This window comes from Pseudoalteromonas sp. SA25, assembly GCF_011378705.1.
Taxonomy (GTDB): Bacteria; Pseudomonadota; Gammaproteobacteria; order Enterobacterales; family Alteromonadaceae; genus Pseudoalteromonas; species Pseudoalteromonas arctica.
Window position 1 is genome coordinate 1 of record NZ_WTKV01000015.1, and the last position, 57,671, is coordinate 57,671.

Below are 57,671 nucleotides of genomic sequence, written 5' to 3' on the forward strand. Positions count from 1 at the left end.
GTTGCTCGTATTAGCAAAAATATTTTGTATTGATGTATGTGCTTATGCCGTCATGAGTAATCATACCCATTTAGTATTGTATGTTGATGATAAGAAAGTGAATAGGCTAAATGATAAAGCGATTATTATTCGCTGGCATAAACTGTGTAAAGGCACATTGCTAACGCAAAAATATGTACAAGGTGAAAAGCTAAGTAAAGTTGAACTCATCTTTTTCAATCAAACGGTTAAGCAATACCGAGAGCGCTTATCAAGTATCAGTTGGTTTATGCGGTTGTTAAATGAAAACATTGCTCGCAGAGCAAATAAAGAAGATAACTGCACTGGCCGTTTTTGGGAGGGACGATTCACGTCTCAAGCATTATTAGATGAAGCAGCCCTTGCGGCCTGCATGGCGTATGTCGATTTAAACCCCATTAGAGCCAAAATGGCTAACACCCCAGAAGAGTCAGACCATACCAGCATCAAACAGCGTTTAACGTATGTAAAGGATGGCAAGCAACCAAAACAACTACTGCGCTTAGCAGGCATGCCACGTCAAATTATGCCAAAAGGGCTGCCTTTTGAGCTTAAATCGTACCTTGAACTTGTTGAGCTAACAGGGCGCTGTATACGAGAAGACAAACGTGGTTATATTGAAAGTACACACTTACCCTTACTCGAAAGAGTTAACATCTCCCCAGAAAACTGGTTAAAGCTCACCACACAATTTACACGTGTATTTCATGGTGCAGTCGGCAGGCCAGCCTCACAAGAAGGTTATTGTGAAAACTTAAACCGAAAGCGGCGAGCGAATATCAGTAACTGCGAAAAGCTCCTGGCATAAAACTTAAACTACTCAGTAAAACTATTCAGTAATAAATCAAAACTGCATTATGCAGTCATTTTCATGCGTGTAATTTAGGTTTAACAGTGATAATTGCTTATTTAATGTGTAACGCGCGAGTAAAGATATAAAAAGAGGTGAACTCTTAGCCCAAAAAAGTAAATTTAGTGGCGGCCAGATTAATTTACAATTGGAGTGGCTGTCTAGTTTAATGCGTCATGATAGGTACAACTACTTCAGAGTTAGACGCTGCATCGCAGGCTATATGCCCGTCAAAAGCGTGAACATCTTCAATTAATTGTGTTTCAGCGGTTGCCGATATCACGCGTAAACATTCAACAATCGATTGTACCCAGGTAGAAACCCGGCTATGGTTTGTTTATCAAGATAAATAAACCAGTTAATTTACAGGTTCGTTATGTCTCACGGAGGTTTTATCGCTCTATGAATGTTTTTCTAATAATTGCAGGTACATTAAGTGCTGTTGTAGCAACTTTGCATTTGGGTTGTATTTATTTTGGAGGTTCTTGGTATCGGTTCTTCGGTGCAGGAGAGCAAATGGCATTACTTTCTGAGCAAGGAAGTATTAAACCAACTCTTATTACTAGTGTAATTGTTCTGATTCTATCAACTTGGTCATTGTATGCATTTTCAGCCGCAGGTGTTATTTTTAAACTTCCATTCATCCGCCTAGCTCTTGTATTAATAACTTTTATTTATTTAGCCCGCGGTGTTGCTGGATTCTTTCTAATAAATAACCCTATGGGGCGTTCGCCTGAGTTTTGGGTTTGGAGTTCTATTATTTGTTTATCTTTTGGTATTGTTCATCTTATTGGTTTAAAACAACAATGGGCAAGCTTGTGAGTAAAGTGTAATCTAATAAAGAATCAAACAAGGGCTATTACAATTGGCTTTTGGTAAAGCATTATATTTATAGTTAACTACTGGCCGCCAATAATTGACGGAACAAGGAATATTAAAATGGATAAAATGTCAGTTCACATAACCTCTAAACCTTTAGAGACTTACCCGCAAAAACAAACTTTAAAGGTGGTAGCTGGTGAAGTAACCGAAAAAGCGACTATGTACAAAGCAGCGGTTCAAAGTGACCAAGTGGATATATCTGAAGAAGGAAAAGAAAAAAGTCTGGAAGATCAAAACCGAGAGGCGTTACGTAAATTATCCGGCAATGAAGATGCAAGTCAGGCGTCACAATCAGAAGGTGACCCTATTGATGAACAGATTGCTGAAATACAAGAAAAGATAGAAAAACTACTACAGGAAACTGCATTATTACGCAGTAAAGATGATGAAGAGTCGCAGGCTAAAGTGAAGGTGCTAGAAGCAGAAATTACCGGGCTTAACACTCAACTTATTGAATTATTGAGACAGCAATTAGAATCGGGTAAATAACAAGCACAGTAAGTATATGCAAAGGTAATTGGAGACAAGAACGTTATTAATAACATAATAAAGACGCTCACCTTAATGTTAAAACTAAAGGGGTTAACCCCTGATCTTACTGATCAAGTTACTTAATTAACCAAAGTGGCTTATTTAAAGCCGCTACTTACTTTAAAAGCGCAGCGGCTTTTATTTGCTTTATGAACTAGTTTGCTGTCATCAACATTAGCTTTGCCTCTTTACCGTCTGTTAATACTGCGACGTTACCTTTATCAGTTATAAACACATCTCTTAACCTGCCTGCAGCCTTAGGAAATACGTGAGACTGTGTAAATTCACCATTGGCCAGATTAACGCTGTAGAGCTTTTTATCAACAAGAGTGGTGATAAGCACATGTTGCTGTAATGAGGGAAACGCTGCATGTTTAGAGCCGTAATACGCCATGCCTGATGGCGCTATTGATGGCGTCCAATTAACACTTGGTTTTTGCATGCCTTTATATTCGGTAAATGGTGAAATACGCGCTTGCGAGTAATCCCTACCATAGGTGATTACCGGCCAGCCATAATTAGTGCCAGCGGTTAAGTAGTTTAGCTCGTCACCGCCTGCAGGGCCGTGCTCGTGGCTAACAATTTGCTGCGTATCGTAATCATAAACTAAGCCTTGAGGGTTACGATGACCAAGTGAGTAAACAGCATGTGCATTTAGGTTTTTGTGATTAATAAATGGGTTATCTGTTGGTATGGTGCCATCTAGGTTTATACGTAATATTTTACCAAGTTGGCTGGTGATAACTTGTGCTTGCTCTCTAAAGTCAAAACCATCGCCCGTTGAAACTAATAACGTATTGTCGGGTAGGATAAGGGAGCGACCAGCGTAATGTTGTGGTGTGTTTTTATCAGTCGCTACTTTATAAATAACGTGTGGCTTTGAAAAGTCAGTGCCATTAAACGTGGCTTTGGCAACAACAAGCCTGTTTTCGCTTGCATCACCTTGGGCATAGGTAAAAATAACTTCTTTGGAGTCGTTATAATCTGGTGATAATACAATGTCGAGTAAACCACCTTGGCCTGCAACGTATAAACCTGTTAGGTTTAATTTTACTCTTGATTGCACGTTATTTTTAACTATAACTACATGACCATCACGCTCTGTTATTAACCATGTGCCGTTTGGTAGTTCAACCATGCTCCACGGAGACTGTAATTGCGTAGCCAGTGTTTGTGTACTGTATTGCTCCTTTGGTAGCGCAACATCTGCATTAACAGAAAACGAAAAAAGCGAAAGCAAAGTAAAAAAAGAGATACATTGTTTACGGGGCAAGCCTTTGCTAGCATGGCTTGCATAAGAGAAAAGCTTTATTTTAAGTTGAGATAACCATGTCGTTTTTAACACGTATATTGCCTTCATTTTTAGTTTCTTGGTTACTTACATTCACACTTGCTAGCTTGTTTCATAGCCAATACGTTGTCAATCAATTAGTTAATGTAGGTGTAGTAGTGGGCTTTAGTGATCGTGCTAGTTTAACGCTTGATGATTGGTTAGGCCTATTACCTACCTACGGCGCTATTATTGCCGTAGCACTTGCCATCGCTTTTTTTGTTACCGTAAAGCTTAATAAAAAGGTTAAAAAATACAGTACTCAGCTATTTGTTATTGCTGGCATTGTGGCATTTGCTATTGTGTTAATTGCCATTGAATCAATTATGAATATTCATATTATAGCGGGCGCAAGAGGCTGGGGTTTTTATGCTCAACTGCTTGCAGGCGCGGTAGGTGGTTTTGCGTTTTCGCAATTAGTTAAGGCAACTTAAAACCAAAAAGCGTGTTAGATGTGTGAATATAAGTACGGCTTATACGTTATTTAGTGATTAATAAATAAAGGCCGCTGTCTATTGTAAACAGCGGCCTTTAAATATGATTTTTAGAGTTAAATTAAAAAATTAAACTAATTAGTTTGTAGCTACTTAGCCCAAAAATTAGGATTAAAACGGGTAGGGTTACCAGGTTTAACACCAAAGAGTTAGTGTAGTTTCCCATAACCCCTTTTTGATTAACCAGCCATACAAGGTAGGTGCTAACAATAGGGAGTAATAACCCGTTAGCCGCCTGTGCGAATATAATCACCGCGACAGGGTCTAAACCGAGTGAGGCCACCGCAGCACCAAACAATAAAATAACAATAGCGACGCCTTTAAAACGTGAGTTACCCATATCGTTTGACCAACCTAACATGCCACACACGGCGTAAGCACCGGCAAGTGGCGCTGTAATAGCACTTGTTAAACCTGCAGCAAATAAACCAATAGCAAAAAAGTAATGAGCGGCATCACCAAGCAATGGCTCTAGCTGCACGGCCATGTTAGCCGCACTAATTTGCCCCGCATCGGTGCCATAAAATGCAACTGAAGCTGTAGATAAAATAGCTAAAGTGATCACACCGCCTAAAGTGATTGATAGACCTGTATCAACATTTGTTTGTTTAATCACTTTTTGCATGTCGCTGTTACTGTCGTGTCTAGCAGCGAGTACGCCGGAGTGCAAAAATAAGTTATACGGCACAATGGTAGTACCAACTAAAGCTAGTATGGTTGTAATAGAGCCTTCAGGCATACTAGGAATAAAACCAGCAAATACATCACCCAGTGAGGGCGCTGCCATTACAAGTGTTGAGATAAACACTAAGCTCATTAAAATAACGAGTAAAATTAGCGCGTTTTCAACCACTTTATGTTTGCCGCTATACAGTAAAGCTGCACTAAAAAAAGCAATAAGTGGTGTCCATAGTTGAGGACTAACTTGAGGGAATATTTCAATTAGCCCCATGCTAGCGCCACTTAAATTACCCGCTTCATAAGCTGCACTGCCCACACCAATGGCGCTAATGACTAAAAATATAGCTAAAGATTTAAATAAAGGCGTTTGAATATGTGCTCTGAGCGCTTGAGCTAAATCTTGCCCGGTAGCAACGCCAAGGCGCGCCGCCATAGATTGTAATAATATAGTGGCAACTACTGAAAACAGTAATGTCCATATAAGTGCAAAACCAAAGTTTGCACCTGCCACGCTGGCGGTAGTAATAGTCCCTGGTCCAATGAAGGCAGCGGTGACGAGTAGTCCTGGTCCTAATCGCATAATTGACCTTAATAGTGCTATTGCATGTTGCTATTTAAAGTTACATCTAACGTTTAAAACCAATATTTATACGCGATGCCTGTAGTGTTATTGCTGCCACTTTAATTAAGTGCCCTGCAGCGATTATCGCCCCTTGGCTGGTTCTTTTTTAATAAGCATATGTTATACCAACCCGCAATAATACTTAATCAATTTGAGGGACTAAATCTGATGCTAACTGCGTTAAAAATTTCTGATATAGGACAACTAAAGAACGAAATTTTTGCCTGGTTATCGACACGATTTTCTCACCTCAGAATAGATCACTTAATTAAGCGAATTGCTATTAAAAAAGGTCGCGTAGGATACCAACTTGTATATAAATTTAAAGGGGCTACAGTGCGTTTGCATGAATTTCAAACGAATATACAAGCGAATCAAATGAATGATGCCGATATTTATATCGGCATCATTATATTTACTTTATTAGGTTTTTAATCGCTTCTAAGCCTTTTTTTAGGGTATCTGCATCGGTAGCATAGTTAATACGAATACACTCGTGCTTGTGCGCCCAGCTGTCGTCAATGCCGATAAAAAAGTTATGCCCAGGAATTACATACACGTCTTGCTCTTTAAGCTTTTGATACAACACCTCGCTTGTCATTTTTGCATCTTTAAACCACAGCCACATAAAAAATGCGCCTTCAACTTTGTGCAAATAAACAGGCAATTCGGCAAATACTTCATCAAACAACTCAATCGCTATGTGTGCTTTATTACGATAAAAAGGCAACACAACGTTGCGGCACAGTGGGAGTAGTTCGTTGTCGTTAATTAAGCGTGTCACTAAGCTTGGACCAATACTATTTGGCGATAACACCATGCTGCCGTTTACGCGGCCAATTGCTTTAATAATCTCATTATTGGCAACCACAATACCGCTGCGTAAACCCGGTAGGCCCAGTTTTGAAAGTGACATACATAAAATAATATTTGAGTTCCACGTTAGGTTTGCATCGGTGTAAATACAACCTGGGAACGGATCGCCGTACGCGTTATCAATAATGAGTGGAATACCATATTGCTTAGCGAGCAAATCAAGGTGTTTTACTTCATCGTCAGTAATTACATTACCTGTTGGGTTGGTAGGGCGTGATACGCACAGCGCGCTTATGCTGCTGTCGTTTGCTAGTACTTTTTCAACTGCTTTAAAATCAATTACGTATTTAAACTGTTTTGATGCACTACCTGTATTTAAAATTTCGATATCAGGCTTTATGGCAACAAACATATCAGCCGATAAACCTTGATCGGCATAACCTATGTACTCTGGCGCAAGGGGAAATAAAATCTTTTTATGGCTGCCATCCGGCATCTCACCTGCCAACATATTAAACAACACAAAAAAGTTAGCTTGGCTGCCATTACCAAGCGCTACGTTATCGGCACTAATATCCCATGCATACTCTTTACTTAGCTGGCCTGCTAATGCAGCTCTAAACTCGTCGTTACCGGTAGGGCCGTCGTAAAGGCCAAATACTTGCGATACCTTGTTACTGGCAACGAGTTTTTGTAATTCACTTAAAAAAACCTCATTTACTTGTGGTACTAATGCAGGGTTACCGCCACCGAGCATAACAATATTAGGATTGTTACTGTTTTTAGCACCGCCTAAGTCTTCCATTAATTGGGTAATGCCGTTGGGTTGTGTAAATTTAGTGCCAAAGTTTGAGTAGTTCATAATGCATAGCGTTTGTTAGTAATGGGGAGAGCAGTATAGCGTAAATAAAGGGCTTAAATCCGATGATGAGAATAATTCAATGCTTAGCTTTGTAGTTGGCTATGACAATAAAATTTCTATAAAACAAAGGCTAAGTTAAGACTTTTTAACGCCGTATAAAAACTCTTCGCCGCAGTCCATATACAAATCAAATTTGGTCATAACTTTGGTAAACATGGGGGCGTGTAAAAATTCGTTTAACCATGCGCGTACATGCGTGTATTCACTTTGTAAGTACCAGTGTTTATCTACGCGGGCAAACTGTCTAATAAATGGCAGCAGAGCATAATCGGCTAGGCTTTTTTCATCGCCCATTAGGTACTTATGTGTGGTTAGTTTTGCTTCAAATTGCTTAATAAACTCTTCGCAGGCTTTTTGGTAATAAATTTGTGCCATGTCTTTTGTGCGAGCATAAAACTTATACTTTTCAAGCACTGGTTTAAATTTCGTGTCGTTTAGCTTAATTAATTCAAGCATGCGCTCAAGTGCTAATGGGTCTTGAGTATGCAGTAAATTATGTGGGTCGTTTTGCTTTAAAGCCCAGAGCATAATGTCTAGGCTTTCATCTATTACGTGGCCATTAGGTAATAACAAAACTGGCACCGTACCTTTTGGCGATATGTGTAAAAGATGCGGTGGTTTGTTTTTAGTTTTAATAGCGCGTAGTAGCACGTGTTGCTCTGCCATTAAAATACCCATTCGTGCACGCATTGCGTATGGGCAGTGTTGTAATGAATATAATAATGGCAGTGTCACTTTATTACTTACCTTAGCTATTTAAGCCTTCAACATATTGCTGACGTGTTTTTACTTTTACCATGTGATTTAATTGATCAGCTGCTTGTGTTTGCCCGCTAATTAAATCTTGGAAATGGGCGAGTAACACGGCTTTATCTAGTTTTTCTTTATCGCCTGAGCCAATGTCAGTTAAATCAATCATGAACTCGTCAAACTTATCGGCATAATCGGTCACAATATCCATATTTAAAAATTGCTCATGATTATAAATGCTCGGGTAGCCGCCTTTTTGTTTATCAATGGCAAAACTAATGCCTTTAACATTGGTAACGGTTGTTTCTTTTTTACAGCTCAGCATACAGCTTGCGTCAATACGTGGTTTTTTACAGCCAACGGTTTGCTGGAAAAAACACTGGCGGCTGGTCATCATTAGTATTGGGTGATAAATGCTGTACATCATTTTAAAGTTGTTAGGGCGTTTAATACTGCGCATTTGCTGCTTGTTTATTTCGTTTGAAATAAACGCGCCTTTAGCATTTAAATCTTCTTGTAGCGTTAATAACGCATAAGAGTTTGTAGTGTTTAATAATGGACCTGCAATCCAGTCAATGCCCATTTGCACTGCTTTAAATGCAACCCCTGTGTTGTTACTAATAATAAGCTTAGGTTTTACAACCTCGAGCAAACGCACTGCTTCTTCAAAATCTTTACCAATTAACACCGCCGGGAACCACGGAATTAACTGCGGGTGCTCTAAAAATACGTTGATGTATTTATCGTTATCGGTTCTAAAGCTCTCAGGTAATTTAAAGTAAACATCGCCATTTGTTAAATCACATAGGTGAACGTCTTTTATGTCCGATATTAAAATAGAGAGTGTTGTTTTGTTTTTATCTGCTTTTTCGTGGTTTACTAGTTTTGGTAATTCAACAGGGGCGAGTACGTCTTTGCCTTCGTTTAATAAAAACGCGACTTGCTTTTTAATACGGGCGAGCTCTTTAAACGGAATGCTTAAGTTGTTGCCTAAGTTTGAGTAATCCATATTTTTAATTTCAAAATTGGCATTACTAAAGCTTTTAAAGCGTTTATCAATAGCAGCAATATCAACAACCGATTTATCGGCGGTTTGCATAGGCATTTGCGATTGAACTTCAAAGCGTAGAGGCTCTTTTTCGTTTTTATTTGAAAGCGTAATATCGTTTTTATCTTCAATAATTATGTTTACAGTGAATGGCTGATTTAATTGCCCTGTAAATTCTAATGTAAGCTCGCGCTTTGAAATATCTAAAAATTCAATTTTCTTTTTAACTAACGAATCAATTTCACTTTTTTGAGTGGAAAGCTCTTGCTGTGCATCGTAAATTTGCACGACCGAAATTGCGTTGTTTTTTTCGTTTGCGTGATCAAAGCTATGGTCGCGCGGGTTATCGGTAAACATGTTTTTGGTCATGTCGCCGGTTAAAAACTTATTGGTAAAGTTACGGTTAAACACTTTATACAAGCTTGAATCGTCTTCAATTAGGTTACCGGTTTGCACAAACGTGTCTATTTGTTTGCGCCAGCTATCAATAACCGTATGTACGTAGTTAGCGCCTTTTATACGGCCTTCTACTTTTAACGAATCAACACCTGCAGCTACTAGCTCTGGCAGGTCAAAATAAGCTGAATTATCTTTTAAGTTTAATGGGTGTTTGTTACCCATCGCAGTTGGCTCGTATTCATCACGACACGCTTGCGAGCAGCGACCACGATTACCCGAGTTACCCACACTTACTGAGCTTGAATAACATTGCCCTGAAAACGCAATACATAATGCGCCGTGCACAAATACTTCGGTTAATACGTCGCATTTATGCGCTACGTCGGTCAGTATTTTAATTTCAGTTAAGTTAAGCTCGCGCGATAAATTTACACGTGTAGCGCCAATGCGCGCTAAAAACTCAACTTGTGATTCGTTATGCGTGGTTAACTGAGTTGATGCGTGAATATGCAACGTAGGAAAGTGCTTTTTAACTATATTGAACAACCCTAAATCTTGCACAATAATACCGTCGAGCGTGGTATTTACTAGCTGATTTAATAGCTTAAATAGCGCACCCATTTCGTGCTCTAATATAACTACGTTTAGCGTTAAAAAAATCTCACAGCCGTATTCATGGGCTAGGCGAAGTGCGCCGTTAAGCTCATCAAACGAAAGATTAGACGCTCGGTTACGTGCATTAAAGGTATCTAACCCACAATAAACCGCATTAGCACCGGCTACAATGGCGGCTTTTACCGCGTTTACATCACCGCCTGGGGCTAATAGTTCAATCTTTCTACTCATGACAACTTCACTTCGCTCATATTTAATTGCCGCGAATTTTATCTGGTTAAGCACGTTAATGCTATTTATTGAGGGATATAATAAAGACTAAAATAAAAGAGTGTATAAAATTACAATTAAGCAGGCTGATTTATTACGTAAACATGTAATAAAATGATAGTTTATAAGCAAGCAACACTTTCAACTTTACTTAGGCGATACCCATCAGTAATCAAGATCTTAAACAGTTAGATACAGATTTAAACCGTGAAGAATCTGTAATTATTAACACCCAACTAAAAATAGCCACATTTAACCTGTTTAACTATCTTGAGCCACCCAATGCATATTATGAGTTTGAGAAAATTTATACCGCGCAGCAGTGGGCTAAAAAGCAGCGTTGGATTGTTGATTACTTAACAGAGCATGCCCCTGATGTGATTGGTTTTCAGGAAGTGTTTAGTATTGATTCGTTAAAAGAGCTAGTTGCTGAGCAAGGCTATAATTACTTTGCGGTGGTAGATACACCAGAAGTGATTGACGACTTTATTTATAAGCGCCCCGTGGTAGCGATTGCCTCTAAATATCCCATAGTTGAGATAGCAGCGGTTGAGCATGACAGCGAGCTTGCAAGTACGCTTGGCCTTAATAGTGAGTTTATTTTTAGTCGTAAGGTATTGAGAGCGACCGTTACTTTGCCGCATATAGGCAATACTGATTGTTATGTGGTGCATTTTAAATCTAAGCGCCCGATGATTAATGTTGATGAACACAACAAAGAGCTAGCGCCCGAGCAAAACATAATTGAGATTTTAAAAGCGAATGTAGCGGGAGGGTGGGGCTCAACTATTCAGCGTGGCAGTGAAGCTACATTGCTAATGATACAAATGATTACTCGCCGCGAAGCTACGCAACAACCTATGCTATTAATGGGGGACTTTAATAACGACCTAGCTGATGGTGTGCTCAGTCATTTACTTACTAATACGCTACGTTTTGCTCCTGCGTTTGACGCTAAAACCTACTTAGCAAAATATTGTTTAAATGATTCATGGGATTTGTTTGTTAAGTCGCAGCTAAGTATTGATGAGGTTTCTAGCGATGAAGCAATAACAAACGATGAACAAAGTGATTGTGATAGCAGTAACAGCGAGATTGTTGATTCAGCGGATAAAAGCCAAGTAAAAAATATAAACATAACAAAGCCAGCACCGTTAAGGCGGCCAACACATTATTATGGCGCGAGCAGCTCTGTGCTTGATTACATTTTATTGTCGTGTGAGTTTGACGCTAGTTACGATGACAGCTTTTTTGAAGTCAGTGGTTATAACACTTACGACAGGCACTTAATAAACCCCGAGTATGAGCGTGATGATTTAACTACCGACCACGGTGTTGTATTGGTTACCCTTAAACTAAGAAGCTAGGTTTTCTCATTTAATAACTTACAGCGTACGATTAAGCTAAAAAAGAATTAAGCTGCAATATGCATAATTATGCTAAAATCATAAATTAACAATTACCCATATTGCAGCGAAACTTGACCTGCAGTCTTTATGTGTATATTTTATCGCCAGAATTTTTGCATTAAATTAATAACAAATCACTAAAATGGTAAATATGGAATTTTACACTTACTCGTATCACACGCGAAAGATGGACTTAACTTCGCAAGTACACACTTTCTTCGTAAATCTAATTTATAATTCTAAATTGTTAGTGAAAGCTTTGCTTTTTGCTTTGTTTATTAGTTTAAGTAGCGCTTACGCGCAAGAAACTACCTCATACAGTTTAATCAATGAATCTAACGCAGGGCTGCTAAAAAGAGCCGAATTACTTATGGATACTGACGTTATAACAAGTATCGAACTAAGTAAGGCGTTGTTGTTACAAGCGCAAAGTGCTGATGACACGTTACTCAGCGCAAAATTACATAACTTATTAGGTAAAGCGAATAAAAAAAATAACAATATTAATGAATCGCTTCATCACTTTTCACAATCCTCGGCTTATTACAGTAAATTAAATGATCCACGCAACCAAATAAAGGCGTCTATTAATTATATAAAAATATTATCAGATGAAAAACGTTATGACGAACTTGCTAAACGCATTGAAACTTTATTACCAACAACGCTTGTGTATGGCGATGAGTTTTTTATAGCACAAGTACTCCTAACAAAAGGGGATTCGTTTTATGAACAAAAAAAATACAATGACGCGATCACGCAATATTCATCTGCTTTAAAATACCTTGTAAATAAAGACGAACAAATACAAAAACAGTTAGGTGAAACGTATAAAAAATTAGCTCAGTCGTATAAGCGCCTTGAAAATAGAGAGCAAACGGCTCATTTTTATACCAAAGCTTTAGAGATATATACTAATTTAGATGATTTAAAGTTGATGGCGCGTACATTAAATACACTAGCAGAAGCGCAGCGCTATTTAGACAACTTAGTTTTAGCCCTTGATTACTCCACTCGTGCATTAGAAATACATAAAGACATTGACGATCCTGTTGGCTTAGCTAAAGCATTATTAGGTGCTGGTATTATTTATCGCCATATCAACCTTTATGAAAAATCACTTAAGCATATAAATGAGGCATATTTATATTATAAAAAAGTAAATAACGTGCTTGGGATTGCTAAAACATCCAATCAAATGGGGCTGCTATACACACGATTAAAGCAGTTTGATCAGGCCGAGATTTTCTATCAAATAACCATTGATTTACCAAAAGGTGTGGTCGAGGAAAAAACGCTCGCGTCGGCCTTAAGAGAAATGGCTGTTATTAACTATGAGTCTGGCGACTTAGAATCAGCGATGAAATTTGCTCAGAAAGCTTACGTAACTTATAAAACCAAAAATCTTACATCCTACATTTCTATAACAGCGCGTATTATTGCTAATATTTATCGTGCCCAAGGGAATAAAAACAAGGCTATAGAGTATTACAAAGAGTCGTTGTCGTTCGCCAGAGAAACGGGCAGTAAGCTTTATGAGATAAAGTCGCTAACAGCGCTTGCGGCGATTTTAATTGGTATTGATACTAATGAGGCGATTTCTTTACTAAAAAGGTCACTCGCTTTATCAACCGAAATAGATGATAAGTTACATATGCTATACGCTTATCGTGAAATTCGAATAGCAGAAAAACAGCGTGGACGAATAAATGAATCACTACGTTACGCGGAAGAAGAAATAGCCCTGACCGGAATCATTCAATACGAAAGAGACGAAAGTAAGCTTGCTCTTGAAAAAGCACATTTGCATTCTCACAAAATGGAAATAGAGCTGGAAACGTTAAGAGAAAAAGAAAAACTCCATCAACTTGAGCTTGAAAAGAAAAACAATGAAATTGAAATATCAGGCCAAGCTAGGGTTATATCAGAGCTAGAGCTTGCAAAAAACAAATACGCGAGTATTGCGCTCGCATTTTTATTAGCCGCTTGTTTAGCTATTGTTTTATTGGTTTATCGAAGCTTTATTGCCTCTAAAAAACGTAATGAAGAGTTAGACTATTTGGCCGCGCGAGACCCTTTAACCAATTGTTATAACCGCCGCATTTTATTTGAGATTATGAATCGCGACTTTTTGGATTTACCTCAGATTGAAGAATATTGTATTTTAATGGTCGATATTGACCATTTTAAAAGCGTTAACGATACTTATGGGCATAGCATTGGCGACACCGTACTTTGTGGCGTTGCCAGTCTTTTACAAGCCAATATACGTACGAGCGATAGCGTTGCCCGTTTTGGTGGCGAGGAATTTTGTATTATTTTACCCAACACGACTCAAGAGCAAGCAATACGTATTGCTGAAGCTATTCGTATTAAAGTAGAAAAAGCGATATTTGATAATATTCCTGTTACGTGTAGTTTTGGGGTTACGTCTATTAAATTTAAAGCCAGAACACCTTCTGAGTTAATTGAACAGGCCGATTTAGCACTTTATGAGGCTAAATCTTTGGGTCGTAATCAAGTTGTGTTGTGGGATTGTGCGTTTGAAGAGTTTAAGCTTTTTAGATCGGAGTAAACCTAGCTGTATACAGCTCAGTTTTGATGTTATTTTTAAAATCATAACAAGTAAATTTTATACAACGCCGTGAGTTACTTACATATGTAATTAGGCTTATTAAATTAACCCTTTAAATATCAGTGTATTAACTTAGGCTTTAAAATTGCATTCTAAACTAAGTTAAAAAACAAAATAAAGGATTTAGTAATGACTGAAGTTGCACTTTCGGCCTATTTGGCATTTTACCTCTATTTAATTATGTTGCTTGTACAGTGGGCTGTGGCTACGTTTAGCAAAGCTAAAGAGCCAAATGCTGTACCAGGTAAAATTGACGAGGATTTATCGCACGATAGCTTTATATTTAGAGCGCATCGTACGTTTCATAATACGCTTGAAAACAGCGCATTATTTATAGGTACGGTGTTATTTGCGTTTGTAATTAATTATCAAAGCCCGGTTTTTGCTATGTGTATTTGGGTGTACTTAATTGCGCGTTTAATTCACATGGCGCTGTACTACACTATAGCAACGGAGAAAAACCCAAGTCCACGTAGTTACTTCTTTTTAATTGGTGTGCTTGCTAATGTGGTTATGCTGATAATGATAGGAATAAGGTTAATTTCTTAGATTATATATCACTTTTTCATTAACTAATTTGTTAGTTCTTGAGTTGGGATAATAAGTGATATTGAAATAACAAAAAAGCGAAGGGCTTAATTGCTTCTTCGCTTTTTTTAGCTGTTTACTTTATGTTGTAATAGCTAATTAATTTTGTAAATTAGTGACTATAAAATTAGATGCCTAACTTATTCAATATTAATTTGTGTATTATTGATCAATCCGTCGTAAGTTACTGACACAATAGCAGTACCATTAGCGCTTGATTTACTGGCTATTCTATAAAGTGCCTGATTAGTACCAGGGTCAATTATTTCAGCACTCACTATATCACTACCATTAAGGCTCCAATCAGCAAATTCGGTAACATTTAAGCTAGAAGGAGAAGTAGAGTAGTTAGCTGTAAGTGTTAAATCTATTGTTTGCAACGGCACTAAAGTGAGCGGGCTTTCGCCATCATTAATTTGAATGCTATCGAGAGTTGCACTACCAGTCACTTCTACAGCTACTACCTGCTGTTTGCCACCACAAGTACCAATTAATTGAGTAACACCAGGCTTTAGAGCAAACAAAGTAACATTTTCACTATCTTCAGTAGTAATACCGACGTTATTTGTATTTGGAACCGACCAACTTATTGTAGAGTCGATATCAAAAGCGGATTTTTCGTTTACTAAGTTCCCTTGTGCGTTAACTTGTAAACGCGACCCGACGTTTAATATAATTAGATCTGTTGCAACATCATTAACTAAAACATCAATGTTTTCTAAATTAACGGGATCAGCAGTAACTATTAATTGGCTCGTAATATCCCCAATTCTTGCAGTAACCGATGTGGTTTCGATTTCGGCTGATGAAGTATACAAAGTCCCATCTGAATCAATCGTTGCTGTGGTTGTGTCATCTAATACGAAACTCATATCTTTAACTGTATTTAACGAGGTATAGCCGTCTGCATAGGTAACATCGCCATTAATGCTTGCATCAATACAGGTATTAATATTGCCTGTTTCAGGCGACGCTTGCTTTAGTTGTATACTTGTTACAGCTTCATCGTTTATAGACATTTCGCCATCACCAGAAATATCATTAATGGTTGTGCCTGTAATTGTAATTACACCTTGATTAGCCGAAGAATTAGCTACTGCAGTTACTAAACCACTGTTACTCACGGTTGCTATGTCGGTATTACTTGAGGTCCAAGTTAGTTCATTAGTAACATTTCGCGTTTCGCCGTTACTATCAAGACCTGTTGCGCTAAGTTGATGTTTTTCACCGGCTCTTAAACGAGTTTGATCGTTCTCAATAGTGACTGATTCTATAATAGTGCCTTCAGTACGAAGTTTTTCCAGTGTGACTGCTTTTACTAAGTCAGCTGATTCGCTATCAGAGCCACAACCAACGATGCCTGTTAAAAGGACCGCGATAACTGATAATTTAGGAAGAGTGTGTAGTTTTGCCATTTTAGGGAGAATGCCTTTTTATAATATACGGACGACTAAAACTGGTATGTAAAACCAAGAGAAATTGCTGTAATTTCAATATCATCTTTGTTGTATAAAGATTGATAACCAAGTCTAATTTGTGTGTTGTCTATGTAAGGAATATCTTGATGTATGGCAAGCCCCCAAGCAAAACCTTTATATTGAAAATCGCCGTTAATTGTTTCTTCTGGTCCGGCAACTGCAATGTCTGTCTGTGCATATCCTAAAGAAACGTCTAAGCCAAAGCCATTAACAACATCTGATTGCATAACAAAAAACAAGGCAACACTTTTTTCTATATCGAACTCAATATTATAAATATTATCAGTACTTAAAGAGGTTAAATATTGGGCTTCAAAAGCCATATTGTTATTACTTACGCCTAAACGCAGTGCTGCTGCTTTAGGTTCTGTATCTTCGTTATTAATTGTGATTTCAGGTAAAACATAATCTACACCAATATAAGCGGTGTCAGCAAAAGACTGAAAAGATGCGCAAAGAAAAAGTAGAGGAAGTATTTTTTCCATAAAGAGGTTAACTATCCGTAAATTTTTATAAGACGATGATGGTATATAATTGGCTAAACTTAATCAAGGAAAGGTCAATGTTTGAGCCTAAATAAGGTATTAAAAAACCACCTTTATTAAAGCTTTAATAAGTTACGCACCTTTGCTTATAAACTTGGATGAAAAGCATTCGAGAGCTGTTTTGATTCTTTATAATTCTTAAAAAAACGTTTTTAGTAACTAAAAAACGAAGAGCGTGTAGGGCATCTTCGTTTTTATTTTTTGGTTCAATTAGCCGTTGAGGCATTACGAGACAACAGCTAAAAGATGAGTGAAATAGTCGCGCAGTGATAAAACCAAACTTTATAATACATAGTGGCTATAACTGTTTTGGTCTATACGATTAATCTATTCCTATAAACCCACCTGTTTGGTGTGTCCATAGAGCTGCGTAAATTCCACCTTTAGCGATTAGTTCTTCATGAGTGCCTTGCTCAACTACGCCGCCATCATCAAGTACAATTAATCTATCCATTTGTGCAATGGTTGATAATCTGTGCGCTATCGCGATTACTGTTTTGCCTGTCATTAAATCATCAAGACTTGCCTGAATTGCGGCCTCTACTTCAGAGTCGAGTGCGCTGGTGGCTTCGTCGAGTATAAGTATGGGGGCATTTTTAAGTAGCACACGTGCAATAGCAATACGTTGGCGCTGACCGCCCGAAAGAGTAACACCGCGTTCGCCCACTTGAGCATCAAAGCCTTTGTTGCCTTTGCTATCTACCAAGTCGTTTATAAACTCAAGTGCTTTAGCTTGTTTGGTGGCGTTAATCATCTCAGCTTGCGTTGCATCGGGGCGACCGTACAAAATATTATCTTTTACTGAGCGATGAAGCAGGGAAGTGTCTTGCGTAACCATCGCTATATAGCGGCGTAGGCTTTCTTGGCTTACATCTGTGATGTTTTGCCCATCAATTTTTATTGTTCCTGAGTCGGTATCGTAAAAACGCAGTAATAAGTTAACAAGCGTTGATTTACCTGCACCAGAGCGGCCGACTAAACCAATTTTTTCGCCAGGTTTAATGTTTAAGTTTAAACCGTTCATTACAGGGCTTCGATTAGTCTCGTTTGCAGCTTTGCCGTAGTTAAAGTGTACGTTGTTAAACTCAATAGCACCTTGGCTTACGTTAAGCGTATCGGCATTTGGTTTATCGGCAACTTCAATAGGGTTAGACAGTGTTTTCATACCATCGGCTACTGTGCCAATGTTTTCGAACAAGCTGCTTATTTCCCACATGATCCACTGCGCCATACCGTTTAATCTAAGCGCTAAGCTAACTGCTACTGCAATAGCACCTGCGCTAATCGCACTCAGTGACCATAAATAAAGAGACACTGCGGTAACCGAAAAGACTAATAAATAATTTAAGCTTTGAATAACAAAGTTTAGGCTGGTTACCAAGCGCATTTGTTTGTACACAGGCTGTAAAAATACATCCATGCTTTGTTTTGCGTATTGCTCTTCACGTTGGGTATACGAAAACAATTTAATAGTAGAAATATTTGTGTAGCTATCAACAATTCGACCAGTCATTTCTGAGCGCGCATCGGCTTGTGAGCTGGCAATTTTTTTAAGGCGCGGTACAAAATAAAGCTGTACGCAAATGTATAAAACTAACCAAACCAGTAAAGGGATCATTAAGCGCCAATCAGCTTCGGCAACTAAAAATACCATTGAGCCAAAATAAACCACTATGTACATTAATACATCGAGTAGTTTGGTCACTGTTTCGCGAACGGCTAAAGAGGTTTGTAATACTTTGGTGGCTATTCTTCCTGCAAACTCATTTTGATAAAAGCTCACACTTTGGCGCAGTAAATAACGATGCGCTAACCAGCGAATCGACATAGGGTAATTGCCCAGCAATGCTTGGTGCAAAATAGCAGAATGAAAAAATACGACTACGGGCAATACCAGTAAGAGCATGACAGCCATTTTGATAAGTTCTGATTTTTGCTCTACAAACAAGGTTTCGGGAGTGTAGGCCGTTAACCAATCAACAAGCTGCCCCATATAGCTAAATAAAGAAACCTCTAAAATAGCGAGCATGGCGGCGCTGATTGACATTAGCACTAACGACAGTTCCATTCCTTTGGTGTAGTGACGGCAAAAAGCAAATAAAGTCGAAGGCGGCTGAGTGGGTTGGTCCTCAGGAAATGCTTTTGTCATTTTTTCAAATAATCGATACATTTTAAAAACTTAAATGGCAAATAATGATGGCTATTATACCATTTAAGTATTTTTAAATGCAGGTTTGTAAGGTATTAATTGTGAATATGCTAGAGCGTTATTAATATAAACTTATGTATAAAAGAACACCTAAAAACACTTCACTTACTTTTATAGCATTGGGTTATTTAGGTTTGTACCTTTGCTCATGTATAAATCGTCATATCTGAGGCCACCATTTCCGTAAGGCTTTTTAATTGGGCCTGTATTACAGTTTGCTAAAAAATATATAAGAGGTTGTTCGCGCTTCATTCTAAATTGTGCATTTTTATACACCAGTGTTTGCTTGCTAAATTCACCACCTTTTACGTAAACATCATATTGCTGACCTTGCTCTGAGGCTGCTGCGTTATTAACAACATACCATACGTCGTACCAGGTATTTGTTTGCAGAGGTTTAGCTGACTGTTTGGTAGTGTAGTTTTGAATGTTGCTATATCCGCTGTCGGTTTTAACCATTAAAGCGCCATCGTTTACAAGCCCGTTTGATTCTGTTTTATCGGTTACGCGAAGTGTTGGCTCAAACGCATCGTACGCATGTTTATTAATTAGCTCTGGCGTAAGGTTGCTTAATCCAAAAGCATGGTTATTAGGAAAAGCAGCCACGTTTATACGCATATAAAATGTGTAGGTGTCACCAACTTCAACCGCTTGTGGAAGTTTTGTATAAGAAAGCGCTTTACGATTTCCTACAATCCCCTCAGCTGCAGGCTTTTTTAGTAAATAATGATTTGTTGATGCAGATGCTTGTTCTGGTTGTATAACTGTTATTTGTGGGTTTTTAACCTGTGGTTTAGTTTCATTTTGGGTATCGACACTTTGCCACTTGCTAAGTGAATTTTCAAAGTTATCAATAAGTAGCCAATCGCTCGATGTACTTTTTTGAATGGTTGAACATGCTGATAGCGTGCTAAACAAACATAGAATTAAAATGTGTTTGGAAGACATAATTGGCTCTCGTAATATTATTGATATTTGGTTAACCAATTTAAATTTTGGCTATAGTTTTTATTGAGAGTTATGTAACCAATTTAATGTTTTTATGTCAATCATTAAAGCAATACGTAATGGCGTGGGAACTGCGAAGATATAAAAATTATTATTCCATTCAGAAAATTAACCAGTAAACTTATTCATTAAATCAACTCAGCAAATTTCAGCTGAGTTTAAAATAATTTAATAGTTAGGATGTTATATGTATACGGGTTCGTGTTTGTGCCGTGAAGTAAGGGTTGAAGTGTCGGGCAGTATAACCAGCATTATCCATTGTCATTGTTCACTGTGCAGAAAAAACAGCGGGACTGCATTTGCAACCAATGGCTTTGTAAATACAGATGACTTCACAATAACCAAAGGAAAAGCACTACTTAGTGAATTTAGTTTTAAACCAGGGCGCACTCGTTACTTTTGTAAGTGGTGTGGCTCGCCAGTTTATAGTAGCAATAATGATGACAAAAGCAGAATACGAATTCGTTTAGGAATATTTGATAGCGATATTACTGAGCAGGTTTTATCGCATAATTTTGTTACGTCTAAAGCTAACTGGGAGAAGTTAGAAACAAGCTTACCGTGCTATGAAAAACATGAACCTGGACGGTAACGCGTTTTATTCAATGTGGTAAATGCTGTTAATACTTTTATAAAGGTTTGGTGCAAAATTTATAAACACAGGTGAGTTTTGTATTTCATCAACGTTTATGTGCATTAATGTTTGCTGGCTTAGTATGATCACTATATTTTTGTATTCGTTAAACTCTATTATCGCTAAGCACTTAAAATGTTGCCTTAAAAGTACTAAAAGCATTTGCAGCTCTTGGCCAGTTTGTGGGTTTAAATTAATGATTACTTGCGTATTTTGCTCACTGCAGCTATTTATATTTTGCCAAAAGCTATCGCTGGTTAAAAAAGGCTGGTGATATTCACCACTAAAAATATCGATAGTAATTACGTTAAAGTGATCAGTGCATTGGGTAATATATTGTTCGGCGCATTGTAAATAGGTGCTGTGCTTAATTGGTAACTTAAAGTGCTGGGCAGCAATTAAGGCAATGTGTGGGTTTATTTCTACCGTGTTAAATGTATTGATGGTGTTTATGTAAGGCGTACTACTTTGCAAGTGATACATAATTCGCTCAAACCCTGCAGTGCCTAAACCTAGATTTAATATATTTAGTGTATCTACCGGTTTAAGTAAAAATAACATCATACACTGGTTTACCGGTACGATTACTTGCTCAGGGTGTATAAGGTTCATAACGCCCTGAATTGTAATGTCTTCATTGGCTTTTTGTGCAAGCGTTAACCAACGGTATTCTTTATTTTGATACACGCATACGGGGCCGTATGCACTTTGCTGCGACTCAATAAGGTTACTTTTAATTGTATCTTCTTTTAGCTGACGCATAACTTAAACTATTAATATATACACAATGACAGTGTGCCACGAAAAACACATTTTTAAATAGATTATTGTGTAACAAGGTTTGTAATTTAACCTCTAAATATAATATTGTATTAGCTATTAATTCGTTAGACGTTATTCAAGGATTGAAAATGAGAACATTTATTTGCGCTGTTCATTTTGTGTGTGCTCAGTGGATGAAAAAATTAGACTCAAGAAATAAAAATACGGCCATAAATGCTGCAGCATTGTTAGCCATGATATCTACTGTATATAGTTTTCTTTTAGCTATGACGTTTGACATTCGCTACTTAGATAAAATAATCAGTACTTTTAAGCAAAACCCTTTACTTATTGGTGCTTTATTTTACGCAATCGTAATTGGAATTGTGTTTTTAATTTTGGGTGATTTTAACGGTTATAGAAGTAGAGTTAGATCTTGTACAAATAAAGGGAGCTTTAAAAAATATATTTTAGGAATAAAGCTGTGGATGTTTGGGTTAATTCCTATGACCGGTATTATGTTGATTGTACGACTCAATTAACTCTCTAACTATTACTATAACTGCGCTTTAGCGTGCTCCTTTCTACATCTACCTCAAATGTATTGCCATAAAATCTTAGTTAAGTAATGGTTACACTATAATAATTAGGAGCTAATAGATGCTTAAAACACCTTTGAAAGTCACAACAACTTTACTCAAATTTACTGCAATTGCAGGCGCTTGCACACTTGCATTATCAGCACATGGTGAAACGCAATTACAATATACCGACCAACAAAAGTTACACGATATAGCAAGTGAAGTGTCGGCTACCCGTATAGGTAGTGACATTCAAACGCTGGTGGATTTTGGTACTCGCCATACGCTTTCAGAGACTAAATCGGATACGCGAGGTATTGGTGCGGCTAGGCGTTGGATAAAAAAAGAATTTGAAAAAATATCTGTGCAGTGTGGTGGTTGTCTGGAAATTATTGAAGTAAAGGACACTATATCGGGCGAAAAACGCATTCCTAATCCTGTTGAAGTGGTTAACATAGTGGCTATTCAACGTGGGTCGAGCGAGCCTAATCACATAGTGATGATGTCGGGTGATATAGATTCACGTGTAAGTGATGTTATGGACTTTACGAGTGATTCACCGGGGGCAAATGATAATGCATCGGGCGTGGCAGGAGTAATAGAAGCAGCTCGTGTTTTAAGTAAATACAAATTTAATGGTTCGGTAGTTTACGCGGCGCTTTCGGGCGAAGAGCAAGGTTTGTTTGGCGGTAAAATATTAACGGCTTATGCACAAAAGCATAACTGGCAAGTTCATGGTGTTTTAAACAACGATATGATTGGCAATATTACCGGTATTAATGGGGTAACTGATAACACGACTGCACGTATATTTTCAGAAGGTACCCGTGTTGTAGAAACAAAAGAGCAAGCTAATACTCGGCGCTTTACAGGTGGTGAAGTCGATTCTGCGAGTCGTAATTTAGCTCGCTACATAGATACTATTGCTGACAGATACATTCCTAATTTAGATACAATGCTTGTATATCGATTAGATAGATTTGGCCGTGGTGGGCATCATCGTCCATTTAATGACGCAGGTTTTGCAGCAGTACGTATTATGGAAACTAACGAGCACTACGATCGTCAGCATCAAGATTTACGCACTGAAAATGGTGTTGATTATGGCGATACAATTGATGGCGTTGATTTTGATTATACCGCTAAGCTAACCTCACTTAATGCGGTAACGATGGCGTCTATGGCGTGGGCACCCGCACCGCCAAAAGAAGTTAAAATAAAGGGCGCTGTTACAGCTGATACGTCGTTTTCATGGCAAGAAAGCAGTGATGAAAATATTGCTGGCTATAAAATTTATTGGCGTTATACGAGCGAGCCGCAATGGCAGTTTAGTAAATACGTGGGTAATGTTTCAAAATATACGCTTGAAAATGTGGTAATTGATAATTATTACTTTGGTGTAGCCTCTGTTAGTAAAGACGGTGTTGAGTCACCAGTAGTTTTTCCGGGTGATGTAGGTTCGTTTGATCACAATATAAAATAATAGTTTGTCTAAAAACACAGCAAACAGAGAGCTTTAAGGTGCAAATGGGAGTTTTATGCTTGCACCTTATTTACTAAGCCCTTAGAGTGTAAAAAAAGAAGTAAAAGGTTATTAAAAATGCAACAACAAGAAAAAAAGCCGTTAACAGCAAAAGAGCAAGTTATAACTGATGAGCAAAGAATGCAGTGGCAACGCGAATGTTTTCAAGCAGCGCAAAAGCATTTAGCCGAAAAGGGCATTATGCCAAAATCAGTAGTTGATAAAGACAGCCGATTTTTAGCACCACTTTGTGCAATGTGGAAATTTAAAGCCCAAAACGGTAAAACATATTGGGTAGTAACAGGGCGCTTACCTACAGATCATGCTGAAGTTAGTGCAGCTACAGATGCTCGCGATGCAATGCGCTATTTTTCTTTGCAGTGGCAATTAAAAGCGGATCAAATTATGAGTACAGGCGCGCGTGATAAAACACAGGTAGATTTTGCTAACTTACTTATAAATAGAGCACATGGCTTGTACGAAATGTATGATAATGAACCGCTGTGGGCAAATGAACCAAAGTAGCTACAGTTTGGGTTAAGTAAAAAAGTAGAGGGTGATAGCTTATTTATTGCCCTTTATATTTTAATTAATGTACAAGTGTGAAGGGGGTTGTATTAAACGCCAAAACAGAGCATTGCATACGCTGTCTAGGAATTCCCGCCTCCATAAAAACATTTCCTTGCTGAATAAAGCCATTTCGCTTAAAACGCTCTACCTCATTTAAAATACAATTAATGCTTACTTCTTCTATACCTTGTTTTGACGCTAATTCAACAATAAAGTTAAGAAGTGATTTATATACTTTGCGGTTTCGATGCTCGGGTAATACCGCTATTCTGCCGATTAAGCCATCTGTACACAGCCGACCTGTTGCAATAGGGCAGTTTGCATCGTCTGTAACAAGTACATGTAATGCAATTTTATCTAGGCCGTCAAATTCGATGTGCTTGGGGATATGTAACTCGTAAACAAAAACTCGTTCTCGAATTTTTTGTAGCATATCTTTTTTTATATCCCATTCAACCTTATCAACCAGATAGCCCATTGCAAACTCCTATTGATACCCAATTAAAATGAGTAAGCAATCACAGCAAAATTATTTAAGCCAATATCAGGTGAAAATTAAAATTTTTAACTAACCTGTATACACAATACTTTACGCTGCAAAATGCTCATCATTATTAATAAAATTGGTATTATTACTCTTGGTCTATATTAAACCAGATCCCCTCATTAACAAGTGTAGTAAAGGTTTGAGTAAAAACTAAACTTGGGTTTGTTAAATTTAATGCTGAACTTTCAAATTCAATATTATCGGTAAGTAGTTTTACCGCCGCTAAGTCAGTTAATGGCATAGCGTAATTTTCACCGTTTACACTTAATAACACTTCGGTATCGAGTTGCTGATAAATAGCACGCGTGCCACCTAAACGCTCAAACACAGCTTCTTCATCACTTAAATCATCGCTTATTTGCTCAGGTGTAAATGGAGGTTCTACTGGTGCTAAATCCATTTCATGTTTGGGCTGACTAAGCGTTGAGCCTAACCATTGTTTAAATAAATCGTCATTTTCTAAAAGTGCCGCCATCAATGTTTTAACTTTATCAACTTCAAGGTTTGTAAGTTCACCTTTTGATTTTCTGAGCGTGATGTTGTGATCGGTATAACGTTTTTGTCCGCTTTCGGTATCAATAATATGATCGGCAAAGCTTGAGAGTAAATCTTGTTGATTTGGCGCCCTAAAACCAACTGAATAATTTAGTGCATTTTCTACAGCGTAACCTTCGTGAGGGCACCCTGGTGGAATATACAAAATATCGCCTGGTTCTAATATGCAATCAATTACGGCTTCAAAAGGTTCAACTTGCAGTAACTTTTTGTTTTGAGCAAACTGTTTAAGTGTTGGATCAGAGAGGCCTACACGCCAATGACGTTTACCTTCGCCTTGAATAATAAATACGTCGTATTGGTCTAAATGTGGACCAACACCACCATTAGGCGTTGAATAGCTGATCATTAAATCATCTATGCGCCAGTTGGGAATAAACCTAAATGGTTCTAGCAGTTGTGCAGCATCGCTATGCCAGTGATCAACTGCTTGCACGAGTAAAGTAGAGTGATCGTCGGTTAACTGCTCAAAGTCTTCAAATGGACCTTGGTACGTTTGCCAGTCATTTTTATGATTGGTGATAATACGTGACTCTATGCTTTCTTCCATTGCTAGGCCGGCAAGTTCATTAGCATCAAGCGGGTCTTGAAAATTAGCAAAACCTTGTTTGATTAAAAGCGGCTTTTTTTGCCAAAAATGGCTTAAAAACTCTTGCTCAGACAAATTATTTATTTTTAATTGATACATACATTATGCCTACTAGTTAGTGCAATGGGGTTAAAACAAAAAAAGCGAAAGGATGATCCTTTCGCTTTTTAAAAGAGTAATTTAGTTTTTAAACTAAATCATCAATAAACTCAACAGCACGACCAATGTAATTAGCAGGTGTTAGTTTTTTCATTTCTACTTTAGCGTGCTCAGGAAGGTCTAAACCATCGATGAAGTCAGCCATTATTTCTTTGTTTACACGTTTACCACGTGTTAAATCTTTAAGTTTTTCGTATGGCTTTTCAATACCATATTTACGCATAACTGTTTGAATCGGCTCGGCTAGTAATTCCCAGTTTTGATCAAGCTCGTCAGCTAAACGTTGCTCGTTTACTTCAAGCTTACTTACACCTTTAAGTGTTGATTGGTATGCAATAATTGCATAACCCATACCTACACCTAGGTTACGTAATACGGTTGAATCAGTAAGGTCACGCTGCCAGCGAGAAACGGGTAATTTTTGTGCAAGATGAGCAAAAATAGCGTTTGCTAAACCTAAGTTACCTTCTGAGTTTTCAAAATCAATTGGGTTAACTTTATGTGGCATTGTTGATGAGCCAATTTCGCCAGCAATTGTTTTTTGCTTAAAGTGATTAAGGGCAATGTAACCCCACATGTCACGGTCAAAATCTAACAATATAGTGTTAAAACGTGCAATTGCGTCAAACAACTCTGCAATATAGTCATGCGGTTCAATTTGTGTAGTAAATGGGTTTAGTGTTAAGCCTAAACTTGATACAAATTTATCTGCATGTGTATGCCAGTCGTAATCAGGGTATGCGCTAAGGTGTGCGTTGTAGTTACCTACAGCACCGTTAACTTTACCTAGCATCTCTACTTGTGCAATTTGCCCACGTTGACGCTTTAAACGCATATATACGTTAGCAAACTCTTTACCCATAGTTGATGGTGTAGCAGGTTGTCCGTGCGTACGAGTCATCATTGGGATTGTTTTGTATTCAATTGCTTTAGCTTTAATTGCGCTTAAAAGTTCATCGCAATAAGGAAGTAAAACATTTTTACGCGCTTCGCTTAGCATTAAACCATGAGATAGATTGTTAATATCTTCTGAAGTACAAGCAAAGTGAATAAATTCGTTTATTGCATGAAGCTCACTGTTATCGGCTACTTTTTCTTTTAGTAGGTATTCAACCGCTTTAACATCGTGATTTGTAGTGCGTTCTATATCTTTAACGCGTTGTGCATCAGCTTCACTGAAGTTATCTACAATGGCGTTTAGAAGTGCATTAGCTTCTTCGCTAAATGCAGGTACTTCTTTAATATCGCTTGCTGCAGCTAACGCTTGCAACCAACGCACTTCAACAATTACGCGGTATTTGATTAAGCCAAATTCGCTGAAAATACTGCGTAGTTCAGTGGTTTTGCTGCCGTAGCGACCATCCACTGGAGAGATAGCCGTTAACGCTGAAAGCTCCATAATAACTCCTAAATTTTAGTTTGAACGATAGTTAAATTTTTGTTTTAGCAATGGCGAGTATTTTTCTTTTTGCAAAGAAAAAGTGACGGCGTTTACCGCCCATTTGTCGCCATAATACTGCACTTCTAATGCCGGCTAATAATAACGCACGGATTTTATTTTGAGTGAGCTGCTGTTTTAATAACTCGGGTTTGCCATAAACCTGTATTCGGTGCCCAAGGGGGCTCAGCACCGACGAGTATATATCTGCTAAACCGGCAACAACGCTCTCATCGGTAATAGCAAAGTGGTCTAAACGACGATGAATATCATCAATTCGTTTACCTAATTCGTTTAAGCTTTTGTCGTTTGCACTTAGTGCTCGCTCAAGCTGCATTAAACCACCTACGTACTTTACAATTTCAACATCTTTTTGAGCGCCTGCGGTTAGCTGCGCCATTAATGTTTTGTAACCATCACGTAAGTTGTCAGTACCTTGGTAAACATCTTCTGGCGATGCCGGAGATGTTTGAATAATACTTGAAAGTAATATTTCTAAATCATGTTCGTTATTGTTGCCATATTGGGCAATTTTTTGGACTTGTTTAGCAGCCTGGCACATGGCGGCAAGCGCCATGACTTGGTGTTCATTCATTACTTAATCACCGAATCAATAATACCGCCACCTAAACAGATATCTTCTGCGTAAAATACGGCAGATTGACCAGGCGTCACTGCTTTTTGTGGCTCGTCGAACAATACGCGGGCCATGCCGTCTTCACCTACAAGTAGGGTACAGCTTAAGTCTTCTTGGCGGTAACGCGTTTTTACTGTGCAGCGAGTTGTGCCTTTAGGGCCAATACGGTCTACCCAGTGAAGTTGGTTTGCGTTAAGACCGTTGCTGTATAGGCGAGGGTGATCTTTACCTTGGCCCACAATAAGTACGTTACGTTCTAAATCTTTATCAACTACGTACCATGGTTCGCCAGAACCTTCCTTCATACCACCAATTAACAAGCCTTTGCGTTGTCCAAGTGTGTGGTACATTAAGCCTTCGTGCTCGCCTACGTTGTTACCGTCAGTGTCTTCGATAACGCCAGGTTGCGCTGGTAAGAACTTTTGTAAAAAGTCTTTAAATTTACGCTCACCGATAAAGCAGATACCTGTACTGTCTTTTTTATCATGAGTGATTAGGTCTTGTTCTTCTGCTATGCGGCGTACTTCTGGTTTTTCGATATCGCCTACAGGGAATAACGTTTGCCCAATATGTTCATGGCTTAGAGTATATAAGAAGTAGCTTTGATCTTTATTGTTATCAAGTCCGCGACACATTACGTATTTGTCATCGCGAAGCTCACGGCGAACATAGTGACCCGTTGCAATAAAGTCAGCACCGAGTGCTTGAGCAGCAAATTCTAAAAAGGCTTTAAATTTAATTTCTTTGTTACACATTATATCTGGGTTAGGTGTACGACCTGCTTTGTACTCAGCTAAAAAGTACTCAAATACGTTGTCCCAGTATTCTGCTGCAAAGTTTACTGTGTGAAGCTCAATGCCTAACTTATCACACACTGCTTGTGCATCTTTTAAGTCATCAGCAGCAGCACAGTATTCATCATTGTCGTCTTCTTCCCAGTTCTTCATAAACAGGCCTTCTACTTGGTAGCCCTGTTGTTGTAATAAATATGCAGATACAGAAGAATCAACACCGCCGGACATGCCAACAATGACTTTAATGTGACTATTTTCGCTCATGAATAATTTCGCTTATACAGATTGCTGTTAACTTGGAAAGGCCGCGATTATAGCATGTATTTTGTTTGTGCTTAAAGAGACTAAGGGCGCAAAGAGGGGAATTAGTCAGTATTTTATTTATATAACAAATAGCAAACTAGACTTACGAAGTATTGTATAAAATAATTTATCTGTTTATTTAATTAAAAACGATACTTTGAAGCACCTATGGGTGCTTAAATTAATCGTTGTAAATTGTATCTAAACTCAAAGGTATCTTGTTTAAGCTATCTTCAATACATTTAAGGACTAAAGGGCTTCTAAGCGGTAGTGATTTTATTTGCTCTAATGTATACCAGTTAGCGCTGATAATGTCGGTATCTATTGGCGTTGGCGCTTTTATATTATCAGGCGCTTCAAATAAGAAGCAGAATCGCAAATAGTGCACTCCATTTTCGGCATGCAAATTATACACACCTAAAAAGCCGACTGGCTCAAGCGCTAAGCCTGTTTCTTCAAGTAGTTCTCTGCTTGCGGCTTGTGCAAGAGTTTCGTTTTGCTCTAAATGACCCGCTGGTTGATTGTAACAAATTTGCTTTGTAAATTTATCGCACTCTTTTACAAGTAAAAACTCATTTTGCTTTTTTACTATTGCCGCAACTGTTACATGCGGTTTATGCATCAACTACACCCTTAATTACTTTGTATTCACCACAATTAATATCATCTAACGTATAGTTGCCAATACTGTAGCGAATAAGGCGAAGTGTAGGGTGGCCAATATGCGCGGTCATTCGGCGAACTTGTCTGTTTTTACCTTCATTAATTGTAATACTTAGCCAAGTGGTAGGGATTGCTTTTCGCTCGCGTACAGGCGGATTACGAGTCCAAATTGTAGGTTCATCAATTATTTTTACGTTCGCGGGGAGTGTAAGCCCGTCTTTAAGTTCTACGCCATTGCATAAATCATTAATTGATTCGCTTGTTGGTTCACCTTCAACTTGTGCCCAGTATGTTTTATTCGTTTTTTTATCAGGTGCAGTTAAGGTGTTTTGCAATTTCCCACAGTTTGTTAAAAGTAATAAACCTTCACTGTCTCTGTCTAATCTTCCTGCTGCGTAAACTTCTTTAATAGGGATGAACTCAGCGAGAGTTTTTCTGTCTGCGTCATCCGTAAATTGGCATAGCACATCAAATGGTTTATTGAATAACACAATTTTTCTGTCTTTAGATGCTATTTGCAGCTTTATTTCTCTTTTACCTGAAGGCGTTTTGTTAAGTGCATTGCGTGAATAAGTACGCCCTGTACTTCTTTTTGGCTTGGATTCAGTTACTTGATTATTGCCTGATTTAGATCTCATTATATGCACCTAGCTGGTTTTGGTAATCCGGCGATTTTTGTTGCTTGCTTAGCAGGGCCTTTAGGGAATAATTTATATAAATAAAGGCTGTTTCCTTTGTCTTCACCGAGTGCTTTTGCCATTGCTTTTACAAGCATCCGAATTGCTGGGCTGGTGTTATATTCAATATAAAAATCACGAACAAAGTTAATGACTTCCCAGTGTTGAACGCTAAGGGTAATGTTTTCTTGGATAGCAATTACAGGTGCTAGCTCCTTTGACCACAAAGTATGGTCAAGCAAGTAGCCTTGTTTGTCGGTTTCAATTTGTTGGTTGTTAAATTCAAGCATGAGTTACCACGTAATTGATTGATTAGTTGATAAAGTGAGTGCCACAAAGTCTTCATAGCTAATGGCTTTATCGTTATCTGTTAATTTTATTGCACGTACTTGCGCGTCTTGTTCAAGTATTAACAGTGTATCTGCAAATTGCCTAAATTGTTTTTTTGCAAAGCAGGCATCACCAACAAGTAGCACGTTATCGTCTGATAAAATTAAGTTCTCTAGCTGATTTGCCGAGTAATAGTTAAGCGGCTTAGAAAAAATATGTAATGTACTCATAAATTCACCACATGTTGCTGCGCTTTAATTAATGTTTGTTGTTGGCTAAAGTTGAGTGCTTTTGCCTCTATGAGTAAATCATGTTTATTTAAACCATAATCAAGCAATGACTTTTCACACACGTAGATGTTTTCAACATCATAGATTTCGAGTGTTTTAATGTTTTTAAAAAAATCTTTTAATCCAATATTGTTTGGTTGTTGATGCTTTTTTAAAGCCAAAACGGCGGGGCCGCTAAACAACCAACTCACATTTTGGTCAACGGCAGCAAATATCAATGTCATATCAAGTGCATCACGAATATTTAAATCGTCAAATGGACTGCACTGACTCATTACTAATACGTTTATCATTTAAATTGCACCCATTTATCAGCGTCGCTTGCAAGCATTGCAAATTCAGCTAGCCCTGCGACTGCAAATACACCTGTGTTTTTAATATCTAACCCGCGTTTTTCAGCGGCGGTAACACACAGCATTAAATTTAGTTTTTGATCGGCGAGTTGCTGCCAAAGTGCTGAAATTTGAAGTTCGTCTGAGGATAAATCAAAGTGGGTAGATGCATGATAAATACCTTGCTGGTATAAAAAAATAGCATCAATGGTGTGCCCTTGGGCTAAACATGCATTCGCAAACTTAACAATGCGTTGCGTTGTATCGTGATCGGATGGTGGTGTATGTAATGAAAGAACAAAACGTGACAAAACAATTCCAATAAAAAAGCCCCAATTAAGGGGCTATTTTAACAGAACTATTTAATTAGTCATCACTTGCGCCAAGTAGAGCAAGTAAAGACGTAAATAAGTTATATACGCTTAGGTATAAAGATACTGTTGCGCGAATGTAGTTGGTTTCGCCGCCGTTAATGATTCGGCTTGTATCGAATAAAATCAAACCAGACATGATCAATACAACTGCAGCATTAAGCACCATAAACATAAGTGAACTGCCAACAAAAATGTTAACAATACTAGCTACAATCACAACGATTAAGCCAACCGTTAAAAAGCCACCCATGAATGAGAAGTCTTTTTTAGTGTTCAGTGCGTAAGCAGATAAACCAAAAAAGATAAGCGCAGTAGAACCTAACGCTTGCATAATAAGCATTGGGCCATTAGGCATTGCAGCATAATGGTTAAGCAATGGACCTAAGCCAGCCCCCATTAAACCTGTGAAAGCAAACACCCAAAATACACCAGATGCTGTATCTGCTTTTTTATTTACAACAAATAATAAACCGAACGAAACAAGTGTAAACACAATTCCCATAAAGTAAGGTAATTGTAGTGCCATTGAAATACCGGCTGTAACTGCACTGAATGCAAGTGTCATAGCTAGTAAAAAGTAGGTGTTTTTAAGTACCTTGTTTGTTTCAATGGTAGACATTACCGGTTTCGCGGTATTGTACGATTGATTAAACGCCATTGTAGAGCTCCTTTAAGTGAAACGTGTGTGTTTCGATAATTTAACTAAAATTAGATTACCAACTCTTATATGTTTGGGCAAACCTTTGTAGATCAATAGAGTTAAATATTTAAATAAAAGAGTATTGACGGCTAAATTAAAAACACTTTGTTCTAACTTTAGACAAATTAATTGTTTTTTAAGCACTTAAACAATTAATTTAAAAAAAAGCTTCACAAAAGGGATGGGTTTCCCTATTATGCAGGCCGTGCGGAGAGATGGCAGAGTGGTCGAATGCACCGGTCTTGAAAACCGGCATGGGTTTATAGCCCATCTAGGGTTCAAATCCCTATCTCTCCACCACTTATTTGATAAGTGTGTGGTAATTAAAGTATCATTCATTTAAATAGTTATTAGTACACTCTTACTTCTAACTTAGCAGTATCGGAGAGATGGCAGAGTGGTCGAATGCACCGGTCTTGAAAACCGGCATGGGTTTATAGCCCATCTAGGGTTCAAATCCCTATCTCTCCACCATATAACAAAATAGCCCGCTAATTTAGCGGGCTTTTTTGTGTTTGGAACAAAATTAGTGCACTTATACCAATCCGCAATAATACTTAATCATTTTGCGGGGCTAAACGTGTCGCTCCCTGCGTTAAAAAATTCTCATTTAGAACAACTAAATAGCAAATTTTTTGCCTAGCTATCAACACGTTTTTCCGCCCTCAAAATAGACCACTTAATTAAGCGAATTGGTATTACATGTTTTATCTCTCATTAGTAAAATCTTAAAAGCAGATAGAATTGCTCACACACCATCTTCTGCTGTTAAATAACGTTGATGTTCTCTTCCTTTTTTTGTTTTTAATAAAACTACCATCACAAAAAATTTTAAATGAGTTGGAATGCACATATTAATGTGTGCTATTTTTAAACATTGGTGGATTAAAGGTATGCAAAATAGGATGTTGTGGCTCAAAGATGATCTAGATTCGAGAAAGTTAGTTGTATATCGTGCCGTCATGTTTTCGTTTATAGCGCTTTTTGTACTTTTTGTATTTCAACCTTTTGGCACTTCAAGCGATACCGAGTCTTACAAGTTTCTGCGGCTTTTTGGCTATGGGTTAGTAACCTTTTGTGCTTTGCTATTGTCAGGATTCATAGAAATAGTGTTACTTAAGTTTAAGCTAAGTAAATTAAGCCGTTTAATTATTATTCCTGTCACATATATTTTAATTACTGCGTTATTCAATCATGGGTATTTTGTGGTTGCTGTACTTGGGTCTTGGCATTGGCAGAATCAATTACTTTTTGTAGGGTATATTTTTTGTATTGGTGTATTTCCTCTTATTTTTTTACTTGTGGTAAATAGGCATGTAATAGATTTAACTAAGCCAAGTACAGTTAGCGTCGTTCAAGAGCAGTTGAGAGAAGTTGAATTAAAGACAATTACTCTTAAAGGCGATAATAAAAACGACGAAATTAACACGGCTCATCACCATATTTTATTTATTAAATCTTCAGACAACTATTGTGAAATAACAATACTGGAAGGAGCTTCAACTTCACGTAAACTATTACGTGTATCTCTTAGCGGTTTATTAAAGCAGCTTCCAGAAAATACAATTATATTACGATGCCACCGTTCTTATGCGGTCAACCTGCAAAACATTCAGCACTACAGTGGTAATGCTGGAGGGTTGCAATTATCGCTGCATACAATTGATATTAAAATACCGGTGTCTCGTTCTTATGTAAAAGTAATAAAAGATGCTTTGTCATTAATCCCAAAAACATGTTAATCCCCCCTAAAACATGGGCTTTATACCTCGTCTTGTAATTGAGACCTAATAAGTCGCTTTGTATTTTTACTATTGCCAAGATTAAGTTGAAATTTACAACTTAACGAGGAAAGTAGATATGAAATACGCTATCAAGGCACTTGTAATAATTTCTATATTTGTATTTTGCCACTATGTAATGAGGCAGTTTTGGGGAGAAGGTTGGTCTAGCTGGTTGTCTGAACTTGATAATCTAACTGGCATTTTATTTACCCCCGCTAAATATACTTTTTTATATGGACCGTTAGTTATTGCGGCTATTCTTTTGTTTAAACAAAGTGAGCCTTTTGAATCTATAGGGCTTAATTCTTCTGGTTTTATTAACTATGCACTCGCAGCAATTATTTGTTGTGCTCCTATGGCAATAGGTTATGGATTTTTGAGTGATGAACTTAACCTATCAATACCAGCAATAATCACCGGCTCAGTTTATGCGGGTTTTTTTGAAGAGCTAATTTTTAGGGCTGCATTGTTTGGTGTTTTATTTAAATATTGTAGATGGGGCTTTGTGCCTGCGGCATTGATTAGTTCAGTAATATTTGGCCTGGGCCATATTTATCAAGGTAATGATGCGATTTCTGCATTGATGGCGGTTGCGATCACTACTGTAGCAGGTACATGGTTTGCGTGGCTATATTGTGAATGTGGTTATCGTATTTGGTTTCCTATGTGGATGCATATTTTTATGAATGCAGCTTACGGAATATTTGGTATGTCGGGCGGCGCAGTAGGTGATCTACAAGGTAACTTATTTAAAGCAACAGCAATTGTACTAAGTATTGTGTATGTTGAGATGCTAATTCGACGAGGAAAGCAGCGTGAAGTTACATTATCAAAATTATTTCAATGCACTAAAAGTGGCCTTTATACGCAACAAGCTAACTTAAATTGATTGGGAAACGACCATGCTAGAACTATTTATTGTAATAATTATATTTAGCTCACCCTTTTTGATTCTTACTATTACTAAACGTTATTTCGCTTATAAAACTACAATAATGGCAGCGCAAGCAAAATTTAAAGGACTGAATAATAATAAGATAACAAAATTAGAGGAACAAACAGCGATGTTGAACAAAAGATTGGCAGTGCTAGAGGAAATAGTAACATCTCGCCACTTTGAGTTATCAAATAAAATAGCTCAGTTATAAGCACTTTGATAAGTATAACCCAAACCTATGAGCCTATTAATTTATTAATAGGCTCATACTGCAATAAGGTTTATTTTTAATCATAAATTACGACCATAGTCTCTATTTCTAAGCTTTAGATCTTGGTGCATGCTTAATACATTAAAATTTATACTCTGTATTAAGGATTATTAGATGAAACATCAACTCGCAAAAAGCGTCGCGCTTTCATTATTGTCCCCGGTAATTATTGGCAGCTTGTTAGGATTGTATTATGCACTAACGCTACAGGGTGATTTCTTATCCGTATTTTTTCAACTGTTAATGACTGCTATCTCAAATGCACATATTGTAGGCTTAACGATGGCGGCCTTTGTTGTGCCAGGGTATTTACTAATGTTTAAGTATTCTAAAGTTAATTATTCAGGTGTATTAACGCTTGGTTTGTTAGGTGGCGCTATATTTAGTTACTTATTAAGTGCCTCAACTGGCGAGATATTTTTGATTAATAGTGTTATGTCAGCATTTGCAGCCGGACTGTTTTTATTTGGTCTTCGCAAATCGGTAAAAAAATAATCGCAGCATTATTAACCAAGCACGCTGATAAACGGTGCGATTTCCTTTTTTTTACCTCCAAAAGGTTCCAATTTTTCACGACAAAGAGTACCTTTAGCTACTGTATGTTTAATAAGAAGTAGTTTGGTATGCAAAAGCACGATTTTTACCAGTCATTAGTTAAGCAAACTGAATCGCTGATAGCTGGTGAATCTAATGTAATTGCCAATTTGGCAAACATAAGCGCGCTGTTATTTACCTCTTTAGAAGATGTAAATTGGGCGGGCTTTTACTTTATGGATTCTCCTACTGAATTAGTACTTGGTCCGTTTCAAGGTAATCCTGCATGCATCCGTATTCCCGTTGGGAAAGGGGTATGTGGAACAGCTGCGGCAACCGCTGAAACACAATTAATTGAAGATGTTCACGCTTTTGACGGGCATATAGCCTGCGATGCAGCGTCTAACTCTGAAGTAGTTGTACCTATCATGAAACATGGTAAAGTATTCGCAGTACTAGACATTGATAGTCCAAGTATTGGCCGGTTTGATGCTGATGATAAAGCTGGCCTTGAAGCATTAGTGAAATGCTTAGAGGCGAGCCTTTAATGAAAGATTTGCTAAATGTTCAAGACTACCTATTTGCTGTGCAAGATGTTGGCGACTGGGAAGGCGAAGAAGAGCATGTAGCGGAAACGCTCAATGATTTAATTCATATTGCATGGGATCGTCTTCCAGATGATTCAGAATGTGAATTTATTGATGAAACAATTAATGGTATTTGGGAACACCTTCGGGGTGATATGGCTGTAATAGAAGCCGATTTCGAAGAGTTGGTCGACTGGGTAACACACTACGTCGATTCGTCCCTTGATGAAAAGATGTGAAAAATAGGTTCTAAAATGGAAACCACAAACAAGCTAAAAGATATTAATGAAGTGTTGGAATTTTTATATCAAGAATTCCCACAATGTTTTAAACAAAAAGATGGCATCAAGCCGCTTAAAGTAGGTATTTTTAAAGATATTGCTGAGCGTATTGAAGGGTCTGAAAAAGTAAGTAAGACTCAAGTTCGTCAAGCGCTTAGAAAATACACGTCTAATTGGCGTTATTTAGAAGCTGTGACAAAGTCAGAGTTTCGTATTGATCTTGATGGTAATCAAGGTGAAAAAGTTGAGCAAGAGCATATCGACCATGCACAAAAAGCATTGGAAGAAAGCCGCGCTAAAATGGCAAAACGCAAAAAACAACAGCGTCCTCGCCAAGATTCTGATTCTAAATCTTTCAAGAAAAAACCAGCTCATGCTAGCAAAGCAGGCGATAAAAACGCACCTGCAGCTAACAAACCTGCTAAAGCAGCGCCAGTTAAACGTTCAGGAAAAATTGAACCTTTACCAGCAACTGAGGTCAAGGTTAATAATAAGGTTAAGGTTAAACTTGGCCAAGCACTTGTAAATGCAGTAATCACTGAAGTGAACAAAGATGACGTTCATGTTGAATTAGTGACAGGTATGCAAGTTAAAACCAAAGCTGACAGCTTATACATCGTTTAAGTTGTAAATAAATTAAGGAGTTGTGTATGAGTAAAAAGTTTACGCTCATTCCGTTAGTTGCTGCCCTGTTTTCAGGTTCATTATTTGCTGCTGTAGAAGCCGTTACAATTGACGATTTACCCCAGCTTAAGCAAGAGAGTCAACATGGTACTGCTAGCAAACGAGTGGCCAGCTTATTTGCTCGTTCACACTATACACCGGTTCGATTTAACGATGAGCTTTCTAGTAAAGTGTACGATCGTTATATCGAATCCCTTGATTTTAATAAAAGCGTTTTCTTAGCCAGCGATATCGCTTCTTTTGAGCAATATCGTGATGACTTTGATAACGCTATTACTACCGGTAAATTAGACTTTACGTTTGATATTTTTAACTTAAGTCTTAAACGCCGTTTTGAACGTTACGAGTATTCACTTACTTTACTTGAAAAAGAAATGACGTTTGATAAAGAAGATGAATACTTTTTTGACCGTGAAGATTCAGCATGGCCTGTGTCACAAGCTGAGCTTGATGAAATTTGGCGTGAGCGTGTAAAGTACGACGCACTGCGTTTAAAAATGACGGGTAAAGATTGGGAAGGCATTAAAGAAGTGCTGACCAAACGCTATAAAAATGCAGAAAAACGTTTAGTACAATCTAATTCAGAAGATGCTTTTCAAATTGTTATGAATTCGCTAGCACGTAGTATTGAGGCGCATACGTCTTATTTATCGCCACGTCGTGCAGAGCAATTCAAAATGGATATGGATTTAGAGCTTGAGGGCATTGGTGCCGTGCTAAGCCCTGATGAAGACTACACTGTTATTCGCAGCTTAGTGCCGGGAGGCCCTGCAGATAAAACAGATCAAATTAAAGCTGATGACCGCATTATTGGTGTTGCCCAAGATGGCGAAGAATTTGTAGACGTAATTGGCTGGCGTTTAGATGACGTAGTTGATTTAATTAAAGGTCCTAAAGGGACTAAAGTACGTCTACAGTATTTAAAAGGTGTTGACGCTCACGGCGCACCTAAAGTTGTTGAAATCACGCGTGATAAAATTCGACTTGAAGATAGAGCGGCTAAATCAGAAGTATTTGAAGCCAAATACTCTGATTTAACAAGTAAAGTTGGCGTGATTGAAATTCCAGGCTTTTACAATAATCTTTCGAAAGATGTAAAAGTTGAGCTGGCTAAGCTTAAAGAAGAAAAAGTTGATGGTATTATTATCGACTTACGCCAAAATGGTGGTGGTTCTTTATATGAAGCAACACAATTGTCTGGTTTGTTTTTTGACCAAGGTCCAGTTGTTCAAATTCATACTTTAAATAACCGTATTGAAGAGCAAAAAGATCGTGATGGTATAACTTATTACGATGGTCCTTTAACTGTTTTAGTTGACCGTTACAGTGCCTCTGCTTCTGAAATATTTGCAGCAGCTATGCAAGATTATGGTCGTGCAGTTATTATTGGCGAACAAACTTTTGGTAAAGGTACAGTACAGCAGCACAAAGGCTTAGGCCGCGCTTACGATTTATATGATAATGCGCTGGGTAGCGTACAATATACGATTGCTAAGTTTTATCGTATTAACGGTGGTAGTACGCAACATAAAGGTGTGATCCCTGATATTTCGTTTCCATCAGCAATCGATCCTGCAGAGTGGGGCGAAAGTAAGCAAGATAATGCACTTCCTTGGGACAGCATTGTTAAAGCGAAATACAAAAAATTAGGTAATTTAACACCTATTATTACGTACCTTGAGAAACAACACGAAGTACGAATTAAATCAGAACCAGAATTTGGTTATGTATTTAACGACATTACCTTATACAACGAAGAGAAAGACCGTAAAACTATCTCTTTAGTTGAAGCAGACCGTATTAAAGAAAAAGATGAAGGTGAAGCACGTGCACTTGTACGTACTAACGAACGTCTTAAGCGTTTAGGTAAAGATCCGGTAGAAAACTTAGACGATTTACCTGAAGTAATTGAAGAGCTTGACCCATTTTTGGAAGAAGCTGCATTAATTACTCAAGATTATATTAATTATGGTCGTATAGCTAAGAAGTAACAACTGGTTTTACCTCTATAAAAAAGGCGCATTAGCGCCTTTTTTACTACCTAAAATTTACTAAATTGTTATAATATTTGATTACATAAAGTTGAGCTAGATCAATCATGCTCAATTAATGCGCTTTACGTGCTAAAAATAATAATTAAACACACAGTAAGTGTGTCTAGGAGTCTCTACTTTGAAGCTATTGGATGACAAACCAATCAAGCCCGCCTCGTTTTTTGATGCATTAATTCCTATCTCTGTATTAATTTGTTTACTTGGTGCTGCAGTTTACTTATTTGGTGATAACTCTTCATCAGGCCCTAACCAAATTGCACTTTTATTTGCTACTTTTGCAGCGGCTTTAATTGGGCTTAAAAACGGTTATACATGGAAAAAATTAGAACAAGCTATGATCGAAGGTATAACGCTTTCACTTGGCGCTATCCTAATTTTACTTATGGTAGGTGCGTTAATTGGCACTTGGCTACTTTCTGGAACTGTACCAACTTTAATTTATTATGGCTTGCAAGTTATAAACCCAAGTTGGTTTTATGCAGCGAGTTGTTTAATTTGTGGCATTGTAGCTATGAGTATAGGTAGTTCTTGGACTACTGCCGCTACGATAGGTGTTGCTTTATTAGGCGTTGCAACGGGTCTTGGACTTGAACAAACAGTTACAGCAGGCGCTGTTATATCTGGCGCGTACTTTGGTGATAAGTTAAGCCCGCTGTCTGAAACAACCAATTTAGCGCCAGCAGTTGTAGGCGCTGATTTATTTGAGCATATTCAACATATGCTGTGGACGACAGTACCAAGTTTTGTAATTGCACTGATTATATTTATATTCATGGGCTTTAACGCAACTGCTTCAAGCGAAGCGGGGCGCATTGATGAAATAACGGCTATTTTACAGCAAAACTTTAATATTGGTTTTGAAATGCTAATCCCGCTAATTGTACTTTTAGTTTTAGCGATTAAAAAAATGCCAGCCTTTCCTGCTATCTCTATCGGTGCTGTTGTGGGCGCTGTTTGGGCCATGTTGTTTCAATCTGATTTAATTGCTAGCCAAATTGATGTTTCTCAAGGGCAGCTAGTTGGCTATTTTAAGCTTGTTTGGACGACGTTTTTTGATGGTTTTAGCATAAGTACAGGCGATGACAAAATGGACTCTCTACTCAGTGGTGGCGGTATGTCCGGAATGCTTACAACCACATGGCTTATTATGACTGCACTGATGTTTGGTGCCATTATGGAAAAAACAGGCCTTTTGGATATTTTTGTTAAAAGCATACTTAAAATAGCAAAAAGTACGGGATCGTTAATTGCGGCAACAATAGCAACGTGTATTGGTACTAACGTGATAGCGGCCGATCAATATATTGCAATTGTTGTACCTGGTCGTATGTTTAAAGATGAATATGAAAAACGTGGTTTGAAGCCTGTTAACTTATCTCGTACATTGGAAGATGGCGGTACAATTACTAGCCCACTAATTCCATGGAACACGTGTGGTGCATATATGCAAAGCGTTTTACTAATAAATCCTTTTGATTATGCGCTCTACGCTTTCTTTAACTTAATTAACCCTGTTTTAGCGGTGGTTTATGCCTACTTGGGCATTAAAATTTTACGTATTAAGCCAAAACAATCCGCCTAATTTTAAACAGCTCCTTTTAACTTAAAAGGAGCTGTTTTGGAGTATCTATGACTGAATCAAGTAAACCTCAAGCACAATATCTTAAAGACTATAAAGCTCCTGATTTTTTAATTGACCACACAGAGCTAACCTTTGACTTACAGCCATTATCAACCAAAGTAAGCTCTTTGCTAACGCTTACGCGTGTTGGTGATAAAAAAGCACCTTTAGTGCTTGATGGTATTGATTTACGCTTACTGTCTTTATCTATTGATACGGTTGATATAACTGATTATGAAATTATTGGCGAGCAGCTAATAATTAATAACCTACCGGATAGTTGTCAATTAAGTATTGTGACCGAGATATCGCCTGAGACGAATACTTCTTTAGAGGGGTTGTATTTATCTGGCGGTGCGTATTGTACACAGTGTGAAGCGCAGGGTTTTAGAAAGATCACCTATTACATGGATCGCCCTGATGTACTTGCCACGTTTGATGTAACTATTATTGCCGATAAAAAGTATCTACAACTTCTTTCTAATGGTAATCAAGTAGACAGTGGTGAAACACAAGATGGTCGTCATTTTGTGAAATGGCAAGACCCATTTAAAAAGCCGAGCTATTTATTTGCACTTGTAGCGGGCGATTTTGATGTTTTAAAAGATACGTACACGACTAAAAGCGGCAGAGATGTAGAATTAGCATTGTTTGTTGATAAAGGTAATTTATCTAAAACACCCCATGCTATTGCCTCACTCAAAAAGGCAATGCAGTGGGATGAAGAACGCTTTAATTTAGAGTATGACCTTGATATTTATATGATTGTAGCCGTCGATTTTTTCAACATGGGCGCGATGGAAAATAAAGGGCTAAACGTTTTTAACAGTAAATGCGTATTAGCTAATCAAGAAACAGCCACAGATAAAGACTACCATACGATTGAATCCATTGTAGGGCATGAGTACTTTCATAACTGGACAGGTAACCGAGTTACTTGTAGAGATTGGTTTCAGTTATCGCTAAAAGAAGGGTTAACTGTATTTAGAGACCAAGAGTTCAGTAGTGATTTAGGCTCTCGTGCACTTAACCGAATTGATGCGGTCAAAGTTATGCGTACGCATCAGTTTAGCGAAGATGCAGGCCCTATGGCTCACCCAATTCGCCCTGAGAAAGTTATTGAAATGAATAACTTTTATACAGTAACTGTATACGATAAAGGTGCTGAAGTTATCCGTATGATGCACACATTACTGGGTGAAACTAACTTTCAAAATGGGATGACGCTTTACTTTGAGCGCCACGATGGGCAAGCAGTTACATGTGATGACTTTGTAAGTGCGATGAGCGATGCATCAGGTGTTGATTTAGAGCAATTTAAACAATGGTACAGCCAATCAGGTACACCGCGTTTAAATGCAATTCAAGAATTTGATAGCAGCTCAAATACATACACTTTGACAATCGAGCAAACAGCGCCAGCTAATCAGCCAGAGAATAAAAAGCTTCATATACCTTTTGCTATTGAACTACTTGATGCCAATGGACAAAGTATTGCTCTGCAATATAAAGGTAAAAAGCTAGATCATGTACTCGATGTAACTAATGCGACTCAAACATTTAGCTTTGATAATATTTTAGAAAAGCCTGTTGCGGTTTTACTCGAAGACTTTTCTGCGCCTTGTATTTTAAATCAGCAAACAACAGAGCCTGAACTATTGCATATTATGCGTTTTGCGCGCAGTGATTTTTCACGTTGGGATGCACAACAGCAGCTATTCATTAAGGCGATTAAATCTCAAATCACCGATGCAACGAATAGCGTATTAAGCAGCGAAATTATAAATGCGCTACGTGTACTTATAAACACCAAAGAGGGCGATTTAGCTTTAATTGCAGAGCTGTTTAAATTGCCGAGTTTTGACACGTTAGCTGCTGAATTTGATGTAATACCTGTAGATGACATTATTGAAATAACAGAAAAGTTTGAGCAACACATTGCTGATGAACTTGCTGATGAGCTGCTTAATTGTTACGAATCTCTTGAAGATGATGGCAGTATAAGTGCAAGCGCTGTTGCGAATCGTGCTTTAAAGCAAATATGTCTGCACTACCTTGCTAAAACACAAAAACCTGAGGCTGTAACCTTTATTAAGGAAGCTGCAAGCTCGACTAATATGACTAATGTACTTGGTGCCCTAAGCGCTGTGGTAAAAGCTTCACACCCTATTAGAGGTGAGCTTTTGAGTCATTTTGATAGTCAGTGGCGTCATGATGTTTTAGTCATGGATAAGTGGTTTGCACTGCAAGCTATGCAATCAGGCAGTACTGCTATAGATGATATTAAGGCACTTTACGAACACCCGTGTTTTGATTTTTCAAATCCTAACCGTGTACGTGCACTTGTAGGAAGTTTTAGCCACTTTAATACAGCACAATTTCATCGAGCAGATGCTCAAGGCTATGCGTTATTAGGTGATTTATTAATAAAACTTAATGCAATTAATCCACAAAATGCATCGCGTATGCTAACACCGTTTATGTCGTGGAAGCGTTACGATGATGTACGCTCACAAGCAATGAAACTGCAATTACAGCGCTTAGCCAATTTAGATGGCCTAAGTGCTGACTTGTATGAAAAGGTTGAAAAAGCGCTCGCATAAATGATTGAGTATTATTTTACCTTAAGATTGAGCTATAACGAGTGCATGGATTACTACCATGGCCGTTTTAGCTCTTTACAAGTTGTAGAGGATGGCGGTAAAACAATTCGTTTTGCTGCTACGCATTTGAGGCCCTTCATTTCGAGCTTGGGTGTACGTGGCCGTTTTAGACTCTTATTAACCCCCGAAAACAAGTTCATCCGCCTAGAGCGAGTGGCCTGACGCTCGGTTTTTATGTTATATATACATAAAAATATTGTATTTTTGTTAATTTCAATTTGTCCTATTGTTAAATTACGTGTATAAATTATCTGGTACGACGTCTTACCAATACGTAAGCGTTAACCAGAATAAGAAGTATATGACAGATTAGAGCGAGTATTTGTAATTTTACTGATTCGCTTCTATCGTTATGATTACACTAAAAACAATAACTTGATCACACAAAATGACCCGCGACAGGGGGGAACCAAAATGATAAGAAGATCGCTTTTTGTTAAAAATAGAATCGCTATAGGTTTAGCAGCCGCTAGTTTAGGTTTATCTGCAGCAAGTACTCAAGCTGTAACATTTGAAGCTGGAGGTTTTGATATTACCTTCGATTCAACCTTTTCATATGGGCAAAGTGTTCGTGTAGAAGACAGAGACTTTAACCTAATTGGCAAAAGTAATAACCCAGCATTTGATTGGACAGGATACAACCCAGCGCTAAGTAATACTATTTACTCATCACAAGATGTATGGGCACAACCGGGCTCTTACTCAAACAATGGTGATGCGGGTAATTTAAATTTTGATAGTGGTGACTCCTTCTCAAAACTATTGAAGGGCACACACGACCTTTCAATAAATAAAGATAACTACGGTTTGTTCACTCGCTTCATGTATTTTTATGACTTTGCGTTGATGGATGGCAATCATGCATATTCAAATCCTACATCAGGGCAGGGTGTTGATCCATGTGACGATAAAGACACCAAAGCACAAAGTTGTGCCGACATACGTTTATTAGATGCGTTTGTATGGGCCGATTTTGATTTAAATGATGGTAATAACCCTTTATCTGTCCGTTTAGGCCAGCAAGTAGTTAACTGGGGTGAAAGTACGCTTATATCTCATGGTATTAACGTAAACCCAGTTGATATAGATCGATTAAAAGCACCTGGCGCTGAGCTAAAGGAAGCATTTATACCAATCGGTATGCTTTGGGCATCGCTCGGAATTACTGAGAACATTACGCTTGAAGGTTTCTACCAATATCAATGGCAAGAAACACGTTTACCAGCAGCAGGTACATACTTTTCTACTAATGACTTTGCAGCAGAAAATGGTTATCAGCAGAATGTTCAATTAGGCTTTACGTCTAATCCTGATATTGATGTTGCTTTTTTAACGGATAGTTTAAATAACCTAACATCTGATTTTGCATTAGCAGCAGCTGCTCAAGGTATTGATCCTTCAAGTGCTGAAGGGAGTGCTTTATTAGCCCAAATGTATCTTGCTTACCCAACTAAGGTTGCGTTAAAAGGTAAAGGAGATAATGGTAAAAATGAACCTGAAGATGGCGGACAGTACGGTTTACGTTTAGGTATATTTTTACCTGAATTTAATGATACTGAAATTGCGTTATACCACGTGAACTACCATAGTCGTCGTCCACTTATATCTGGTCGTGTATCAAACTTTTCACAGGCAGCAATTGCTCAAGATTTAGCGATGATCATGACAACAGAAATTACGTCAGATAATGTTGCTGATTTAACGGCTTTCTCAAAAGCTGAAAACGACTACCCAGAAGATATTAAACTATATGGTTTAAGTTTTAACACAACTATTGGTGAAACAGCCTTTGCGGGTGAGTTTGCGTTTCGTCAAGATGAACCACTGCAAATTGATGACGTAGAGTTACTTTACACAGCTATGCCGGAGCAGTTAGCGCTTGCAGGTCTTCGTCCTGATTTTGCAGGTATTTCGCAAATGAGTTTTGGCGATGATATTAGTTCTGTTGGTGCGGGTGAAGTTGCTCAAGGCTATATTGAACGTGATACATCACAAATTCAATTCACGGCTACTCACTTATTTGGACCTTCATTAGGTGCTGATAGTTGGGCTGTAGTTGGTGAAGTGGGTGCAGTAAAAATTCATAACATGCCAGAATATGACGAAATGCGTTTAAATGTATCCGGTACTGGCCGTAGTGGCACAATTACAGGCCCAGGTACTACTGATTATTCAACATTGCAACTTGGTTTATCAAATGGCGCTGAAGAAAAATCATTCGCCACAGCATCTTCTTGGGGTTACCGCCTAATTGCTAAAGGTGATTATTTTAACCTTTACAAAGGTATTAACTTCTCTCCACGTTTTGTATTTTCTCATGACGTAAATGGTAATACACCAGATCCTATGTTCTTATTTATTGAAGATCGTAAATCTTTAGGTGCAACCATGAACTTTAACTACCAAAATGCGTGGTCACTTGATGTGAGCTATAACTCGTTTTGGGGCGGCGGCGATATTAATACTTTCTCGGATCGCGATTACGTTTCTTTTAACTTAAAATATTCTATTTAGGGGTAACATTATTATGATTAAAAAACCTACCCTCATCGCTACAGCTTTTTGTAGCTTGTTTGCAAGCAGCGCAGCTTTAGCTAAATTAAACGCTGATGAAGTTGCTCAATTAGGTCAAAATTTAACGCCAATGGGCGCAGAAAAAGCAGCTAATGCTGATGGCTCTATTCCAGAATGGAATAATGGCATTACAACAGCCCCAGCAGGTTATGAAGCTGGTATGCATCACCTTGACCCATTTACAGCTGATAAAGTGCTTTTCACTATTGATAAAAGTAATATTGAAAAGTACAAAGCTAATTTAAGTCCGGGTCAAATCGCTTTATTTGAAGCATATCCAGACACATTTAAAATGCCTGTGTATGAAACACGTCGTTCTGCGTCTTACCCTCAGTTTGTGTATGATGCGACTAAAAAGTTTGCACCGACTGCTGAATTAATCGAAGGCGGTAACGGTATTAAAAATACGGCGATTGGTATTCCTTTCCCTATTCCTAAAACGGGTTTAGAGGCAATTTGGAATCACTTATTACGTTACCGTGGCCAGTCTATTGAGCGTTTTGGTGGTCAAGCTGCACCGACTGCATCTGGTTCTTATAACTATGTTGGCTTTGATGAGCAGTTATTAGTTAAATACTCAGACCCTAGTGCAACACCAGCAGAGCTGCAAGACTCAAATATTTTGTTTAAGTTTAAACAAAGCGTTACAGAACCGGCTCGTTTAGCGGGTACTGCATTATTAGTTCATGAAACAATGGATCAAATATTAACGCCGCGTCAAGCATGGACTTATAACTCGGGACAACGTCGTGTTCGTCGTGCACCTAATGTTGCATATGATGCACCAGGCACAGCTGCAGATAGCCTGCGTACTACCGATGATTTTGATATGTTTAATGGCTCGCCAAATCGTTACAACTGGACACTAAAAGGCAAGCAAGAGTTATATATACCTTACAACAGCTATAAACTTCATAGTGATAAGCTAGAGTACGATGATATTTTAATGCCTGGCCATATTAACCCAGAACACACACGTTACGAAAAACACCGTGTTTGGGTTGTTGAAGCTAACTTAAAAGATGATACACGTCATATCTATAAAAAACGTGTGTTTTACATCGATGAAGATAGCTGGCAAGTACAGGTTACTGATATTTATGATAACCGCGACCAACTTTACCGTGTAGCAATGGCTTATGGCCTTAACTACTACGAAGTACCTACACAGTGGAGTACGCTTGAGGTTTATCATGATTTGAATTCTCGTCGTTATTTAGCAATTGGTTTAGATAACCAAGAAAAAATGTACGATTTTTCACAGTCATTTAACGATAACGAATTTACTTCAAGCGCTTTACGTCGCGCAGGTAGATAGTATTAAACTAGGCATTTAACAATTTGTTAAGTGCCTTTTCCTTTCTCATCGCGTTTGTCTTACAGCGCGCAACGCTTTCCCCAGTAAAAAGACAAACAACTCTCTCGTACAAGGCGATTAAAATTTATGAAGTATTTGGTATATGCCAGCCTGATAATAAGCGGTGCGAGTGTTGCACAAGAAGCCCCTAACAATGCAATCAGTGCAACAAATGCAGCTAAAACCTTACTCACCGACATAACCAACACAGGCAATAGTCTAATTGCAGTAGGTAAACACGGTACTGTTATTAAAAGTATCTCGGGTGATAAATGGCAACAAGCTGAGCTAGTCCCAACTCAAGTGCTATTAACTGCCGTTGATTTTAGTAATGAAAATAATGGATGGGCGTGTGGCCACGATGCAACAATAATAAATACTACTGACGGTGGTATTAATTGGCAACTACAACAAGCACAACCAAAATTAGACAAACCATGTTTAGATATTCTATTTGAAGATGATTTAAAAGGTTTTGCAGTGGGCGCATATGGCATGTTTTATCAAACCACCGATGGTGGTAAACATTGGCAAAAACGCTTTTTAGATTCGCTATTATTTAGTGATGATCGTGATTACTTGAACGATTTAAAAGAAAATGACCCCGAAGGATACGAAGCCGAAACTGCTTCAATTTTACCGCACTTTAATCGAATCGAAAAAACAGATAATGGTTTAATGCTGGTTGGTGAGATGGGCTTGATGGCCAGAAGCATTGATGATGGTCAAACTTGGCAAAGGATAGAAGAAATTTATCCTGGTTCATTCTTTGCAGTTGCATCAGATAGCACACAAGAAATTGTGGCAGGGCTTCGAGGTAATGTTTTTGCAAAGCAAAATGGTGAACAGCAGTGGCAGCATTTCGAAAATGTTAAAACAGCGACGATCAACAACATCATTAATTATAATAACAAACAATGGCTTATGCTTGCCAACAGTGGCGTTATTTTTCATCTTCAAGATGGGTTACTCACCCACGAGCAGCTTGCTGACGGTAAAGCGATTCTTGATGGTGTAATTTTAGATAACAGGCTGATCATGGCTACAGAAGATGGCATTAAAGTGAAGGAGTTAACCCCTTAATGCATAAACTACTCGATTTTATTGAAAAGGCGATTTTTAGACATCGCTTAATTATGCTTATAAGTTTTGCACTTATAACCTGTTTACTTGTATTCAAAGCGACTCAAATTCAATTAGATGCATCGTTTAATAAAAATATCCCGTTAAACCACGATTATATGAAAGTGTATACCAAGCATGAAAAGCAGTTTGGTGGTGCAAACAGTATTTTGATTTCAGTGTGTGATGACAGTGGTGATATATTTAATCCAGAGTTCTTTACTCAATTAAAAGCGGTTCACGATCAGCTTTATTTCATTCCTGGCGTAAATCGTCCATTAGTTAACTCAATATTTTCACCCAGTGCTCGTTTTGTTGAAGTAGTGGAGGATGGCTTTGCCGGTGGCCCAATTATTCCTGCTAACTTTAAAGCAGATAAGCGTGGTTTAGGTGTAGTAAAGGAAAACATTGAAAAAGCAAAAGTTGTAGGACGTATGATTGCCAGCGATTATTCGTGTGCAATGGTAACTGCTCAACTTTTAGAAACTGATCCTCAAACACAACAAAAATTAGACACATTAGCTTTTGCGCAAAAGCTAGAAAGTGATTTAAGAGAGCCTTTAAGTACGGACAAAGTGAGTATTCATATTATTGGCTTTGCAAAAATGGCTGGTGATATAGCTGAAGGTGCAAAAGGGGTGGTTGTATTTTTTGCCATTGCTATCGCTTTTACCTTTATTATGGTCTGGCTATTTTGTGGCAGTTTAAAGCTGACTATTTTGCCTATCGCATGTTCCATTATTGCTGTTATTTGGCAATTAGGCCTGCTTTCAAGTTTAGGTTTTGGCCTTGATCCTATGTCTATTTTGGTACCGTTTTTAGTATTTGCTATTGGTGTAAGCCATGGTGTGCAGATGATAAATGCGATTGGTAAAAAAGTAGGTGAAGGTAAAACAACACGTATTTGTTGTCAGTCAAGTTTTAGGGCTTTATTAGTGCCAGGCGGTATTGCACTGCTTTCAGACACCGTAGGCTTCTTAACATTACTTACCATCGATATTGGTATTATCCGTGAACTTGCCATTACAGCGAGTTTAGGTGTAGCAGTAATTATATTTACTAATTTAATCTTATTGCCAGTTTGGGCTTCGTACATGAACTTTGAAAACAGTGTACATATTCAATCTGGTGATGCAGCAAAACCAAACATGCTTGATAAAATCCGCGACTTACTTGTTAAAGCGACTGATCCTAAAGTAGCTAAAATGATTATTGGTTTTACCCTTGTTCTATTTGCTTTAGGTTACTGGCAAGCAGATAAAATGCGTATAGGTGACTTACATGCAGGCGCGCCATCACTGCATCAAGATGCCCGTTATAATCAAGACACGTTTTTAATATCAGACAAGTACACTATCTCGTCTGATATCTTAAAGGTAATTGTAGAAGCGTATCCTGCAGCATGTACTGAGCATGATGTTATGGAGCGTATAAGCCGTTTTCAATACAAAGTAGAGAATGTAGCAGGTGTGCAGTCTGCTGTAAGTTTGAGCTCTGTAGCTCAATCGGTTAACGCAGGCTACAACGAAGGCAATTTGAAATGGCAAAGCTTGCCACGAAATTCAGCAAGTTTAGTGCAGTCAACGTCTCGAGTTGAAACTAGTACAGGTTTACTTAACGGTGATTGTTCAGTTATGCCAGTGATTATATTTTTAGATGATCATAAAGCACAAACTATCGATACTGTAATTAAGAGTGTTAAGCAATTTGCGCAAGAAGAGGGCACTGATAAATTAGCATTTAAGTTAGCGTCAGGACCTGTTGGTGTAATGGCAGCCACTAATGAATCAGTTGCAGAAGCGCAAATACCAATGATGCTTTATGTTTATGGTGCCGTTATCATTTTATGTTTAATGAGCTTTAGAAGCGTAAAAGCAACGATTGCAGTGGTATTGCCGCTTTATATCGTATCAACACTTGCACAAGCACTTATGGTGCAATTAGAAATAGGCTTAACCGTTTCTACTTTGCCAGTTATTGCTCTAGGAGTGGGTATTGGGGTCGATTACGGCATTTATATACTGTCGTCGATGATGGGGCAGCTTAAGCAAAATGTACCATTAAGTGTTGCTTATCGAAATGCGCTTGTTGAACGTGGAAGTGCGGTTCTATTTACCGGTATTACACTTGCGATTGGTGTGAGTACGTGGATATTCTCAGATCTTAAATTCCAAGTTGATATGGGTATACTGTTAACCTTCATGTTTTTAGTAAATATGTTAGGTGCAGTGTTGTTATTACCTGCTATTGGTAGCCTTCTCTGGACTGACCAGAAAAAATAATGTGAATAATTTTGCTCCTAAATGGCCTGTAAAGGCCATTTATATCTACAATTTGTGAATAGATGACCAAATAGCTGAAATGCTTAAAATGTTTTCATCGAAAAGGCTGTTTATTAGCTGTAAAAGGGTTAGAATTTAATTGACTCCACGCTAATGAATAGCTGTACAAATTCCTGCTCCTGAGCAGTAATAGATTAAGGAACATACAATGACACAAAATGAAGGCCAAGCCTCGGTTATCCTAGATAATGTCTGTAAGCTGATCCAGAAAAAAGTTCGCGCTGATAATGTGTTACTCGTTGAGAAATTCGCCAAAGCCTTGTACAGCAATATGTCTAAAGAGGATTTGGCAAACCGCAACGATAGTGACCTATATGGCGCAGCATTAAGCCTTTGGAACTCGCTAGAAAAAAATACTACCGACGACGCTGTTATCCGCGTTTTCAACCCCGAAGTGGCAAAAGATGGCTGGCAGTCATCACATACAATCGTAGAGATTATTACTAAAGACATGCCGTTTTTAGTTGATTCTGTTCGTATGGCCATGACTCGTGAAAATATCGCCTCTCACTTATTACTTCACTGCCCATTAAAAATTAAGCGCGATGAAAACGCTAAAATTTCTGGATTATCAAACTTAAAAGCAGAGCAAGAATCCTCATCTACTAAAACAGTATTTTTTATTGAAATTGACCGTCAAACAGATTCTTCTGTGATTGAGTCTTTCAAGAAAGAGTTAGAGTCGGTTCTTGTTGATGTGTCAGTTGCTGTTGATGATTGGCAGCCAATTCGTAAAAAATTGATTGCAGTAACCAAAGAGTTACCTAAACGTCATCATAATAAAACGACAGAAGAAGTTTCAGAAACAACTGAGTTTTTAGATTGGTTAGCGAAAGATAACTTTACCCTAATGGGTTACCGTGAATATGAGCTAAGCCCAGTTCAAGGTGATTACCAATTAAAAGGTAAAATGGAATCAAGCCTTGGCTTGATGAAAAACTCTACTGAAGAACACACACGATTATTATCAGAATTACCAGAAGTTGCTCGCCAAGAAGCACGCAGCAGCAACCTACTGATCTTGACAAAAACTAACTCTGTTTCTCGCGTTCACCGTCCAGCCTATATTGATTACGTAGGCATTAAGCGTTTTGACGATGAAGGCAATGTAATTGGTGAAGACCGCTTTATTGGTTTGTTCTCATCAAGCTTTTACAATAATAGTGCTACTGATGTGCCTGTTTTAAAAAGAAAAATTAACCGCATTATGGAAATGTGTGATTTTGCTAAAGGTACACACGCTTACAAAGCTGTTTTAAATATTTTAGAAACCTACCCACGTGATGAGCTAGTTCAAGCGCGCGAAAGTGAGCTACTTGAAGTTGCTATGGGTGTTTTACAAGTACAAGAGCGCGATATGTGTCGCTTGTTTGTACGTAAAGATGCGTATGGTCGCTTTTTATCTTGCATGGTTTATGTTCCTCGCGAACGCTATAACACGGCTCTTCGTCGTGAAACGCAAGATATATTAGCTAATGCATTTAATTCTGACGATAAAGTCGAATTTACTACTTATTTCTCTGAGTCAACACTGGCGCGTACTCATTACACCGTTCGTGTGACCGACAACAAGATCGAATATAACGTGAAAGACATCGAAAACAATTTAGTAGAAGCTGCACGTACGTGGGAAGATAAACTTCAATCTGCACTTTTAGAGTCTGCGGGTGAAGCACGTGGTAACGATTTAAATCGTAAATACTGTAATGCGTTTGCACGCTCATACAAAGACGAGGTGCTTCCAAGTGCTGCGGTTGTTGATATCGAAAAGTTAGAACTACTTAGCGATGAAAACAAGCTAGAAATGCTGTTCTACCGTCCTCAAGAAGAAGCAAACAGTAATATTGTACGATTGAGCTTATTCCATAAAGATGAGCCAATTCACTTATCTGATGTTATGCCAATGCTTGAAAACTTTGGTCTGCGCGTTGTTGGTGAAACACCATATTCAGTTAAAACTAGCGATGGTCGTATTAACTGGATCATGGACTTCTCGATGCTTATTGACAGCAAAGGGATGGCAGACTTTGATAAAATTTCAGCACGTTTTCGCGCTGCATTAACAAATGTGTGGGGCAACCGCCTTGAAAATGATGGTTTTAACCGTTTAGTGTTAATGGGTGGCTTAACTGGCCGCGAAGCCTCTATTTTACGTGCTTACGCTAAGTATATGCGTCAAATTGGTGTAACGTTCTCACAAAGTTACATTGAAAGCACATTTGCAAATTATCCAAACATTGCAGCGCAAATTGTTAATTTATTTGCTAAAAAGTTCTCAATTAAGAGCCCAGCAAGTGCTAAAACACTTGAAAAGTTAAGTACGCAAATTTACTTAGAACTTGAAAATGTAGCAAACCTTGATGATGACCGCATTATACGTTTATATGTAGATATGATTGTTGCGACGCTACGTACTAACTATTTCCAAAAAGATGATGCAGGTCAGTTTAAGTCTTATGTCTCGTTTAAAATACAGCCTAGCTTAATTCCTGATGTACCGCTTCCTCTTCCTGCGTTTGAGATTTTTGTATACTCTCCGCGCGTTGAAGGTGTGCATTTACGTTACGGTAAAGTAGCGCGTGGTGGTCTGCGTTGGTCTGACCGTCGTGAAGATTTCCGTACTGAAGTACTTGGCTTAGTTAAAGCTCAACAAGTTAAAAATACAGTAATAGTACCTGTTGGTTCTAAAGGTGGTTTTGTATGTAAACAATTACCTAGTGAGCGCGAAGCGTTTATAAAAGAAGGCCAAGAGTGTTACAAAATTTTTATCCGTGGTCTTCTAGATATTACAGATAACATAGAGCGCGGTGAAGTAGTGCCAGCTCGCGATGTTGTTCGCCACGATGAAGATGATGCTTACTTAGTTGTTGCAGCCGACAAAGGTACAGCTACTTTCTCTGATATCGCAAACGGCATAGCTAATGAATACAATTTCTGGCTAGGCGATGCATTCGCATCAGGTGGCTCGGTTGGTTACGATCATAAGAAAATGGGTATTACAGCTAAAGGCGCATGGGAGTCAGTTAAACGACATTTCCGTGAAATGGATATCGATTGTCAAACGACTGACTTTACAGTGGTAGCTATAGGCGATATGGCTGGTGATGTATTTGGTAATGGTATGTTGTTATCTAAGCATATTCGTTTACAAGTTGCCTTTAACCATATGCACATTTTTGTTGATCCTAACCCAGATGCTGCTACTTCTTACCCAGAGCGCGAACGTTTATTTAATATGCCGCGTTCATCTTGGGAAGATTACAACAAAGAGTTAATTTCTGCCGGTGGTGGTGTTTTCTCTCGTGCTGCTAAATCAATTACGCTCAGCCCAGAAATGAAAAAAATGTTGGGTACTAAAAAAGCAAGTATGACCCCAAATGAGTTAATGAAAGCTTCATTGATGATGGAGTTCGATTTACTGTGGAATGGCGGTATTGGTACATACATTAAAAACTCTAAAGAAACTGATGCAGATGTAGGGGATCGTGCAAACGATGCACTACGTATCAATGGTAGAGATTTAGGCGCTAAAATAATTGGTGAGGGCGGTAACTTAGGTGCAACTCAATTAGGTCGTGTTGAATTTGCAGCTAAGGGTGGTCGTGTTAATACTGACTTTATTGATAACGTAGGGGGCGTTGCCTGTTCAGATAACGAAGTTAACATTAAGATTTTACTTAATGGCTTGGTTGCTGAAGGCGACTTAACACGTAAACAACGTGATGAGCTACTTTATTCAATGACAGATGAAGTATCTGAATTAGTATTAAAAGACTGTTACCGACAAACACATACTATTTCAATTACGCAGTCTAAAGGTACTTCCACGCTTAAAGAAAAGATTCGCTTTATTCATGCACTTGAAAAAGATGGCAAGTTAAACCGTGCTATTGAGTTCATTCCAAGTGATGAAGAATTGGCAGAACGTGCAGCAGCAGGTAAAGACTTAACTCGCCCTGAGCTTTCAGTGCTAGTTTCGTACGCAAAAATGGTATTAAAAGAGTCTTTAGTAAGTGATGAAATTACTGAAAACCCTTACTATCGTCAATTGCTTGTGAAGTCATTCCCACGTCCTCTACGTGAGAAGTTTAACGATGCGATGAACAACCATCCACTTCGTAAAGAAATTATTGCAACTAAACTTGCTAACAGTATCGTTAATGATATGGGTTTAAACTTCATGGTACGTATGCATGAAGAAACCGGTGCCAACGAAGCTGAAATTGCAATGTGTTACTCAATTGCTAGCGAAATATTTGAAATGCGCGATACATGGTCTTCTATCAGCGCACTGGATAATAAAATACCAGCAGCGGTACAAACTGAAATGCTTTACCAACTTCGTCGTACTGTTCGCCGTACTACGCGTTGGTTCTTACGTCATCGTAATAAGTCACAAACGATTGAACAAGGAATTGAATTCTTTGCGCCAACGTTTAAAGATTTAAGCGATAATTTAAATACATACATGATTGAAAAAGAAAATGACCGTATTGTAATTGAAGCTAATAAGTTAATTGATGCCGGCGTTCCTGCAGATATAGCTAAGCGTATTGTTTCGTTATCAAGCTTATTCTCTGTGATGGATTTAGCTGAGGTTGCTAATAATTCAGGTAAGAGTATTTCGATGGTATCGAATACTTACTTTAAACTAGGCGCGAGAATGGGTCTGCATTGGTTCTTAGAGCAAATAACTAAGCAACCAGTAGCAAATCATTGGCAAGCACTTGCTCGTTCATCTTACCGTGAAGAGCTTGATTGGCAGCAACGTACGTTATCTGAAGTGGTGCTAAATAGCTTTGAAGGTGACGAGAGCGATGTTGATAGCCAAATAGATGAGTGGATGGATAGCCAAGATTTATTACTTCAGCGTTGGAAACAAATGTTGGCTGAGTTTAAAACATCACAAAGCCATGACTTTGCTAAGTTCTCAGTTGCACTTCGTGAACTTATGTTATTAAGTCACAACTGTGATACATCAGGAAAATAATTTAGCTTTAATCAGTTATTTGTTTACTAAATAAATAACTGATTGTTAAAATTGTTATACAATACCTCAGCCTTGTCTGAGGTATTTTTTTGTCTGAAATTTAAAAAGAGGATTATATTGATGTTTTATGATTTAGCTCGCCGTTTTATGTTTACCCGTGATGCGGAGTGGGCGCATGAGTTTGCACTTAATAATCTTCGTCGTTTTGCTAATACGCCTCTAAATATAGCTTGGTCACAAAGTGTTTCAGATAAACCCGTAAACTTTTTAGGTCTTGAATTTAAAAACCCAGTAGGGCTTGCCGCTGGCCTGGATAAAAATGCAGAATGTATAGATGCATTTAGCCAAATGGGATTTGGTTTTATTGAAGTTGGAACGGTTACACCGCGTCCTCAAGTTGGTAATGATAAGCCACGTATTTTTAGACTTCCAGAGTCAAACGCAATTATTAACCGTATGGGTTTTAATAATAAAGGTGTTGATAATTTAGTCGAAAATGTAAAAGCAGCAAAGTACAGTGGCATACTCGGTATCAATATTGGTAAAAATAAAGATACGCCTAACGAGCAAGGTAAAGATGACTATATTCATTGTATGCGTAAAGTATTTGAGCATGCCTCATACATTACGGTAAATATTTCATCACCAAATACCCCAGGGCTTCGTGATTTACAATATGGTGCTGCACTTGACGATTTATTGCAAAGTCTTAAAAATGAACAGTTAGATTTAATTGCAAAGCATAATAAGCAAGTGCCTATGCTTGTAAAAATTGCACCGGATCTCGATCAAATACAAATAGAACAAGTAAGTGAGTCACTTTTAAATAATAAAATTGATGGTGTAATTGCCACAAACACAACGCTTGAACGAGCCGCAGTCATGGGGCAGCAATATGCACAAGAGGCGGGCGGTTTATCAGGTCACCCTGTTAGAATGCGCTCTACAGAGGTAGTAAGTGAACTAAAACGCTTAACACAAGGTAAGCTACCAATCATCGGAGTCGGCGGTATTGATGATGCTACATCTGCAAAAGAAAAGTTAGATGCAGGCGCAAATTTAGTTCAGGTTTATACTGGGTTCATCTACAAAGGTCCACAATTGGTAAAGTCGATCGTTAACGGCTTATAAGGATCAGTTATCTAAGCTTTTGATCGTTAGCTAAATGTTCTAAGCAAACATTTTAAAAGTGGTCAAAAGCGGTTATACTCTGAGCAATAATTATTCAATACACCCAAGGAGGAGTAAATGTTACAAGCATCAAAGCAATGGCAGTGGATTACTTGTCCTGATAAAAATCGTTTGTTACTTGA

52 protein-coding genes, 2 tRNA genes and 1 pseudogene (1 of these 55 running past the window's edge) are annotated in these 57,671 nt (G+C 38.1%); 32 read left to right on the forward strand and 23 right to left on the reverse strand.

The genetic code is table 11. The annotated features are described in order from the left end of the window. Nucleotides 1-826, forward strand: an 826-nt coding sequence (locus GQR45_RS13020) for a transposase (protein WP_165725441.1), incomplete at its 5' end; no start/stop codon positions are given. 211 nt (nucleotides 827-1,037) lie between these two features. Here the strand turns inward: GQR45_RS13020 and GQR45_RS21575 are convergent. Next, nucleotides 1,038-1,243, reverse strand: a pseudogene (locus GQR45_RS21575) (GAF domain-containing protein); the annotation flags it as partial. A gap of 27 nt (nucleotides 1,244-1,270) precedes the next feature. Between GQR45_RS21575 and GQR45_RS13030 the strand changes: the two are divergent. Then, nucleotides 1,271-1,690, forward strand: coding sequence for a hypothetical protein (locus GQR45_RS13030; protein ID WP_165726160.1), 420 nt, complete (start codon nucleotides 1,271-1,273; stop codon nucleotides 1,688-1,690). A 117-nt stretch (nucleotides 1,691-1,807) separates the two neighbouring features. Continuing rightward, nucleotides 1,808-2,239: a DUF3450 domain-containing protein gene (locus tag GQR45_RS13035; protein ID WP_165726161.1), complete on the forward strand. Its 432-nt coding sequence runs from the start codon at nucleotides 1,808-1,810 to the stop codon at nucleotides 2,237-2,239. Between the two features lie 196 nt (nucleotides 2,240-2,435). On the opposite strand, the gene GQR45_RS13040 is transcribed toward GQR45_RS13035, so the two are convergent. Then, entirely contained in the window at nucleotides 2,436-3,626 is a 1,191-nt protein-coding gene (locus tag GQR45_RS13040) for a PQQ-dependent sugar dehydrogenase (RefSeq protein ID WP_165726162.1), read from the reverse strand. On the opposite strand from GQR45_RS13040, the gene GQR45_RS13045 reads away from it, so the two are divergent. Then, nucleotides 3,611-4,045: a hypothetical protein gene (locus tag GQR45_RS13045; protein WP_165726163.1), complete on the forward strand. Its 435-nt coding sequence runs from the start codon at nucleotides 3,611-3,613 to the stop codon at nucleotides 4,043-4,045. The two genes, GQR45_RS13040 and GQR45_RS13045, sit on opposite strands and share 16 nt — an antisense overlap. Before the next feature lie 121 nt (nucleotides 4,046-4,166). On the opposite strand, the gene GQR45_RS13050 is transcribed toward GQR45_RS13045, so the two are convergent. Continuing rightward, entirely contained in the window at nucleotides 4,167-5,366 is a 1,200-nt protein-coding gene (locus GQR45_RS13050) for an Nramp family divalent metal transporter (RefSeq protein ID WP_165726164.1), read from the reverse strand. Nucleotides 5,367-5,576: 210 nt separating this feature from the next. On the opposite strand from GQR45_RS13050, the gene GQR45_RS13055 reads away from it, so the two are divergent. Next, on the forward strand, nucleotides 5,577-5,843 hold the full coding sequence (locus tag GQR45_RS13055; RefSeq protein ID WP_165726159.1) for a hypothetical protein: 267 nt from the start codon (nucleotides 5,577-5,579) through the stop codon (nucleotides 5,841-5,843). Here the strand turns inward: GQR45_RS13055 and GQR45_RS13060 are convergent. The 3 genes from GQR45_RS13060 to GQR45_RS13070 all read right to left on the reverse strand — a co-directional run bounded on the left by GQR45_RS13060 (nucleotide 5,824) and on the right by GQR45_RS13070 (nucleotide 10,189). Then, the gene (locus tag GQR45_RS13060) at nucleotides 5,824-7,086 is read right to left on the reverse strand and encodes a valine--pyruvate transaminase (RefSeq protein WP_101217370.1); all 1,263 of its coding nucleotides are present in this window, start codon (nucleotides 7,084-7,086) and stop codon (nucleotides 5,824-5,826) included. The genes GQR45_RS13055 and GQR45_RS13060 overlap by 20 nt on opposite strands. Before the next feature lie 135 nt (nucleotides 7,087-7,221). Beyond that, nucleotides 7,222-7,881: a glutathione S-transferase gene (locus GQR45_RS13065; protein WP_165726165.1), complete on the reverse strand. Its 660-nt coding sequence runs from the start codon at nucleotides 7,879-7,881 to the stop codon at nucleotides 7,222-7,224. A gap of 13 nt (nucleotides 7,882-7,894) precedes the next feature. Then, nucleotides 7,895-10,189: a peptidase U32 family protein gene (locus GQR45_RS13070; protein ID WP_165726166.1), complete on the reverse strand. Its 2,295-nt coding sequence runs from the start codon at nucleotides 10,187-10,189 to the stop codon at nucleotides 7,895-7,897. Between the two features lie 296 nt (nucleotides 10,190-10,485). On the opposite strand from GQR45_RS13070, the gene GQR45_RS13075 reads away from it, so the two are divergent. The 3 genes from GQR45_RS13075 to GQR45_RS13085 all read left to right on the forward strand — a co-directional run bounded on the left by GQR45_RS13075 (nucleotide 10,486) and on the right by GQR45_RS13085 (nucleotide 14,821). Beyond that, complete coding sequence (locus GQR45_RS13075) at nucleotides 10,486-11,595, forward strand: endonuclease/exonuclease/phosphatase family protein (RefSeq protein ID WP_165726219.1); 1,110 nt, start codon at nucleotides 10,486-10,488, stop codon at nucleotides 11,593-11,595. 292 nt (nucleotides 11,596-11,887) lie between these two features. Then, nucleotides 11,888-14,212: a DUF2225 domain-containing protein gene (locus GQR45_RS13080; protein ID WP_346774203.1), complete on the forward strand. Its 2,325-nt coding sequence runs from the start codon at nucleotides 11,888-11,890 to the stop codon at nucleotides 14,210-14,212. A 189-nt stretch (nucleotides 14,213-14,401) separates the two neighbouring features. Then, entirely contained in the window at nucleotides 14,402-14,821 is a 420-nt protein-coding gene (locus GQR45_RS13085; protein WP_165726168.1) for an MAPEG family protein, read from the forward strand. A gap of 179 nt (nucleotides 14,822-15,000) precedes the next feature. Here the strand turns inward: GQR45_RS13085 and GQR45_RS13090 are convergent, their stop codons facing one another. From GQR45_RS13090 to GQR45_RS13105, 4 genes are all read right to left on the reverse strand, one after another. Next, on the reverse strand, nucleotides 15,001-16,275 hold the full coding sequence (locus GQR45_RS13090) for an Ig-like domain-containing protein (protein ID WP_165726169.1): 1,275 nt from the start codon (nucleotides 16,273-16,275) through the stop codon (nucleotides 15,001-15,003). A gap of 35 nt (nucleotides 16,276-16,310) precedes the next feature. Further along, on the reverse strand, nucleotides 16,311-16,823 hold the full coding sequence (locus tag GQR45_RS13095; RefSeq protein ID WP_165726170.1) for a porin family protein: 513 nt from the start codon (nucleotides 16,821-16,823) through the stop codon (nucleotides 16,311-16,313). A gap of 382 nt (nucleotides 16,824-17,205) precedes the next feature. Then, a complete protein-coding gene (locus GQR45_RS13100; protein WP_165726171.1) occupies nucleotides 17,206-19,053 on the reverse strand; it encodes an ABC transporter ATP-binding protein in 1,848 nt (615 codons plus the stop codon). Between the two features lie 150 nt (nucleotides 19,054-19,203). Beyond that, nucleotides 19,204-20,040, reverse strand: coding sequence for a hypothetical protein (locus GQR45_RS13105; protein ID WP_165726172.1), 837 nt, complete (start codon nucleotides 20,038-20,040; stop codon nucleotides 19,204-19,206). A gap of 247 nt (nucleotides 20,041-20,287) precedes the next feature. On the opposite strand from GQR45_RS13105, the gene GQR45_RS13110 reads away from it, so the two are divergent. Further along, the gene (locus GQR45_RS13110; RefSeq protein ID WP_165726173.1) at nucleotides 20,288-20,692 is read left to right on the forward strand and encodes a GFA family protein; all 405 of its coding nucleotides are present in this window, start codon (nucleotides 20,288-20,290) and stop codon (nucleotides 20,690-20,692) included. A 6-nt stretch (nucleotides 20,693-20,698) separates the two neighbouring features. On the opposite strand, the gene GQR45_RS13115 is transcribed toward GQR45_RS13110, so the two are convergent. After that, nucleotides 20,699-21,496, reverse strand: a complete 798-nt coding sequence (locus GQR45_RS13115; protein ID WP_165726174.1) for a hypothetical protein — start codon at nucleotides 21,494-21,496, stop codon at nucleotides 20,699-20,701. 149 nt (nucleotides 21,497-21,645) lie between these two features. Here GQR45_RS13115 and GQR45_RS13120 point away from each other — a divergent pair, with 149 nt between their 5' ends. The 3 genes from GQR45_RS13120 (at nucleotide 21,646) to GQR45_RS13130 (ending at nucleotide 24,124) form a co-directional block, all read left to right on the forward strand. Beyond that, nucleotides 21,646-22,038 (forward strand): hypothetical protein, encoded by a 393-nt coding sequence (locus tag GQR45_RS13120; protein WP_165726175.1) that lies wholly within the window; start codon nucleotides 21,646-21,648, stop codon nucleotides 22,036-22,038. A gap of 118 nt (nucleotides 22,039-22,156) precedes the next feature. After that, nucleotides 22,157-23,560 carry a M28 family metallopeptidase gene (locus GQR45_RS13125; RefSeq protein ID WP_165726176.1) on the forward strand — a complete coding sequence of 468 codons (1,404 nt, stop codon included), beginning with the start codon at nucleotides 22,157-22,159 and terminating at the stop codon, nucleotides 23,558-23,560. Nucleotides 23,561-23,677: 117 nt separating this feature from the next. Beyond that, a complete protein-coding gene (locus GQR45_RS13130) occupies nucleotides 23,678-24,124 on the forward strand; it encodes a DUF4826 family protein (RefSeq protein ID WP_007580192.1) in 447 nt (148 codons plus the stop codon). Between the two features lie 64 nt (nucleotides 24,125-24,188). Here the strand turns inward: GQR45_RS13130 and GQR45_RS13135 are convergent, their stop codons facing one another. The 12 genes from GQR45_RS13135 to GQR45_RS13190 all read right to left on the reverse strand — a co-directional run bounded on the left by GQR45_RS13135 (nucleotide 24,189) and on the right by GQR45_RS13190 (nucleotide 32,515). Beyond that, on the reverse strand, nucleotides 24,189-24,647 hold the full coding sequence (locus GQR45_RS13135; protein WP_165726177.1) for a GNAT family N-acetyltransferase: 459 nt from the start codon (nucleotides 24,645-24,647) through the stop codon (nucleotides 24,189-24,191). A 154-nt stretch (nucleotides 24,648-24,801) separates the two neighbouring features. Continuing rightward, a complete protein-coding gene (locus GQR45_RS13140; RefSeq protein ID WP_165726178.1) occupies nucleotides 24,802-25,959 on the reverse strand; it encodes a cupin domain-containing protein in 1,158 nt (385 codons plus the stop codon). An 88-nt stretch (nucleotides 25,960-26,047) separates the two neighbouring features. Then, a complete protein-coding gene (purB, locus tag GQR45_RS13145) occupies nucleotides 26,048-27,418 on the reverse strand; it encodes an adenylosuccinate lyase (protein WP_024589170.1) in 1,371 nt (456 codons plus the stop codon). Between the two features lie 31 nt (nucleotides 27,419-27,449). Further along, nucleotides 27,450-28,052, reverse strand: a complete 603-nt coding sequence (gene hflD, locus GQR45_RS13150) for a high frequency lysogenization protein HflD (RefSeq protein WP_024589171.1) — start codon at nucleotides 28,050-28,052, stop codon at nucleotides 27,450-27,452. Continuing rightward, nucleotides 28,052-29,152 (reverse strand): tRNA 2-thiouridine(34) synthase MnmA, encoded by a 1,101-nt coding sequence (gene mnmA, locus GQR45_RS13155; RefSeq protein WP_007580201.1) that lies wholly within the window; start codon nucleotides 29,150-29,152, stop codon nucleotides 28,052-28,054. Before mnmA ends, hflD begins: the two co-directional genes overlap by 1 nt. Nucleotides 29,153-29,372: 220 nt before the next feature. Then, nucleotides 29,373-29,813, reverse strand: coding sequence for an NUDIX hydrolase (locus GQR45_RS13160; RefSeq protein WP_165726179.1), 441 nt, complete (start codon nucleotides 29,811-29,813; stop codon nucleotides 29,373-29,375). Continuing rightward, on the reverse strand, nucleotides 29,806-30,492 hold the full coding sequence (locus GQR45_RS13165; RefSeq protein WP_165726180.1) for a pseudouridine synthase: 687 nt from the start codon (nucleotides 30,490-30,492) through the stop codon (nucleotides 29,806-29,808). Before GQR45_RS13165 ends, GQR45_RS13160 begins: the two co-directional genes overlap by 8 nt. Continuing rightward, nucleotides 30,492-30,821 (reverse strand): TusE/DsrC/DsvC family sulfur relay protein, encoded by a 330-nt coding sequence (locus GQR45_RS13170; protein ID WP_007580207.1) that lies wholly within the window; start codon nucleotides 30,819-30,821, stop codon nucleotides 30,492-30,494. The genes GQR45_RS13165 and GQR45_RS13170 overlap by 1 nt, the downstream gene beginning before the upstream one ends. 3 nt (nucleotides 30,822-30,824) lie before the next feature. After that, nucleotides 30,825-31,091 (reverse strand): DsrH/TusB family sulfur metabolism protein, encoded by a 267-nt coding sequence (locus GQR45_RS13175; protein WP_007580209.1) that lies wholly within the window; start codon nucleotides 31,089-31,091, stop codon nucleotides 30,825-30,827. Continuing rightward, nucleotides 31,088-31,444 carry a sulfurtransferase complex subunit TusC gene (tusC, locus tag GQR45_RS13180; RefSeq protein ID WP_007580210.1) on the reverse strand — a complete coding sequence of 119 codons (357 nt, stop codon included), beginning with the start codon at nucleotides 31,442-31,444 and terminating at the stop codon, nucleotides 31,088-31,090. Before tusC ends, GQR45_RS13175 begins: the two co-directional genes overlap by 4 nt. Then, nucleotides 31,441-31,794 (reverse strand): sulfurtransferase complex subunit TusD, encoded by a 354-nt coding sequence (tusD, locus tag GQR45_RS13185; RefSeq protein WP_007580212.1) that lies wholly within the window; start codon nucleotides 31,792-31,794, stop codon nucleotides 31,441-31,443. Before tusD ends, tusC begins: the two co-directional genes overlap by 4 nt. 55 nt (nucleotides 31,795-31,849) lie before the next feature. Then, nucleotides 31,850-32,515, reverse strand: coding sequence for a Bax inhibitor-1/YccA family protein (locus GQR45_RS13190; protein ID WP_007580214.1), 666 nt, complete (start codon nucleotides 32,513-32,515; stop codon nucleotides 31,850-31,852). A 251-nt stretch (nucleotides 32,516-32,766) separates the two neighbouring features. On the opposite strand from GQR45_RS13190, the gene GQR45_RS13195 reads away from it, so the two are divergent. The 20 genes from GQR45_RS13195 to GQR45_RS13290 form a co-directional block, all read left to right on the forward strand. Next, nucleotides 32,767-32,857 (forward strand) — tRNA-Ser (locus tag GQR45_RS13195). A gap of 83 nt (nucleotides 32,858-32,940) precedes the next feature. Beyond that, nucleotides 32,941-33,031 (forward strand) — tRNA-Ser (locus GQR45_RS13200). A 383-nt stretch (nucleotides 33,032-33,414) separates the two neighbouring features. Continuing rightward, complete coding sequence (locus GQR45_RS13205) at nucleotides 33,415-34,299, forward strand: LytTR family DNA-binding domain-containing protein (RefSeq protein ID WP_101216246.1); 885 nt, start codon at nucleotides 33,415-33,417, stop codon at nucleotides 34,297-34,299. A 118-nt stretch (nucleotides 34,300-34,417) separates the two neighbouring features. After that, nucleotides 34,418-35,230 (forward strand): CPBP family intramembrane glutamic endopeptidase, encoded by an 813-nt coding sequence (locus GQR45_RS13210; RefSeq protein WP_165726181.1) that lies wholly within the window; start codon nucleotides 34,418-34,420, stop codon nucleotides 35,228-35,230. Between the two features lie 13 nt (nucleotides 35,231-35,243). Next, complete coding sequence (locus GQR45_RS13215) at nucleotides 35,244-35,489, forward strand: hypothetical protein (protein ID WP_165726182.1); 246 nt, start codon at nucleotides 35,244-35,246, stop codon at nucleotides 35,487-35,489. A 174-nt stretch (nucleotides 35,490-35,663) separates the two neighbouring features. Beyond that, complete coding sequence (locus GQR45_RS13220; protein WP_007586920.1) at nucleotides 35,664-36,044, forward strand: hypothetical protein; 381 nt, start codon at nucleotides 35,664-35,666, stop codon at nucleotides 36,042-36,044. A 128-nt stretch (nucleotides 36,045-36,172) separates the two neighbouring features. Next, complete coding sequence (locus GQR45_RS13225) at nucleotides 36,173-36,631, forward strand: GAF domain-containing protein (RefSeq protein ID WP_007586917.1); 459 nt, start codon at nucleotides 36,173-36,175, stop codon at nucleotides 36,629-36,631. Further along, the gene (locus GQR45_RS13230; protein WP_002961910.1) at nucleotides 36,631-36,909 is read left to right on the forward strand and encodes a hypothetical protein; all 279 of its coding nucleotides are present in this window, start codon (nucleotides 36,631-36,633) and stop codon (nucleotides 36,907-36,909) included. The genes GQR45_RS13225 and GQR45_RS13230 overlap by 1 nt, the downstream gene beginning before the upstream one ends. A 15-nt stretch (nucleotides 36,910-36,924) precedes the next feature. Next, nucleotides 36,925-37,575: an RNA chaperone ProQ gene (gene proQ / locus GQR45_RS13235; RefSeq protein WP_007586916.1), complete on the forward strand. Its 651-nt coding sequence runs from the start codon at nucleotides 36,925-36,927 to the stop codon at nucleotides 37,573-37,575. Nucleotides 37,576-37,601: 26 nt separating this feature from the next. Beyond that, a complete protein-coding gene (prc, locus tag GQR45_RS13240) occupies nucleotides 37,602-39,626 on the forward strand; it encodes a carboxy terminal-processing peptidase (protein WP_165726183.1) in 2,025 nt (674 codons plus the stop codon). A 181-nt stretch (nucleotides 39,627-39,807) separates the two neighbouring features. Beyond that, nucleotides 39,808-41,271 carry a Na+/H+ antiporter NhaC gene (nhaC, locus tag GQR45_RS13245; RefSeq protein WP_007586912.1) on the forward strand — a complete coding sequence of 488 codons (1,464 nt, stop codon included), beginning with the start codon at nucleotides 39,808-39,810 and terminating at the stop codon, nucleotides 41,269-41,271. A gap of 47 nt (nucleotides 41,272-41,318) precedes the next feature. Then, on the forward strand, nucleotides 41,319-43,913 hold the full coding sequence (pepN, locus tag GQR45_RS13250; RefSeq protein WP_165726184.1) for an aminopeptidase N: 2,595 nt from the start codon (nucleotides 41,319-41,321) through the stop codon (nucleotides 43,911-43,913). Next, a complete protein-coding gene (locus GQR45_RS13255) occupies nucleotides 43,914-44,135 on the forward strand; it encodes a DUF2835 family protein (protein WP_010552655.1) in 222 nt (73 codons plus the stop codon). It abuts the gene before it with no gap. Nucleotides 44,136-44,387: 252 nt separating this feature from the next. Beyond that, nucleotides 44,388-46,487, forward strand: coding sequence for a DUF1302 domain-containing protein (locus tag GQR45_RS13260; RefSeq protein WP_165726185.1), 2,100 nt, complete (start codon nucleotides 44,388-44,390; stop codon nucleotides 46,485-46,487). Nucleotides 46,488-46,500: 13 nt separating this feature from the next. Beyond that, nucleotides 46,501-47,865 carry a DUF1329 domain-containing protein gene (locus GQR45_RS13265; RefSeq protein WP_165726186.1) on the forward strand — a complete coding sequence of 455 codons (1,365 nt, stop codon included), beginning with the start codon at nucleotides 46,501-46,503 and terminating at the stop codon, nucleotides 47,863-47,865. A gap of 126 nt (nucleotides 47,866-47,991) precedes the next feature. Continuing rightward, on the forward strand, nucleotides 47,992-48,987 hold the full coding sequence (locus tag GQR45_RS13270; RefSeq protein WP_165721953.1) for a YCF48-related protein: 996 nt from the start codon (nucleotides 47,992-47,994) through the stop codon (nucleotides 48,985-48,987). After that, nucleotides 48,987-51,308: an MMPL family transporter gene (locus GQR45_RS13275; RefSeq protein WP_007586903.1), complete on the forward strand. Its 2,322-nt coding sequence runs from the start codon at nucleotides 48,987-48,989 to the stop codon at nucleotides 51,306-51,308. Before GQR45_RS13270 ends, GQR45_RS13275 begins: the two co-directional genes overlap by 1 nt. 208 nt (nucleotides 51,309-51,516) lie before the next feature. After that, nucleotides 51,517-56,358, forward strand: coding sequence for an NAD-glutamate dehydrogenase (locus GQR45_RS13280; RefSeq protein WP_165726187.1), 4,842 nt, complete (start codon nucleotides 51,517-51,519; stop codon nucleotides 56,356-56,358). 120 nt (nucleotides 56,359-56,478) lie between these two features. Then, entirely contained in the window at nucleotides 56,479-57,489 is a 1,011-nt protein-coding gene (gene pyrD, locus GQR45_RS13285) for a quinone-dependent dihydroorotate dehydrogenase (RefSeq protein ID WP_010552659.1), read from the forward strand. 117 nt (nucleotides 57,490-57,606) lie between these two features. Continuing rightward, a protein-coding gene (locus GQR45_RS13290; RefSeq protein ID WP_007586900.1) for a cell division protein ZapC crosses the window boundary here: on the forward strand, nucleotides 57,607-57,671 show its 5' end (the start). Its footprint extends 466 nt past the window's final position; 65 of the gene's 531 nt are visible here — the first part of the coding sequence; the start codon lies at nucleotides 57,607-57,609; its stop codon lies beyond the right edge, outside the window.

What these genes read in the sequence shown, in the direction of transcription:
- GQR45_RS13175 (WP_007580209.1), bottom strand. Translation starts at nt 31,091, where the DNA reads ATGAGTACATTACATATTTTTTCTAAGCCGCTTAACTATTACTCGGCA.
- GQR45_RS13105 (WP_165726172.1), bottom strand. Translation starts at nt 20,040, where the DNA reads ATGTCTTCCAAACACATTTTAATTCTATGTTTGTTTAGCACGCTATCA.
- GQR45_RS13275 (WP_007586903.1), top strand. Translation starts at nt 48,987, where the DNA reads ATGCATAAACTACTCGATTTTATTGAAAAGGCGATTTTTAGACATCGC.
- GQR45_RS13230 (WP_002961910.1), top strand. Translation starts at nt 36,631, where the DNA reads ATGAAAGATTTGCTAAATGTTCAAGACTACCTATTTGCTGTGCAAGAT.
- GQR45_RS13165 (WP_165726180.1), bottom strand. Translation starts at nt 30,492, where the DNA reads ATGAGATCTAAATCAGGCAATAATCAAGTAACTGAATCCAAGCCAAAA.
- proQ (WP_007586916.1), top strand. Translation starts at nt 36,925, where the DNA reads ATGGAAACCACAAACAAGCTAAAAGATATTAATGAAGTGTTGGAATTT.
- GQR45_RS13110 (WP_165726173.1), top strand. Translation starts at nt 20,288, where the DNA reads ATGTATACGGGTTCGTGTTTGTGCCGTGAAGTAAGGGTTGAAGTGTCG.
- GQR45_RS13160 (WP_165726179.1), bottom strand. Translation starts at nt 29,813, where the DNA reads ATGCATAAACCGCATGTAACAGTTGCGGCAATAGTAAAAAAGCAAAAT.
- pyrD (WP_010552659.1), top strand. Translation starts at nt 56,479, where the DNA reads ATGTTTTATGATTTAGCTCGCCGTTTTATGTTTACCCGTGATGCGGAG.
- GQR45_RS13215 (WP_165726182.1), top strand. Translation starts at nt 35,244, where the DNA reads ATGCTAGAACTATTTATTGTAATAATTATATTTAGCTCACCCTTTTTG.
- tusC (WP_007580210.1), bottom strand. Translation starts at nt 31,444, where the DNA reads ATGATAAACGTATTAGTAATGAGTCAGTGCAGTCCATTTGACGATTTA.
- GQR45_RS13270 (WP_165721953.1), top strand. Translation starts at nt 47,992, where the DNA reads ATGAAGTATTTGGTATATGCCAGCCTGATAATAAGCGGTGCGAGTGTT.
- GQR45_RS13190 (WP_007580214.1), bottom strand. Translation starts at nt 32,515, where the DNA reads ATGGCGTTTAATCAATCGTACAATACCGCGAAACCGGTAATGTCTACC.
- GQR45_RS13085 (WP_165726168.1), top strand. Translation starts at nt 14,402, where the DNA reads ATGACTGAAGTTGCACTTTCGGCCTATTTGGCATTTTACCTCTATTTA.
- GQR45_RS13090 (WP_165726169.1), bottom strand. Translation starts at nt 16,275, where the DNA reads ATGGCAAAACTACACACTCTTCCTAAATTATCAGTTATCGCGGTCCTT.
- GQR45_RS13265 (WP_165726186.1), top strand. Translation starts at nt 46,501, where the DNA reads ATGATTAAAAAACCTACCCTCATCGCTACAGCTTTTTGTAGCTTGTTT.
- GQR45_RS13280 (WP_165726187.1), top strand. Translation starts at nt 51,517, where the DNA reads ATGACACAAAATGAAGGCCAAGCCTCGGTTATCCTAGATAATGTCTGT.
- GQR45_RS13035 (WP_165726161.1), top strand. Translation starts at nt 1,808, where the DNA reads ATGGATAAAATGTCAGTTCACATAACCTCTAAACCTTTAGAGACTTAC.
- purB (WP_024589170.1), bottom strand. Translation starts at nt 27,418, where the DNA reads ATGGAGCTTTCAGCGTTAACGGCTATCTCTCCAGTGGATGGTCGCTAC.
- GQR45_RS13140 (WP_165726178.1), bottom strand. Translation starts at nt 25,959, where the DNA reads ATGTATCAATTAAAAATAAATAATTTGTCTGAGCAAGAGTTTTTAAGC.
- GQR45_RS13045 (WP_165726163.1), top strand. Translation starts at nt 3,611, where the DNA reads ATGTCGTTTTTAACACGTATATTGCCTTCATTTTTAGTTTCTTGGTTA.
- GQR45_RS13125 (WP_165726176.1), top strand. Translation starts at nt 22,157, where the DNA reads ATGCTTAAAACACCTTTGAAAGTCACAACAACTTTACTCAAATTTACT.
- pepN (WP_165726184.1), top strand. Translation starts at nt 41,319, where the DNA reads ATGACTGAATCAAGTAAACCTCAAGCACAATATCTTAAAGACTATAAA.
- GQR45_RS13060 (WP_101217370.1), bottom strand. Translation starts at nt 7,086, where the DNA reads ATGAACTACTCAAACTTTGGCACTAAATTTACACAACCCAACGGCATT.
- GQR45_RS13210 (WP_165726181.1), top strand. Translation starts at nt 34,418, where the DNA reads ATGAAATACGCTATCAAGGCACTTGTAATAATTTCTATATTTGTATTT.
- GQR45_RS13170 (WP_007580207.1), bottom strand. Translation starts at nt 30,821, where the DNA reads ATGCTTGAATTTAACAACCAACAAATTGAAACCGACAAACAAGGCTAC.
- GQR45_RS13255 (WP_010552655.1), top strand. Translation starts at nt 43,914, where the DNA reads ATGATTGAGTATTATTTTACCTTAAGATTGAGCTATAACGAGTGCATG.
- GQR45_RS13095 (WP_165726170.1), bottom strand. Translation starts at nt 16,823, where the DNA reads ATGGAAAAAATACTTCCTCTACTTTTTCTTTGCGCATCTTTTCAGTCT.
- GQR45_RS13070 (WP_165726166.1), bottom strand. Translation starts at nt 10,189, where the DNA reads ATGAGTAGAAAGATTGAACTATTAGCCCCAGGCGGTGATGTAAACGCG.
- GQR45_RS13050 (WP_165726164.1), bottom strand. Translation starts at nt 5,366, where the DNA reads ATGCGATTAGGACCAGGACTACTCGTCACCGCTGCCTTCATTGGACCA.
- GQR45_RS13115 (WP_165726174.1), bottom strand. Translation starts at nt 21,496, where the DNA reads ATGCGTCAGCTAAAAGAAGATACAATTAAAAGTAACCTTATTGAGTCG.
- GQR45_RS13120 (WP_165726175.1), top strand. Translation starts at nt 21,646, where the DNA reads ATGAGAACATTTATTTGCGCTGTTCATTTTGTGTGTGCTCAGTGGATG.
- GQR45_RS13030 (WP_165726160.1), top strand. Translation starts at nt 1,271, where the DNA reads ATGAATGTTTTTCTAATAATTGCAGGTACATTAAGTGCTGTTGTAGCA.
- GQR45_RS13055 (WP_165726159.1), top strand. Translation starts at nt 5,577, where the DNA reads ATGCTAACTGCGTTAAAAATTTCTGATATAGGACAACTAAAGAACGAA.
- GQR45_RS13100 (WP_165726171.1), bottom strand. Translation starts at nt 19,053, where the DNA reads ATGTATCGATTATTTGAAAAAATGACAAAAGCATTTCCTGAGGACCAA.
- GQR45_RS13130 (WP_007580192.1), top strand. Translation starts at nt 23,678, where the DNA reads ATGCAACAACAAGAAAAAAAGCCGTTAACAGCAAAAGAGCAAGTTATA.
- hflD (WP_024589171.1), bottom strand. Translation starts at nt 28,052, where the DNA reads ATGAATGAACACCAAGTCATGGCGCTTGCCGCCATGTGCCAGGCTGCT.
- GQR45_RS13205 (WP_101216246.1), top strand. Translation starts at nt 33,415, where the DNA reads ATGTGTGCTATTTTTAAACATTGGTGGATTAAAGGTATGCAAAATAGG.
- GQR45_RS13260 (WP_165726185.1), top strand. Translation starts at nt 44,388, where the DNA reads ATGATAAGAAGATCGCTTTTTGTTAAAAATAGAATCGCTATAGGTTTA.
- GQR45_RS13135 (WP_165726177.1), bottom strand. Translation starts at nt 24,647, where the DNA reads ATGGGCTATCTGGTTGATAAGGTTGAATGGGATATAAAAAAAGATATG.
- mnmA (WP_007580201.1), bottom strand. Translation starts at nt 29,152, where the DNA reads ATGAGCGAAAATAGTCACATTAAAGTCATTGTTGGCATGTCCGGCGGT.
- GQR45_RS13220 (WP_007586920.1), top strand. Translation starts at nt 35,664, where the DNA reads ATGAAACATCAACTCGCAAAAAGCGTCGCGCTTTCATTATTGTCCCCG.
- prc (WP_165726183.1), top strand. Translation starts at nt 37,602, where the DNA reads ATGAGTAAAAAGTTTACGCTCATTCCGTTAGTTGCTGCCCTGTTTTCA.
- GQR45_RS13225 (WP_007586917.1), top strand. Translation starts at nt 36,173, where the DNA reads ATGCAAAAGCACGATTTTTACCAGTCATTAGTTAAGCAAACTGAATCG.